Source organism: Arthrobacter glycogeni (assembly GCF_054510815.1).
On sequence record NZ_JBTNDV010000018.1, the window covers coordinates 1 to 56,323 of the forward strand.

Here is a 56,323-nt window from a genome sequence, read left to right on the forward strand (position 1 = left end):
ATTTGAGATCCTCCAAGCCACGGAGCTGATCAATCAACCCCGCGGAGGTCATAGCCGGCCTCAGTGCCTTCAAAGCGTCGAGCAACACCCGGGTCCCACCATCAGCGACAGCCCCAACCCCCGGAACACGGTAGGACCCCGGAACGGTGCCGGACCCGGCGCTAAATGCTCCACGTTGAGCCGTCACCGGGAGGGGAAATCCCTTCCAAATCAACGCTGGAGCTGCGCTTCCGTCCATGCAAACATTGTTTCAGGCCCCTCTGACATTCTAAGAAGCTCATGGATGGCGGTCGTGGGACACACCATGGCGGGGTGGGACCTCGGCCACGAGCATCGGGGCTTCCCGCCGTTCTGGCGCAGTTTTAGGCCATTGATTGGTCCATTTTCCGAAGGGTTTGCGCACCAGGGAACAGACTCAGCGCAACCTTTCCACAGGATAGAGAAATCGTTCGTTTTGGGGAGTTTGCTAATGCTACTTTCTACCCAGCGGCGGTAAGGATCCGGCGCATCCGTCTCTCGCATCTCCCCAGGAGCAACACATGGTCTCTCTCTTTGCCACCCTCCACGTCCTCGGCATCAAAGCCACCGAACGCCTCCGCCGCGAAGAAACCGGAGCAACTGCAGTCGAGTACGGCCTGCTCGTAGGTCTTCTTGCCGTCGTCATCGTCACACTGATGGCTGTTTTCGGCCCCCAGCTCCAGGCAGCATTCACTAGCATCCTGCCTGCGGTACCAGCAGCGCCTGCAGCACCATAACTAGCAAAAGTGCGCAAGCCCAAAGAGGTTTGCCATGAAGTGGATGAAGCAGCGGCGTTCGCGTCGCTGCTTCGTCCTTATCGCCTAAGGACATGCCATGCAACGCTTCCGATCCGAGTCAGGCGCGGCCGCGGTCGAATTTGCGCTGGTGGTCCCCGCGTTGTTGCTGGTGCTGTTCGGGATCGTAGAGTTCGGGCGCGTCTACAATACTCAACTGCAGGTCACCTCGGCCGCCCGTGAAGCCGTCCGGGTCATGGCTATTGAGAAGGACGCCGATGTAGCCGTAGCCGCTGCAATTCTTTCAGCACCTGGCCTGCTGCCTGCTCTATCGGCCAGCCAAGTGAGCGTGTCTTCCTGTGACAGCGCCACTGAAACCACTGTCATAGTGACCTATTCGGTGGACTTGATATCCGGACTCTTCGCTGATGCCGTGTCTCTAACCGGGAAAGGCGTGATGCGGTGCGGCGGCTAGGCAAAAACGAGGACGGCGCGATTGCCGTTATGAGCGCGCTCATAATGGTGCTGGTACTGGGGATGGCCGCCCTGGTGATTGACATAGGCCTGGTCTACGCGGAACGTGCGCAACTACAGAGTGGAGCAGATGCCGCCGCCCTCGCCATTGCGCAAGAATGCGCATACCAGAACCAGTGTGACGCGACCCTGGCCGGAGCAACTGCCACGAGTTTGGCAGGCAGTAACGCCAATGACGGCTTTGCGGGTGCGGCGGTCGATCTGACGGTAGCCAATTCCGTCACCGTCCGAACCACTACGCTAACGCCCGACGGCGACTCAGCCGTTCAGTTCTGGTTTGCACCAATTCTGGGCATCGATTCCTCTAAAGTAGGCGCAACCGCTCGCGCATCGTGGGGTAGCCCCTCAAAAGCGACGGTGTTCCCCTTCACCGCGCCTAAATGCCTCTTCGACCAAACGCCGTCTGACCAGGAAATCTGGATTACGGTGAATTCCACTTGCACGGATTCGAGAGGAAAGACGCTTCCGGGAGCCTTCGGATGGCTGGAGGAGGCAGATAGGAAAAGCTGTAGTGCGTCTGTCGACGTTGACCAAATCATCGCAGGACAGCCAGGCAAGAGCGCACCGCAAAACTGCGACATTGATGGGAAAACCATCCTGCTGCCCGTCTACGTTCAGAAGTCGGGCACCGGAAACAACGTCGAATACGTGATCAATGGCTTCGCCGCTTTCTACGTCACCGCCCACAGCTGGCCGAACGACAAGCATCCAGAGCAAGCGGCCGCCGGAATTAGAGGAAAGTTCATCACCTTGGTATCTCTTGAGGATCTGGAGTCTTTCGGCGTCGAAGAACTTGGTGGAGACGAATTGAACGCCTTCTTCGTCACGCTGAGCCAGTAGGAGATACACCGTGAAGAGCCGAGTCATAGGGGCCATTGCCGCTGTCCTGCTAGCCATAATTGGCACTGTCCTGCTAGTGCAATACGTCGGCACTGCCGAGAGCCGAGCTTTGGAAGGAACTGAAACCCAGACTGTTTTGGTTGTACGGGACGGTTTGTCAGTGCCCGAAGGTACTGCTGCCGAAAGCCTCCTCGACTTTGTCAGCGTCGAGTCGGTACCGGCCAAAGTGGTTCCGGCTGACGCGATAGCCACAGTGGAGGAGGTCGCCGGTCTGGTCACGAGTGTGGAATTGGTATCCGGCGAACAGGTTCTGAGCACAAGGTTCATGGATCCGGCCGAGCTTGACGAAGAACAGCGAGTTGAAGTGCCAGAAGGTATGCAAGAGGTCACAATCCTGCTCGAACCGCAAAGGGCAGTCGGCGGACAGATTAAAGCTGGCGACACAGTGGGTATCTTCATATCCCTGGATGGAGGCGGCGAAGTCAACCCTTTGGCGGTGACGTACCTAACGTTACATAAAGTGCTGGTGACGAACATTCAAGGCTTACCAGCGCCGGTTGAAGAAACAGGCACACCCTCGTCCACGCCAATTCCAGCCGGGAGCGTTCTGGTCACGGTGGCTCGCGCTGCCCCCGACGCGGAGAAAATCATCTATGGTCAAGAATTCGGCAGAGTTTGGCTCTCAAAGGAACCGGCGACTGCAACCGAAGATGGCACTCGCCCAGTAACAAGCGACGAGATCTACGAATGAGCCGCTATGCGATCGTCACCACCGCGCCTGACTTTCAACAGCGACTTCAGGACGCTGCATCGGGGGCCCTCGAAGGTGAGATTCATGCCTGGCTCGGATCCAGTTTCCCTTCTGGCGCCCAGGAACTAGTCGACCAGCTTCCAGACCCTCGCCTTCTCGACGTCCTCATTCTCGGACCTGGGGTACCTCTCGACGATGCTCTGCTTCTCGCTGACGAATTCGAGGTGCAGCATCCTGAAGTGAGTGTACTTTTGGCTACAACGCCTTCTCCTACGATTGTCCTTAGCGCCATGCGTGCGGGAATTCGGGACGTAGTTGAGCCCGAAGCTGATGTCGCGGACCTGAGCGTCCTGCTTCATCGAGCAACCCGCAGTGCCGCGATTCGTCGCCGGGCAGCGAGCTTGTCCTCCGGTGAAACCGGTGGTTCGTCGAACGGTCGGGTTATTGCCGTGGTATCGCCCAAGGGCGGGGCCGGTAAGACGACCGTGGCGAGCAATCTCGCAGTGGGGCTCGCTGCCAGTGCTCCCCACGCCACGGTGCTTGTTGATCTCGACCTACAATTCGGCGACGTCGCGAGTTCACTCTCAATCACCCCCGACCATTCAGTAACGGACGCAGTCCACGGGCCAGCCCGTCGAGACACCATGGTGTTGAAGTCATTCCTGAGCGCTCACCCAACCGGCCTGTTTGCCCTCTGCGCTCCGAACCTACCCGACTCCGCCGATCAGGTAACGGGCGAGGACGTGTCCCATCTGCTGGACCAGTTAGCCAGCCAGTATCGTTACGTGATAATCGATACGTCCCCAGGCCTCACAGACCACACGCTTGCTGCACTGGATAAAGCAACCGACTACGTTTTCGTCAGCGGCATGGACGTTCCCAGCGTCCGAGGACTGAAGAAAGAACTTGACGTGCTGCGGGAGTTGGGACTCACACCGATCACTCGTCATATTGTGCTGAACAGCGCAGACCAACGAGATGGGTTGACGCTGGCAGATGTCGAGACCACGCTTGGAGCCAGAGTAGACGTCGTGATTCCTCCCTCTCGGCCGATCCGCGTTTCAACCAATCAAGGATCACCCCTTCTGCAGGGGAAGAAGCGGGATCCCGCATCAAAGGCCCTAAGGAAGCTTCTCCTCCGTTTCGCACCGCCCGTCATCACGAGCACGAAGGCTAAGGGACGTCATCGAGGAGGAAAATCATGAACCTAGCTGAGCGTCTGGAAGCAGCACGTCGACCGGTAGGAGCATCGTCAGCCCCGTTGACACGGGCGGAGCGCACTGCACCGGATCCACAGCGGATCTCAGACGATAAGGAGGCTGCCACGCATGATGCGACGCCGCGCAACAACAAGACGGTAGCGGCCCCCGCCGCGCCAGCGCGGGATGCATTGGCCAAGCTTAAAGACCGAGCCGGAACCATTCTGTTTGAGCGCCTGGGGAACAGGCTGCTCGACTCCGCACTGACGGAGGAGCAACTGCACGCCTTGGTGCAGGAGGAGCTCACCCAGGTGGTCGAAGAGGAGGAAGTCCCCCTGTCGAAGGAGGAGCGCCAGCGCCTCATCCGCGGAGTAAGCGACGACGTGCTGGGCTATGGTCCGCTTCAGCACTTGCTCGACGACGAAGACGTCACCGAGATCATGGTCAACGGCCCGAACATGATTTACGTCGAGCACAATGGGAAACTGACCCGTAGCGGAGTGAGGTTTGCGTCGGAGGAACACCTCCGCAAGGTCATCGAACGGATTGTTTCACGCGTAGGACGACGAATTGATGAATCTTCACCGCTCGTTGACGCCCGCCTAGCTGATGGGTCACGAGTGAATGCCGTTATCCCTCCCTTGGCCGTCAATGGATCATCCCTGACCATTCGTAAGTTCGCTACGGACCCGTTCCAGGTTCACGACCTGATAGGTTTTGGAACGTTGTCGCCTAATATGGCCGAACTCCTTGATGCGTGCGTCAAGGCACGATTGAATATCATCGTCTCAGGAGGCACCGGCACTGGTAAGACCACTCTGCTGAATGTGCTGTCTTCTTTCATCCCCGAAGGGGAGCGAATTGTCACGATCGAAGACGCCGTGGAATTGCAATTGCAGCAGGACCACGTGGTGAGGCTTGAGAGCAGACCAACCAACATTGAGGGCAAGGGTGAGATAACCATCCGGGATCTGGTGCGCAACTCACTGCGAATGCGTCCAGACCGAATCGTCGTCGGCGAGGTCCGCGGCGGCGAGACCCTCGATATGTTGCAAGCGATGAACACTGGCCATGATGGCTCGCTATCCACAGTGCACTCTAATTCCCCCCGCGACGCAATCGCCCGTCTGGAGACCCTCGTACTCATGGCGGGAATGGATCTTCCCCTCCGCGCGGTCCGCGAACAAATTGCCGCAGCGGTCGATGTGATTGTTCAACTGACCCGACTACGCGATGGCACGAGGCGGGTTACGCATGTTACTGAAGTGCAGGGCATGGAAGGCGAGATTGTCACCCTCCAAGACGCTTTTGTGTTTGACTACAGCGCCGGAGTTGACTCAAACGGACGGTTCTTAGGGGCGCCAGTGGCGACAGGGGTTCGACCAAAGTTCACGGACCGGTTCAGAGATCTTGGGATTGAGCTCTCGCCCAGTGTGTTCGGCTCCCCCAATAGCGGGAGGAATGACCGGTGACGCCTGAGCCTCCGATCACACAACTCCTCTTTGGGATAGTGGCGTGCTTCGCGGCTATTGCCTCCGCAATCTTCCTTGTTCTCATCCCCCGCAAACCGCGCAACGCATTGAACCGGACCAAGACAACTGCGACCCCGTCATCTATCCAGCTAACGCAGTTGGCGTCCCTGACGACCGGTGTGGTGGATAGCCTCCTCAAAAACCGCAACCTCATGGCAGGGATCGCCGGAAAGCTTGAGGACGCCGGATTGAAAATTCGCCCCGCCGACTTCGTAGTGCTTACAGGTGTGGGCGCGGTACTTGCCGCATGCATCGGCTTGATTCTTTTTGATCCCTTCGTTGCCATCCTGCTCGCCATAGCCGTGCCTATTCTGGTGAAGGTTGGCCTCGGTCTACTCACGACGCGTCGGCGGAAGCAGTTCGCCGATCAGTTGGACGACACTTTGCAGTTGTTGGCTGGCGGGCTAAGGGCTGGGCACAGCCTGCTGCGTGCCATCGATGCTGTCTCAGCTGACTCGGAGGCACCTACGACCGAGGAGTTCACCCGGATCATCAATGAGACCAGACTAGGTCGAGACTTGGGCGACGCGCTCGACGATGCAGCGGGTCGAATGAAGTCTGAAGACTTCTCCTGGGTTGCTCAGGCAATCGCTATCCACCGCGAGGTGGGTGGGAACCTCGCGACTGTACTCGATCAGGTGGGGCAAACCATCCGGGAGCGAAACCAGATCCGTCGTCAGGTGGAATCGCTTAGCGCAGAGGGCAAGCTGTCAGCTTATATTTTAATGGGGCTTCCATTTGCGATGGCCGGGATCCTTATGGTTGTCAGCCCGGGCTATATGAACCCCCTTTTCCAGCACCCTGTTGGATATCTAATAATGGGGATTTCGGCAGTCCTGCTTCTTGTGGGAGGCCTGTGGATGAAAAAGGTTGTCTCCTTCAAATTCTGAAGTGTCATCGAATGTAAGTCGGGAACTCGGGAAGAAAAAATAACATGCCACTCACCACGCTCCTCGGAACTTTGGCGATCGCCTTGGCATTGCCGTTGCTCGGGTGGTCTCTCGTTGGCCAGCGGTCGCCTCACAAAAAAGAGATTCAGGAAAACTTGCGTCGGGGAATCGCGAGGGAGACGAAGGCGAAAAAACGTACGAATGGCAAATTGGAAGCAGTTGCGGGAAGGTTCACGCCGGATCGGCTAGTAGCCAAGCTCGACCGTCAGTTGGCCCTTGCTGGGCGTCCGCCAAAATGGCCTCTCAGGCGCCTCATAACCGCGAAGATCATGCTGGTTTCAGCAGCGATCATTTTGAGCTTTCTTTACGTCGGCAGTGCACCTTCCCCTAAGAGCCTGCTTCTGGCAGTCGCTGTTACGGCCGTCGTCTACTTTGTCCCAGACCTGCTGGTCTACAGCAAGGGGACCGAGCGGCAAGCCGCCATCGCATTGGAACTTCCCGACACTCTGGACCAAATGACGATTGCGGTGGAAGCTGGGCTTGGATTCGACTCGGCCATGGCGCGCGCAGGTCAAAACGGGAAGGGTCCGCTCGCAGCGGAGCTCGTTCGTACCCTCCAGGACATGCAACTAGGGATGGGGCGACGCGACGCCTATGTTGCTTTGCTCGCCCGGACGAAGGCTCCAGACCTTCGACGCTTTGTGAATGCAATTGTGCAAGCCGACCGATACGGCATCTCAATTTCCAGTGTGCTTCGGGTTCAGGCAAGCGAGATGAGATTGAAACGGCGCCAGCGGGCCGAAGAGAAGGCGATGCAGATTCCGGTCAAGGTGCTGTTCCCGCTGATGGTCTGCATTCTGCCCGTGCTGTTTATGGTTTTGCTCGGGCCCGCGGCAATCAACGTGTTCGAAACCCTCGGCTGACCTACCGCGTAGCCACCCGTGCGCGGTGCCCCGCAAACCAGTCCGGAACTTGACCCGCTGGCATCGCCGGGGACCAGAGGTACCCCTGGGCGAACTGCACCTGCAGGCGGGCGATTTCGTTCAGCTGCTCACGCGTCATTACCCCTTCGGCGACCACCCGGAGACCCAGTGCCCGCCCCATCGCAGCGATCGCCTCCACAATGGGACCGGCATCCGCATCGTCCCCGCCGAGACACTCGGTGAAGGATCTGTCGATCTTCAGGGCAGTGACAGGGAAGCGTTTAAGATAGCTCAGCGACGAGTATCCTGTGCCGAAATCGTCGACGGCTATACCTACTCCAAGGCTCCGCAACTTCGTCAGGGTCTTCAGGGATTGATCTGCGTCATCCATGAGCACTGACTCGGTAATTTCCAGCACCAGGGCGTGTGGTTCAATTCCTGCGGACCGCATCGCCTCAGCGACGGCGTCATGAAGCCCCGGGTCCTGAAGCTGCCGCGCCGAAAGATTCACCGCAATCCGCCAATTAGCGGCATCAGGAACATCGGTCCTCCAACGCTGAATCTGCCGGATCGCCTGATTCAGCACCCACAGTCCGATGGGCACAATCTGACCAGTTTCTTCGGCAACGGGAATGAACGAGTCGGGACCAACCAACCCATGCTCGGGATGCTGCCATCTCAGCAGCGCCTCAAATCCGATCGGCTCACCGCTCGCCACGTCCATCACCGGCTGATAATGGACCTCCAGCTGGTTTCGTTCAATAGCACGCGGGAGTTCGGATTCCACCGCCAGGCGCAGCTTCGCCTGCCGGTGCATTGCCTCGTCGAAGACGATTGCCTCCTTCAGCCCGCCTCCCTTAGCCCGATACATGGCGGCGTCGGAGTTGCGGAGCAGAGTCTCCGGGGTATCGCCAGAACGGGAAATCGCGATGCCGATACTCACATCAACAAATACCTCCCGCTCCAATAGCTCGAAAGGGGCTTGTACGGCGGCGCGAATCCGGCGGGCCAGCTTCTGGGCGCTGTCTCCAGACATGTCCGCGCACACAATGACGAACTCGTCACCGGCAAAGCGCGCCAAGGTGTCTTCCGGTCGCACGGCCGCCAACAATCGCGCCGCCAACTGGACCAACAGGCTGTCCCCGGCAGCGTGACCCAGTCCGTCATTGATCACCTTGAAGCGGTCGACGTCGAGGAACAGCACTCCCACCTGGGTACCTCTCCCCTCGCAGTCGACAATTGCCTGCTCGATACTCTCCGCCAGGAAGGCACGATTGGCCAGACCTGTCAGCGGGTCCTGGAACGCTAGCCGTTCCAAGGCTTGCTCCCCGAGCTTCCGTTCGGTGATATCCAGCGCAGTCCCCCGCATCTTGAGGGGCTCGCCGTCGTCGTCACGTTCAAGCGTGGCCCTCGCAAAGATCCAGCGAAGACTCCCATCTGGTAATTCCACGCGGTAAGTGAAATCGGTCGAGGTGCCGTGAGCCAACAGACCCTGCCAGATCTGGCTCACGCGGTCCCGATCATCAGGATGGACCGCGTGCAGCAGCGGCCCCCTCATGCTTTCCGAGGTCACCGGCAGCCCGTGGATCCTGCAGTACTCGTCAGACCTCCAGACCCGGTCGGCCAGCACATCCCACTCCACCGAACCGACATGGGCCATCTCCTGCGCAGCGGCAAGGCGATCCCTCTCCAGCTCGGAGGCGGCGCGGAGCCTGTTGATCTCGGAGACATCCCGGGCGACCGCCGACGAACCGACCAACAAACCCGACTCGTCATACATTGGTGACAAAGTCAGGGAAATATCCAGCACGGTTCCGTCTTTGCGCATTCCCTGGACTAAGTGGCCATTGACCGGTTCCCCACGCCGGAGCCGGTCGCGCAACTCCTCGTCCGGAGCGGATCGCTCCGCCGGCGAGAGCATGAGAACGCTTCTGCCAATCGCTTCCTTGGCCGAATAGCCATATATCGTCTCAGCACCGGCATTCCAGCTCGTAATAATTCCGTCGAGTGTCGCCCCGTTGATGGCGTCGTTGGAAAACTGAACCAGGGACGACAGTCGACCCATTTCCGCTTGAGCCTGCTGGGACTCGGTGATATCGGTAGACACATCGATGACCGCAACCACCTCCCCGGCCTCGCCATACAGGGGCGTCACGGTGGAATGGACCGCCAGCCGGTTGCCGTCGCGGTGCGTGGCCCAATGATCCCCCGCCCACGGCTCGCCGGCTGAAACCTGGTCGATAATGGCGGATGCTCTGGAGCCGCTCTCAAACAGAGCAAGATCGGAGAAATGGCGACCAACCGCGTCCTCTGCACGCCACCCCAGCATGTGAACTGAGGCATTGTTCCAGTAGCTGATTCGGCCATTCAGGTCGATAGCAATAACCGATTGCCCGACGGCGTCCAGCAGGGACGCCTGAAAGTAGACTTCCTGCCGCCCAAGCACTTGCGTCGTGATGTCCACGTGAGTGATGACCAGCGCCCCGCTGGCATTCCTACAAATCCGGGAACGGAGCCAACGCTCGCCACCTCGCAACGGGTACTCGAAGGCTACGTTCTGTTCCTCCCCCTCCAGAACCGCAGCGAGGCCCCGACCGATCCGCATCGCAGCCGCGTCCCCGTTGCTGACCGCCTCCTCACACGCCGAGGTATAAGACATGCCGGCCCTAAGGACAGGTGAGACTTCACCGAAAGGTTGAACAAATCGCTCCCACTCCCGGTTAACCGCGGAAATCATGCCGTCGACGGTAAGGACTGCCACCGCGACTGGCAGCGCATCGAGGGTCTCGCTCAATCCTGCCTGTGCCCGGCGCGCAAAATTGCCGTCGGTCGGGACCGAAGAGCGATGGGGGGTCATCATCACAGTTTAGGCCACCACCACCGCCCAACCCTGATCAAGCGGACCGCAAAGCCGCAGCTTTTACGCAGGGTACGGAGAGCTATCGCCCGCAAGTGGACCGATGGACGTATCCTCGGGGAATGAACCCCGGAAACTACGCCGTGCGTAAGGCGGTGACAACGATAATCACGGTGGCGGACCCGTCCGCACTACAAGTACAGTGCTGCCCGTGATTGATCCGCCGAGGAGGCGGGTCCCCCTCGTCGACCAGAACACCCTCCGGGCACTGGGTGATCAGCTCGAGAACCCGTCGGCCGTAACCTCGTTTGTCGCGGACTTCATCCACGTGTGGGACGAACGATATGTGAAACTCGCTGATACGGTGAGGCGCCGCGACCGTGACGCGGCACTGGAAGCTGTACTGAGCGTCCGAACCACCTCCACGATGGTCGGCGCCGCTCGACTGGCCAGCCTGGCAGCGAGCCTTGAGGAACTGATTCGCCTTGATGACCTGGATGAGGCTGTCGACGCGCTGCCGTTTGTCCAGGCCTGCGGTCTCCAGACGATCCGCGAACTCGTGCTTTGCTCCAAGTCCTCCCGCGAATAGGCTCGACCTGGACTAGTCCCGTTTGGGCGCCAGCCGGTACCCCACCCCGCGGACAGTCAATAGCCACTTTGGCTCCCGGGAGTCCTCCCCCAATTTCCGGCGAAGGTTTCCCATATGGACCTCCACTGCGCGCTCGTCGGCGTCGCTGATGTAGGCATCATCCCGGTAGTGGTGGCCCCTCACTACCCGCACCAGATTCGCCTTGGTGCGCACCGATCCGGCGCTGCGCAGCAGATCATGCAGCAGATCAAACTCGCTGCGGGTCAGGCTGAGCTTGTCGCCCGTCAGCGTCGCAGTCCGGGTTTCGTGATTCAGCGCCAGACCGTTGTGCTGCAGCACTCCCGGCTCGCTGTCGTCGGGACTGGTCGGGGCCGGTGGGGTAGCTGAGCCCTCGTCCTCGCCCCTGGGCCGGCGAAGCATCGCAGCGACCCGCGCTCTCAGTTCCCGGGGACGAAACGGCTTGGTGATGAAATCATCGGCACCAGACTGCAACGCTGTGAGGGTATCCAGTTCGTCCGTGCGGGCGGTCAGCATCAGCACGTAGCAGTTGCTTCTCTGTCGGATCCTGCGGAGCACCTCGTACCCGTCGATATCCGGGAGCCCTACATCAAGGGTGACTATTGCCGCGTTGTACTTGCCCACCAGTTCAACACCTTCGCGGCCTGAACCCGCCGAATGAACCTCAAATCCCGACTGGGTGAGGACTGCATCAACCAGGTTGCGCACGTCAGCATCGTCTTCGATAACTACTGCTACTCCGGGATCGCTCATATCTCATTCCCTATTTATCGCTCGTCAGGCTGCGAGGCCGTTGCGCTGATTAAGGATCCATCCTCCGTATTTCACCATACGTTTGTTCAGTTCCCTAGCATACTCGTTGATCCAGTCAGGTCCTTTTCGCCTGCCAGTTCCCATGTCGGCTTCGCATCAATTCGCGAAACTTTTCGCTGGGTGGTAGGCATTATTCCTGAGCGGGAGATAATGGGGCCATGCACCTCTCGCGGCATGGGGAAGCCGATAATCGAATACTCTCGCATTGGTTCCGGAAGGTTGACTGTGCCTGAGCAGTTCTGGCTGCTCGCAACCGACCGGTTCGGGCGCCGTCTAGGGCTGCGCGGACGAGCGGCAATGTATCAATTGCCGCTCGCGGTTGCTGTTGCCGTTATCGCCGGAACTGCACCGCTACTGAATCCGGAGCTGCTCCACAGCAGGCTTTTTCTTTCAGGATTGCTGTTGCATGTTGTCCTGTTCGCGGGATGTCTGATCATTCCGTGGCAGCGCTTACCGGAGGCTGCGATCCTTGCCATTCCGATCCTGGACTTCGTCGCCATTGGCCTATTCCGGAACGGTGCTGTTGATATCCTTCCGGGACTGGGCGCTCTTGCCGCTTTTCCGGTGATCTGGCTCGCCGCCTCGGGGCTAATGCCGGTGATTAGCGGAATCCTGACCTTTGTTGGACCATTTGTCATTGTGGCTTTTCCGCAGCTGATGGCCTTCAGCACTACCTACTCGCTTCTGGTGGAGACGCTTTTGCTGCCCACCATGGCACTTGCCCTTTTCCTGATCGTGCGGGTCTTCGGGTTACAGGTGCGCATGCAGCGGTTGGAGCTGGACCGCAAGGCAGTGGAAGTGCTTCAACTTGAGGCCGAGGTCAGCGTCCGCGAACGGCTGCTGACCGCCATTCTGGACACTGTCGACGTCGGCGTCCTCGCCATCGATACAGAGGGCAAGGTGCTGCTGACCAACCGGCAGCAGCAACTGTTCCAACGGACTACTGCGTCGCCCGAGGACTGCTCCGAGCTCAGGTTCTCCGGCAGCAAAGGCTCCGCGCCGCTGCCCGCAGCACGGCACCCAATCCGCCGGGCAACTGATGGCGAGTCCTTCTCGAATAATCTGCTCTGGCTCAGTGATGGCGAGTCCCAACGCGCGGTATCGACTGCGGCCCGGCCCATGACTGATCTCGGCGGCGAGTTCACCGGCTCGGTGATCGTCTTCAACGACGTGACAGACCTGGTGAAAGCGCTGACGGCCAAGGAAGACTTCGTCGCCAATGTGACGCACGAATTCAGCACCCCGCTCACCTCTATCCTTGGCCATCTTGATCTCGTCCTTGAGGCGCCCGACACCCTCACCCCTGCGGCTCGGGAATCGCTGAGTGTGGCCCGGCGGAACGCTGAGCGGCTCTCCATTCTGGTGTCCGACCTGCTCTCGGCCGCATCGGCATCGATGAACCTGCAGGCCAAGCCGACAGAGCTGTCGGAGTTACTGACCTCCCGGTTGCGCTCTGCCCGAACCCACGCCGAGAACGCCGGAATCAACCTGGTGTCGGAGGTGCCGGAGCGACTGTGGGCCATCGCCGACCCCCTGCGCATGGGCCAGGTGGTGGACAACCTGCTCTCCAACGCGATTAAGTACTCGCCCGACGGCGGGGACGTCACCATTAGGGCGCGTGCTGGCAAGGACATGGTCCTGTTGGAGGTGGAGGACTCGGGGATCGGCATGACCCAGGATGAGACGAAGCTGATCTACGGGAGGTTCTTCCGTGCCCACAACGTCCGCGAATCAGCTATTCCCGGGGTGGGGCTGGGCCTGGCCATCACCAAAGCCATTGTCGAAGGCCATGGCGGCACGATTCAGTGCGCTAGCTCGCCAGGAACCGGCACGAAGTTCACCGTCACCCTCCCCACCTCCGTATCCCGCGCTCCCGCCTCCGCCGGTCGATAAGCCGCTCATGAAGAAACCCACCGTCAGGGCCCTACCAGCCCCCGTGAAGGTGCTGGCCGCTGGGCTGGCTATCCTGCTCAGCGTGGTGGTCCTGTGGCGGTTCGGGTGGGCTCCGGAGACACCCGCGTATCTGCTGCTGACGGTCTTTGGCGTGGTGCTGGCGACGATTGACCTGCGAACCCGCCTGTTGCCGAATGCGCTGCTGCTGCCATTCGCGGTCGCTGCGGTGGTCCTGCTGGCATTGGCCTGCGTTCTGTCCAGGGACTGGGGCCGGCTGGGCGAAGCAGCCATCGGTGGTGCGGCCATGTTTGGCCTGTACCTTGTCCTAGCTCTAGTCTCACCGGGAAGCCTCGGCATGGGGGACGTGAAGCTTGCAGCAGTGCTCGGCCTGTATAGCGGCTATGCCGGAATGACCGCCTGGTTGGCGACGACGCTGGGCGGCTTTGTCCTCGGCGGCATCGTCAGTGCGATGCTGCTCGTCCTGACAAAGGCGTCGGCGCGTTCGGTCTTCCCTTTCGGCCCCCCGATGATCCTGGCCTGCTTCGCCGCCCTCATGGCCTTCGGCTAGGACCGTCATTCCCGGACTCGGCCGTCCCGTCGGGCACGGGTTTCCTCCGCCCGGGAACCGATGGCATGGTCGTCGGGGTACCGGACTTCCTCGAGCACCAACGGGTGTGGGGCGGCCAGCACCGAACGCGCTTCCTTGTTGCGGGCATGCAACCGTTCGAGCAGCCAGGCCGGCTCCTTCTCCCCCACACCCACCCGCAAAGTAGAACCAATCAACCCGCGCACCATGTTGTGGCAAAAAGCATCGGCTTGTACGGTCGCGGTGATCACTCCCCCATCAGCCCGCTCGAAGTCGAAGCGTTGTAGCTCGCGAACTGTCGTCGCTCCGGGCCGGGGTTTGGCGAAGGAGCGGAAGTCCTGCAGCCCGAGGAGCCGCAGGGCGCCGTCGTTCATCCGGTCAACCTGCAGCTCCTCGGGGTGCCACAACGTGACGCCTCGGGTCAACGGGTCCCGGAGCTTCAGACGGTCGGCGATCTGGTAGCTGTACCGGCGCCACAGTGCGGAGAATCGTGCGTCAAACCCCGGAGGCGCCAGGGCCACCTTGAGGACGACGACGGCGGGAACCTGGTGCCGGCGACGATCGGCCTTTTCGAGTTCCCGGCTGATCGTGGCGCCCAGCCGCCGCTGCATTGCCATTTCGGACGATAACTCCTGACCGCGTCTGAGCGCGTCCCACTCCCCCGGGGTGACGTCCACATGAGCTACCTGGCCGCGGGCGTGCACCCCAGTATCGGTTCGACCGGCGACGGTTAGCCGGGCCGGACGCCTGAACAACGTCTCCAGTCCGGCCTCGATAACCCCCTGAACCGTGGGTAGCCCGGGTTGTAGTGCCCACCCGGAGAAGGGCCCGCCGTCGTACGCCAGATCAAGGCGCACACGCAAAAGCCCCCTGTCCTCATGGAGGACAGCGGGCTTTTGGTCGGTCATGGTGCTAAAGAGGGCGGAAGAATTACTTCTTGCCGTCGTCCTCGGTGGTTCCTTCTTCGACGACAACAACCTCATCGGCGCCGGCCTCGGCGCTGATGTTGGTATCCTCAGCAGCGACGTCGTCGGCCGAAGGAGCCGACTCTACGGAATCCGCCGACTCAGGCGAGTCCGGTGAATCCGCCGACTCAGGCGAGTCCGCCACGACCGGCGCTGCGTTGACCTTTGACTGCTCAGCCTCGGCGACAACCGACTGCTTCGCCGACATTGGTTCGAGGACCAATTCGATGACTGCCATCGGAGCGTTGTCGCCCTTGCGGTTACCGATCTTGGTGATGCGGGTGTAGCCACCTTCGCGGTTTGCAACGGCAGGAGCAATGTCGGTGAACAGCTCGTGGACGATGCTCTTGCTGCTGATGACGCCAAGGACACGACGGCGTGAGGCCAGGTCGCCCTTCTTTGCGAATGTGATCAGGCGCTCTGCGTAGGGACGGAGCCGCTTCGCTTTGGTCACCGTGGTGGTGATGCGCTTGTGCTCGAACAGTGAGGCGGCCAGGTTGGCGAGCATCAGGCGCTCGTGCGCCGGACCGCCTCCAAGACGTGGGCCCTTTGTTGGTGTGGGCATGATTGTTTCTCCTCTAAGTGGTCCCGTCCGCCGCTTTCCAGCGGCAGACGGGTCTTTCTAACGTTGTTAGAGCTCGTCGTCGCCGTATGCGGCGTCGTCCTCTTCGATGGCTGCTGCGCGGGCCGCAAGATCGAACCCTGGAGGGGAATCCTTCAGGGACAGACCCAGCTCGACGAGCTTCGCCTTGACCTCATCGATGGACTTGGCACCGAAGTTACGAATGTCCATCAGATCAGCCTCGGACCGGGCGACGAGTTCACCCACGGTGTGGATGCCCTCGCGCTTGAGGCAGTTGTACGACCGGACAGTCAACTCCAGATCTTCGATCGGAAGCGCCATGTCGGCTGCCAGGGCAGCGTCGGTAGGCGACGGACCAATCTCGATACCCTCGGCTGCGGTGTTCAACTCGCGGGCGAGACCGAACAACTCCACCAGGGTGGTACCGGCCGAAGCCACTGCATCGCGGGGGGCGATAGCGTCCTTGGTTTCGACGTCCACAATCAGACGGTCGAAGTCGGTGCGCTGCTCAACACGAGTCGCTTCGACCCGGAAGGTGACCTTCAGGACCGGCGAGTAGATCGAGTCGACCGGGATGCGCCCGATCTCAGAGTCACCGGACTTGTTCTGGGACGCCGACACATAGCCGCGGCCTCGCTCGATGGTCAGCTCAAGCTCGAACTTACCCTTCGAGTTCAGGGTAGCAATGTGAAGATCAGGGTTGTGGAACTCGACCCCGGCTGGCGGTGCGATGTCCGCAGCGGTAACGACGCCGGGACCTTGCTTGCGCAGGTAGGCAACGACTGGCTCGTCGTGCTCGGAGGACACCGCGAGGTTCTTGATGTTCAGGATGATCTCAGTGACATCTTCCTTGACACCCGGCACCGTGGTGAATTCGTGCAGCACGCCGTCGATGCGGATGCTGGTAACAGCCGCACCTGGAATCGATGAGAGCAGGGTGCGGCGGAGCGAATTTCCGAGGGTGTAGCCGAAACCGGGCTCCAGCGGCTCGATGACGAACCGTGAACGGTTATCGGCGACGACTTCTTCAGTCAGGGTGGGGCGCTGTGCAATAAGCACTTACATTTCCTTTCAGGGAGCATCCGCTATATGACGCAACACAAATGGTGGAAAGGGACAGCTAGCAAGCAACGCTTATTAGCTTTGAGGTCGGTGTCGAACGCCGCCCTGCGTGAGCCCAGGTACTGGGACCTGACACAGGGCGGCATCCGCACCGGGAAAGCTAATTAGACGCGGCGACGCTTCGGCGGCCGGCAACCGTTGTGAGCACTGGGGGTGACATCCTGGATGGAGCCAACCTCAAGGCCGGTGGCCTGCAGCGAGCGGATTGCCGTTTCTCGTCCTGAGCCTGGGCCCTTAACGAAAACGTCGACCTTCTTCACGCCGTGTTCCTGTGCACGCTTTGCGGCGGCTTCAGCAGCCATCTGCGCGGCGAACGGAGTTGACTTGCGGGAGCCCTTGAATCCAACTTCACCAGCGGAGGCCCAGGAGATAACTGCGCCTGAGGGATCCGTGATGGACACGATGGTGTTGTTGAACGTGCTCTTGATGTGCGCCTGTCCGAGCGCGATGTTCTTCTTGTCCTTGCGACGCGGCTTACGTGCCGCTCCACGAGTCTTGGGGGGCATTACTTCTCCTACGAAAGGTGATGGGTGAGGTGCCGGGCCTGTATGAGAGGCCTTGGCGAAGTTGCTTGATGCGACGAGCGCTAGCCGGTCACTTCAAGGGGCAGCCAGAGTTAGCGCGCGGCCTTCTTCTTGCCTGCGACGGTCCGCTTTGGACCCTTACGGGTACGCGCGTTGGTTTTCGTGCGCTGTCCGCGCACTGGAAGACCACGGCGGTGCCGAATGCCTTCATAGCTTCCGATTTCCACCTTCCGGCGAATATCGGCGGCTACCTCACGGCGGAGGTCACCTTCGACCTTGTAGTTGACTTCGATGTAGTCACGCAGCTGCAGCAACTCCGCGTCACTGAGGTCCTTGACGCGGGTGTCCGGGCTGATCCCGGTTTCTGCCAACGTCTTGTCTGCACGGGTCTTGCCCACGCCATAGATATAGGTAAGCGCTATCACTACCCGCTTTTCGCGGGGAATGTCTACGCCAGCGAGACGTGCCATAGTGGCGGTTCTCCTTTGGTGTTACTGGAGGTCTGAAACAGAGCGGCCTGCTGAGAAACTCAGCTCCCCGGCCTCCGTGCCCGGGGGTGTGCTCCCTCAAAACGGGGGAACTGCTCTGCTTGTATGGGTTTACTGCTGCTGCGTGTGGGCTGTACTCCTCGGTAAGAGAAAGACGTTAGCCCTGACGCTGCTTGTGGCGCGGGTTTTCGCAGATCACGAGTACGTTGCCCTTGCGGCGAACCACCTGGCACTTATCGCAGATCCGCTTGACGCTCGGCTGGACCTTCATGGTTTTCCTTTGCGTTGTTTGCAGATTGTGCTGTAACTACACTCCCTACCCTGAGTCAGGATGGGAGAATTCCTTATTTGTAGCGGTAGACGATACGGCCTCGGGTGAGGTCGTAAGGGCTAAGCTCCACTACTACCCGGTCCTCCGGGAGGATCCGGATATAGTGCTGACGCATTTTTCCCGAGATGTGGGCGAGGACAATGTGTCCGTTGGCCAGCTCAACGCGGAACATCGCGTTGGGCAGAGCCTCGTTCACAGTGCCTTCAATCTCAATGACACCGTCTTTCTTGGCCATATCCTCCGCTAACGTCGATGCCCACCACTTTCGCGGCGGACGGTTGGGATGGTGATCGTTGGTCTACTTCCACCGCAGCAACAGATCCGGGTCACCAGATCGTGCACACGTCGGCACCCTAAATGGGCACAGGAGTAGAGACAACCAACAGCCAACTCTACGCTACGAGTAGGGAAAAGTTAAATCTTTCAGGTCCGGAGGACCTAGGCCAGCGGAACGGGCGTGACACCGAGGGGCTGAAGCTTCGCAGCTCCCCCGTCTTCGGCGCTCAGCACCCAGATGCCGCCGTCGTGCACCGCAACCGTGTGCTCCCATTGGCATGCTCGCTTGCCGTCGGTTGTGACCACTGTCCAGTCGTCATCCAGCAACGTTGTCTCAAGGCTGCCGAGAACTAGCATGGGTTCGATCGCCAGACACAGGCCTGGACGGATCTTCGGTCCGCGGTGCCCGCTCCTGTAGTTGAGAACGTCCGGCGGCTGGTGCATCGCTGTGCCGATGCCGTGCCCAACATAGTCCTGCAGGATGCCGAGGGGGTCGCCGTCGAGCCCCGAAACGTAATCGTCAATGGCGTTGCCGATGTCCCCAACATGCCGGCCCCCAGCAAGGGCGGCGATGCCGTGCCACATGGCTGACTCAGTCGCATTGGAGAGACGCTGATCTTCGGACCGGACACGCCCCACAATGACGGAGCGAGCGGAATCGGAATGCCACCCATCCACGATGGCCCCGCCATCGATGGAGAGGATGTCTCCGTCCTGCAGCACATAGTCACCAGGAATGCCGTGAACCACCTCATGGTTCACTGAAGCGCAGATGGATGCGGGGAACCCGTGATAGCCCAGGAAGTTGGACGTCGCACCGGACGCTTTCAGGAGGCCGGCGAACACCCCGTCCAGCTCCCGAGTGCTCACGCCCACGGCTGCCGCCGCGACCGCCTCGTCGAGGGCCGCAGACAGAACCAGCCCAGCCTGCCGCATGGTACGCATTTGCTGATTGGTCTTGTACTCGACTTTCGACTGACGGAACATCTAAATTACCGTGAACCGTTCAGGGCAGTGACCACGCGCTCAGTCACCGTGTCGATCGCACCGATGCCATCGACACGCTTCACGATGCCGCGTCCCTCGTACTGGGAGACAACGCCCTCGGTCTGCTCGTGGTACAGGTCCAGACGGTGCCGGATGACCTTCTCATTGTCATCACTGCGACCGTCGAGCTCCGCACGGCCGGTCAGCCGGCGCACCAGCTCCTCGTCCGGCGCCGTCAATTGCAGGACAGCGTCAAGGGCGAGCTCGTTCTGGGCCAATATCTCGTCCAGTTCGGTAACCTGCGCGGCGGTGCGCGGATACCCGTCAAGAAGGAACCCCTCCCGGACGTCGTCGTCCTTGAGTCGATCCCTCACCATTGAGTTGGTGACACTATCGGGAACGAAGTCTCCCGCGTCCATGTATTTCTTCGCTTCCAGGCCCAGCGGGGTTTCGTGCTTCACATTGTCGCGGAAGATGTCACCGGTGGAGATGGCGACGACGCCCAGCCGCTCGGAGATTCGTGCTGCCTGGGTGCCTTTACCGGATCCGGGAGGTCCGATGATGAGCATGCGTGTCATCGCAGTAACCCTTCGTAGTGACGCTGCTGAAGCTGAGCGTCGATCTGCTTCACCGTTTCGAGTCCAACACCCACCATGATGAGGATTGAGACACCGCCAAAGGGGAAGTTCTGGTTTGCGTTGATCAGCACGAGGGCGATCAACGGGATCAGTGCGACCAGGCCCAGATAGATCGCGCCAGGAAGGGTGATGCGGGACAGCACATACTGCAGGTACTCAGCCGTTGGCCTGCCTGCACGGATGCCTGGAATGAATCCGCCGTATTTCTTCATGTTGTCGGACACCTCATCCGGATTGAACGTGATTGCTACGTAGAAGTAGGTGAAGAAAACGATCATGGCGAAGTAGAGCGCCATGTACAGCGGGTGGTCACCGTTCGCGAGGTAAGTGGTGATGAAGTTGACCCATTCCGGCGGCGGCGTCTGCCCATCGGTCGGGGTGTTGAACTGAGCAATCAGGGTGGGCAGGTACAGCATCGACGATGCGAAGATCACCGGGATGACACCAGCCATGTTGACCTTGATCGGGATGTAAGTGCTGCTTCCGCCGAGGGTGCGGCGCCCCACCATGCGTTTCGCGTACTGCACCGGGATTCGCCGTTGAGACTGTTCAACGAAGATCACCAACGCGACAACCACCAGACCGATGGCAATGACAGCCAGGAACACCGTCCAGCCTTGGGTCCGGAGGATCTCACCTAATGAGGTGGGGAACCCTGCGGCGATAGCCGTGAAGATGAGCAACGACATGCCGTTGCCGACGCCGCGCTCGGTGATCAGCTCACCCATCCACATGATGAGGCCCGTGCCTGCAGTCAGGGTGATGATAAGCAGGAGCACGGTGATGATGCTGTCGTCGGGGATGATCGGCACCGGGCAATCCCCTAGCAAAGCGCCGGATCGCGCCAGCGAGACAAGGGTGGTGGCGTTCAACAAGCCCAGGGCGATGGTGAGGTAACGCGTGTACTGGGTCAGAGTGGACTGCCCCTGCGCGCCTTCCTGGTGCAATTCCTGGAACCGCGGGATGACCACGCGGAGAAGTTGGGTGATGATGCTCGCAGTGATATAGGGCATGATACCCAACGCGAAGATAGACACCTGGAGGAGCGCGCCACCGCTGAAGAGGTTCACGAACTCGTAGAGGCCGCCCTCCGTATTACCGAGCTGCAAGCATTGCTGAACATTGCCGTAATCGACACCCGGTGCGGGAATGAAGGCACCCATCCGGAAGATGGTGATGATTCCAAGCGTGAACAACAGCTTGCGCCGCAAGTCTGGCGTCCGGAAAGCCCGGCCAATAGCGCTAAGCAAGCGTCCTCCTGAGGGTCTTGGTGTCCATGGCGGACAGATACACAACAACCGAGTCTAACGGTTGAAACCCGGTGCGTCGGACCCGGGGGCGGCTAGGTAAGCCTATGTGGCCGTAAAAAACTCTTGGCGGGCCGGAAAGTTCCAGCCCACCAAGAGTCTAGTTGCTGGATCGGGTAGATCACAGCGGCATTTTTTAGAGTCCGGTGACCGAACCGCCAGCTGCAGCGATCTTCTCTGCAGCACTGGCCGAATAGGCGTGGACCGTAACATCGACTTTAACGGTGATGTCACCGGTACCCAGCACCTTCACGGGCTGGTTCTTGCGAACCGCGCCGTAGGCTACCAGGCTGTCGACTGATACCTCGCCACCGTTCGGGTACAACTCCGAGATCTTGTCCAGGTTGACTACCTGGAACTCGACCCGGAACGGGTTCTTGAAGCCGCGCAGCTTAGGAAGGCGCATGTGCAGGGGAAGCTGTCCGCCTGCGAAGCCTGCCTTGACCTGGTAGCGGGCCTTGGTTCCCTTCATACCGCGTCCTGCGGTCTTACCCTTGGAGCCTTCGCCACGTCCCACGCGGGTCTTGGCGGTCTTCGCTCCGGGGGCGGGACGCAGGTGGTGGACCTTGAGTGCGTGAACGCGCTCGGTGCCAGTTGCTGTGGCTGTCGCCATTTCTTTCTCTGCCATTAGTTGGCCTCCTCAACCTTCACGAGGTGCGGAACCGTGTTGACCATGCCAACGGTGACGGCGTCGGCGGTACGGACAACAGTGTGTCCGATGCGCTTGAGACCGAGTGACCGCAGCGTGTCGCGCTGGTTCTGCTTGCCGCCAATGACGGACTTGATTTGGGTAATTTCAAGCTTCGCTGAGCTTGCTAACACGCGCTTGGGAGTTGCCATTACGCACCTGCCTTTTGTTCCTGCATTGCGCGCAGCATCGACGAGGAAGCAACCTGATCCAGTGGCAACCCGCGACGTGCCGCTACTGCCTGGGGCTCTTCCAGCCGCTTCAGCGCGTCAACGGTTGCGTGAACAATGTTGATGGCGTTCGAGGAGCCGAGTGATTTGGACAGGACGTCGTGGATGCCGACGCATTCCAGCACAGCACGCACCGGGCCGCCGGCGATAACGCCGGTACCTGGCGAGGCTGGTCGGAGCAGGACTACGCCTGCTGCCGCTTCGCCCTGAACCAGGTGAGGAACCGTGCCACCGATGCGTGGGACCTTGAAGAAGGACTTCTTGGCCTCTTCAACACCCTTGGCGATTGCTGACGGAACTTCCTTGGCCTTGCCGTAACCGACGCCGACCATGCCGTTACCGTCGCCAACGACAACCAGGGCGGTGAAGCTGAAGCGCCGACCACCCTTGACTACCTTTGACACGCGGTTGATAGCAACCACGCGCTCGACAAACTTGTCCTTGTCGTCGCGGCCGCCGTCGCGACCACCACGGCCACCGTCGCGACCGCCACGGCCACCGTCGCGACCGCCAGCACCGCCGGCGCCGCTGTTGCGGCCGCCACGTTCTCCGCGGGCACCGCCCTTGCGGTCGTCGGCTGCTGCCGTTGCGGTTGCGTCTGCGGCCGGAGCCGCAGCAGCGGGCTGTTCAGTACCTGTACTCAATTCAGGTTCCTTTGCATTGTTTTCCTCGGTCACAGTGCCAACCCACCTTCGCGGGCGCCATCTGCGATGGCGGCAATGCGGCCGTGGTACTTGTTACCGCCGCGGTCGAAGACAACAGCTTCGATGCCAGCAGCCTTGGCACGCTCCGCGACGAGGTTACCCACGCGCTTGGCCTTGGCGGTCTTGTCACCGTCGAAGGCACGGAGATCGGCTTCCAGGGTGGATGCCGAGGCAACCGTGACACCCAGCCCGTCGTCGACGACCTGAACGAACATGTGCCGTGCGGACCGGTTGACTACCAGACGCGGGCGAACCGCGGTTCCGGTGATGCGCTTGCGCACACGGAGGTGACGGCGTCCGCGCTGGGCGGACTTGCTCTTGGAGCTTCGCTTCTTGTTAATGCTGATAGCCATGATTATTTACCAGACTTTCCGACTTTACGGCGAACAACTTCGCCTGCGTAGCGCACGCCCTTGCCCTTATAGGGGTCCGGCTTCCGCAGCTTGCGGATGTTAGCGGCGACTTCGCCGACCTGCTGCTTGCTGATGCCGGAGACGGAAACCTTGGTTGGTCCCTCAACGGTCAGTGTGATGCCCTCCGGCGCCTTGACGGCTACCGGGTGGCTGAAGCCCAACGCGAACTCCAGATCGGAACCCTTGGCCTGCACACGGTAACCGGTGCCGACAATCTCAAGGTTCTTCTTGTATCCGTCGGTCACACCGATGATCATGTTGGAGATCAGGGTGCGGGTCAGGCCGTGAAGCGAACGCGACTCGCGCTCATCGTTGGGCCGTGAGACGGTCAGGGTGCTCTCGTCGAGGTCCACCAGGATCGGGCTAGGCACAGTGTGGCTCAGCTCGCCCTTGGCTCCCTTGACGGACACCAGGTTACCGGTGACTTTTACCTCAACACCCGCGGGAACGGAGATGGGGAGACGTCCAATACGTGACATGTGTTTACTCCTTCTCTGTTCCGGCTACCAGACGTAGGCGAGGACTTCCCCACCCACGCCCTTCTTGGATGCCTGGCGGTCTGTCAGCAGTCCTGAGGACGTGGACAGGATGGCGATACCGAGTCCGCCCAGCACGTGGGGCAGGTTGGTGGACTTCGCGTAAACGCGCAGCCCAGGCTTGGAGATGCGGCGGATGCCGGCGATTGAACGCTGGCGCTCGGGACCGAACTTGAGGTCGATGGTCAGCTTCTTGCCGACCTCCGCTTCCTCTTCCTTCCAGCCCGCAATGTAGCCTTCAGCCTTCAGGATGTCGGCGACGCGAGCTTTGAGTTTGCTATAAGGCATGCTCACGGTGTCGTGGTATGCGGAGTTTGCGTTGCGCAGACGTGTCAGCATGTCTGCCACAGGATCTGTCATTGTCATGTGGGCTCTTGCCCTTCCTCGTAACGGTTTCCGGGGCCCGGTTTAGGGTGTCGGACTTCCGTCCTGCCCTGCCCGGTACGGACCTGGAACGTAGTTAGATTAATCTTCGGATTTGAACGGGAAGCCGAGCGCTTTGAGCAGTGCGCGGCCTTCGTCGTCGGTCTTTGCTGTGGTGACAACGGTGATGTCCATGCCACGTACGCGGTCGATCTTGTCCTGGTCGATCTCATGGAACATTGACTGTTCGGTGAGGCCGAAGGTGTAGTTGCCGTTTCCGTCGAACTGGCGGCCGCTGAGGCCGCGGAAGTCACGGATACGGGGCAGAGCGAGCGAGACCAGACGGTCGACGAATTCCCACATGCGGTCGCCACGAAGTGTCGCGTGGCAGCCGATAGGCATTCCCTCGCGCAGTTTGAACTGTGCGATCGATTTGCGGGCCTTGGTGACCTGGGGCTTCTGGCCGGTGATTTGGGTCATGTCACGGACAGCGCCGTCGATAAGCTTCGAATCCTTGGCTGCATCTCCAACACCCATGTTCACCACAACCTTGACGAGGCGTGGAACCTGGTTGACGTTGGTGTAGCTGAATTCTTCCTGCAGACCAGACTTGATTTCGGCGGCGTAGCGTGTCTTCAGACGCGGGGAGATCTTCGTCTCTACGGCTTCGGTAGTCATTAGAGATCCTTCCCTGATGCCTTGGCGACGCGGATCCGGACCGTACGCTCTTTGCCGTCTTTCTCGACGGTATCGATGCGGTAGCCGACGCGGGTCGGCTTGTTGGTCTCGGGGTCAACCATTGCAACGTTGCTGATATGGATGGGTGCTTCGATGACCTCGATGCCACCGGTCTTGGAGCCGCGCTGCGACTGTCCCACCTTGGTGTGACGGGTCACGCGGTTGATTCCCTCGACAAGTACCCGGTTGTTTTCCCGGAATACCCGCAGAACCTTGCCCTGCTTGCCGCGGTCTCCGCCGCGTTCCTGCTTGGCGCCACTGATGACCTGGACCAGGTCACCCTTCTTGATCTTGAATTTCACTGTTTTATTCGCTCCCATGGATTAGAGCACCTCCGGCGCTAGCGAGATGATCTTCATGAAGCGCTTGTCGCGGAGTTCGCGACCTACGGGACCGAAGATACGCGTACCGCGTGGGTCGCCGTCTGTCTTCAAGATCACCGCAGCGTTCTCGTCGAACTTGATGTAGGAACCATCCGCGCGGCGGCGTTCCTTCTTGGTGCGGACGATTACCGCCTTGACGACGTCGCCCTTCTTGACATTGCCGCCGGGGATTGCATCCTTGACGGTGGCGACGATGACGTCACCGATGCCTGCGTAGCGGCGTCCAGATCCTCCGAGAACGCGGATGGTCAAGATTTCCTTGGCACCCGTGTTGTCGGCGACCTTAAGCCGCGACTCCTGCTGAATCACTTATTGCTCCTGTCGTCGCGCTGGTTCTCTCTACGAGCCTTGCGGAACGGATATGGGTTGGCCCCGTAATACTGGTCCTCAGCCTGCGCGGGCGCGAACACGCCACCGCAAAGAAGCTGAACAAGATTATCGGGCTTTTGTCTCAATCGCCGGTGTGGAAGTTCATACCGCTAACCCACCGAACAGACAAGATTTTTATCTTATCGCGAAAGCGCCCCGGACACGAAATCGCTTACGCGATGTCTCGTCCGGGGCGCAATCATCAACTGCAGGATCCCTGAAGGGGCCTACTTGGCGCGCTCGATGATCTCAACCAGGCGCCACCGCTTGGTAGCGGACAGTGGACGGGTCTCACTGATCAGCACGTGATCGCCGATGCCGGCGGTGTTCTGTTCGTCGTGGACCTTAACCTTGGTGCTGCGCCGAAGAACCTTGCCGTACAGCGCGTGCTTCACACGGTCTTCAACCTGCACCGTGATGGTCTTTTCCATCTTGTCCGAGACTACGTAGCCACGACGGGTCTTACGGTACCCGCGGGCGAGATCGTCCGACGTCGTTGCTTCACTCTTCTGTTCACTCACTTGGCGTCCTCCTTAGATGCCTCGGTGCCCGCATCCGGGGCGTCTTTGGTGGAGGCCTTCTTGGACTTCTTGGCCTTTTCAGGCTTTGCTTCCTCAACGGGAGCAACATAGTCAGGCCGAATGCCGAGCTCGCGCTCACGCATCACCGTGTACAGGCGTGCGATATCGCGCTTTACCGAGCGGAGACGCCCGTGGTTTTCCAACTGTCCGGTTGCGGACTGGAAGCGCAGGTTGAACAGCTCTTCCTTGCCCTTCCGGAGCTCCTCGACCAAGCGATCACGATCGAAGCCGTCCAGCTGCTCGGATGTCAGTTCCTTTGAACCAATAGCCATATCTACTCACCACCTTCACGACGCACAATGCGTGCCTTCAACGGCAGCTTGTGGATTGCTAGGCGCAGGGCTTCGCGGGCTACCTCTTCTGATACACCGGAGAGTTCAAAGAGAACCCGGCCCGGCTTGACGTTCGATACCCACCATTCAGGGGAACCCTTACCGGAACCCATACGGGTTTCTGCAGGCTTCTTGGTCAGTGGTCGGTCAGGATAAATGTTGATCCAGACCTTGCCGCCACGCTTGATGTGGCGGGTCATGGCAATACGTGCAGCTTCAATCTGACGGTTGGTGACGTATGCAGGAGTCAAAGCCTGGATACCCCATTCACCGAAGCTGACCTGCGTGCCACCGGTAGCAGCGCCGGAACGACCCGGGTGGTGCTGCTTACGGAACTTGACTCGACGTGGGATAAGCATTTAAGCCTGTCCTCCTTCCGCTGCTGCCGGAGCTGCAGCTTCAGCCGGTGCGGCAGTCGCCTGCGCCTCGGCGGGAGAGGAACCGGCCGGGTTACGACGACGACGGTCTGCACCGCGGTCACCGCCACGGTCAGCTCCTGCTGGTCCACGGCTCGGACGGTCGCTTCCGCCGCCACGTCCACGCGAAGGTGCTGCTGCGGCCTGGGCTGCGAGCTCCTTGGCGGTGATGTCGCCCTTGTAGATCCAGACCTTCACACCGATACGGCCGAAGGTGGTCTTGGCTTCGAAGAAACCGTAGTCGATGTTCGCGCGAAGGGTGTGCAGGGGCACACGGCCTTCACGGTAGAACTCGGAACGGCTCATTTCAGCGCCGCCCAGACGACCGGAGCACTGGACACGGATGCCCTTGGCGCCGGCGCGCTGTGCCGACTGCATGGCCTTCTTCATCGCGCGGCGGAACGCCACGCGTGAGGAGAGCTGCTCTGCAACGCCCTGGGCTACCAGCTGAGCTTCCATCTCGGGGTTCTTGACCTCAAGGATGTTCAGCTGAACCTGCTTGCCAGTTAGCTTCTCCAGTTCGCCGCGGATACGGTCTGCTTCGGCGCCGCGGCGACCGATGACGATACCGGGACGGGCCGTGTGGATATCCACGCGGACCCGGTCGCGGGTGCGCTCGATCTCAACCTTGGCGATACCGGCACGGTCCATGCCGGTGGCCATCAGCTGACGGATCTTGATGTCCTCGCGGACGTAGTCCTTGTACCGCTGACCGGGCTTGCTGCTGTCGGCGAACCAGTGCGAACGGTGGTCCGTGGTGATACCGAGCCTGAACCCATGCGGGTTTACTTTCTGTCCCACTAGCGGACCTGCGCTTTCTCAGGGGTGGCTACTACAACTGTGATGTGGCTAGTCCGCTTCAAAATGCGGAATGCACGGCCCTGGGCGCGCGGCCGGAACCGCTTCATCGTGGGGCCTTCATCAACAAATGCCTCGCTGATGAACAGGTTATCTTCGTCGAATGCGACGCCATCCCGGTCCGCGAGGACACGGGCGTTGGCGACCGCCGACTGTACTACCTTGAATACCGGCTCTGAAGCTGCCTGTGGGGCAAACTTCAGTATTGCCAGAGCCTCATTCGTCTGCTTGCCACGAACCAGGTTGACGACGCGCCGGGCCTTCATAGGCGTGACACGCGAAAAACGCGCAACTGCCTTGGCTTCCATTGCTTTCCTTCTCTCGTCTTCTGCCGCTTCGAGCAGCGCCTAGCGGCGCTTGCCCTTGCGGTCGTCCTTTACGTGGCCGCGGAAGGTCCGCGTCGCAGCGAATTCGCCGAGCTTATGCCCGACCATTGACTCTGTGACAAACACCGGGATGTGCTTGCGCCCGTCGTGCACGGCGATCGTGTGCCCCAGCATGTCGGGGATGATCATTGAGCGGCGGGACCACGTCTTAATGACGTTCTTGGTGCCCTTGTCGTTTTCACGAGCGACCTTCACAAAAAGGTGCTGATCGACGAAGGGGCCTTTCTTCAGGCTGCGTGGCATGTCTCCAGGCTCCTATCGCTTGTTCTTGCCGGAACGACGGCGACGCACAATCAGTGAGTCGCTCTCTTTGTTTTTGCGGCGGGTACGGCCTTCGGCCTTACCGTTCGGGTTCACCGGGTGACGGCCACCAGAGGTCTTACCTTCACCACCACCGTGTGGGTGATCAACCGGGTTCATGGCGACGCCACGAACGGTTGGGCGGACGCCCTTCCAGCGCATACGGCCGGCCTTGCCCCAGTTGATGTTGGACTGTTCTGCGTTTCCAACTTCACCGATGGTGGCCCGGCAGCGAACATCCACATTGCGGATTTCACCGGAAGGAAGGCGGAGCTGCGCGAAGCGGCCCTCTTTGGCAACCAGCTGGACTGACGCACCGGCCGAGCGAGCCATTTTGGCCCCGCCGCCTGGACGCAGTTCCACGGCGTGGATGACGGTACCAACCGGGATGTTGCGCAGTGGCAGGTTGTTGCCTGGCTTGATGTCAGCGCCAGCGCCGGCTTCCACCGTGTCGCCCTGCTTCAGGCGGTTGGGTGCAACGATATAGCGCTTGGTGCCGTCAACGTAGTGGAGGAGCGCAATGCGAGCCGTGCGGTTGGGATCGTATTCGATCTCAGCCACACGTGCGTTGACGCCGTCCTTGTCGTGGCGACGGAAGTCAATCAGGCGGTACTGGCGCTTGTGGCCACCACCCTTGTGACGGGTCGTGATCCGACCGGTGTTGTTACGACCACCCTTTTTAGGGAGGGGACGCACCAGTGATTTTTCCGGAGTGGACCGAGTGATTTCTGCGAAGTCAGCAACGCTCGAGCCGCGACGGCCGGGTGTTGTTGGCTTGTACTTGAGAATAGCCATGTGTCATTTCCTCGTTAAAGTGGTCTCCGCCCTAAGAGAGCGGACCGCCGAAGATGTCGATCGTTCCTTCTTTGAGGGTCACGATGGCACGCTTGGTAGCCTTCCGCTGACCCCAGCCGAAGCGGGTGCGCTTGCGCTTGCCCGAACGATTGAGAGTGTTGATCGAGTCGACCTTGACGGAGAAAATCTTCTCCACGGCCAGCTTGATCTCTGTCTTGTTTGAGCGCGGGTCGACCAGGAAGGTGTACTTACCTTCGTCAATCAGGCCATAGCTCTTTTCCGAAACGACCGGCGCAAGGACGACGTCGCGGGGATCTTTGGAGATGGTCGCGCTCACTTGGCGTCCTCCGTAGCTGTTGTGCTCTCGTCAGCATCTACGGTCGTGTCGGTTGAACCGACGAACGTATCGTAAGCGGCCTTCGTGAAGATCACGTCGTCGGAAACCAGCACGTCATAGGTGTTGAGCTGGTCAACGTAGAGGACGTGTACTTCCGGGACGTTCCGCACGGACAGAGCCGTGAGATCGTTGGCGCGCTCAATAACGATGAGCAGGTGTGGACGCTCCGAGATGCTGCGAAGCGCGTCGATTGCGCCCTTGGTGGACGGCTTGTCGCCGGATACCAGGGACTCGAGGACGTGGATACGGCCGTTACGCGCGCGGTCGGAGAGGGCACCGCGCAAAGCGGCAGCCTTCATCTTCTTGGGGGTGCGCTGGCTGTAGTCGCGTGGGGTGGGTCCATGGACGACGCCGCCACCGGTCATGTGAGGAGCACGGATCGAACCCTGACGGGCGCGACCTGTTCCCTTCTGCTTGAACGGCTTGCGGCCTGCTCCGGATACCTCTGCACGGGTCTTCGTCTTGTGCGTACCCTGGCGGGCCGCTGCAAGCTGTGCGACGACGACCTGGTGCAGCAAGGGCACGTTGGTCTGCGTGTCGAAGATCTCTGCGGGGAGATCGACCTTTACTGTGTTGACAGCTGAGTTGGTGACCATTCTGGTCATGCTCCCTTCACGGCGGTACGTACGAGGACGACCTGGCCGCGGGCGCCGGGGACGGCACCCTTGATCAGCAGCAGCGACTTCTCGGCATCCACACCGTGAACCGTGAGATTCAGAGTGGTCTGACGAACGGCACCCATACGGCCTGCCATTTTCATACCCTTGAAGACGCGGCTAGGGGTGGACGCGCCACCGATCGAGCCGGGCTTGCGGTGGTTCTTGTGGGCACCGTGAGATGCGCCAACGCCATGGAAGCCGTGACGCTTCATGACACCGGCAAAGCCCTTACCCTTGGTGGTCCCGATGACGTCGACCTTTTGGCCGGCTTCGAAGATCTCGACAGAGAGCTCCTGGCCCAGCGAGTAGGTGTCAGCATCGGAGGTACGCAGCTCCACTACGTGGCGGCGCGGCGTGACGCCGGCCTTTCCGAAGTGACCGGCCAGAGGCTTGGTCACCTTGCGGGGGTCGATCTGGCCGAAGCCGATCTGGACGGCAGTGTAGCCATCCTGGCCCGCTGAGCGGAGCTGGGTAATGACATTGGAGTCGGCCTGGACGACGGTAACCGGCACCAGCAGGTTGTTTTCGTCCCAGACCTGGGTCATGCCGAGCTTGGTGCCCAGGAGACCTTTGACCTGACGCGTAAGTGAAGTAGACATTATGATCCGCTCTCCCTTACAGCTTGATTTCGATGTTCACGTCCGCAGGCAGGTCGAGACGCATCAGCGAATCAACGGCCTTGGGCGTGGGGTCAATGATGTCGATCAGACGCTTGTGAGTACGCATTTCGAAGTGCTCGCGGCTGTCCTTGTACTTGTGCGGTGAGCGGATAACGCAATACACGTTCTTCTCCGTCGGCAGTGGCACTGGGCCAACGACCGTAGCGCCTGCGCGCGTCACCGTCTCAACGATCTTCCGTGCTGATACGTCAATGACCTCGTGGTCATACGACTTCAGCCGGATGCGGATTTTTTGTCCCGCCATGGCGTCTCGACTCTCTCTCTCAAGAATTCTTGAATATCTGTCAGTTCCTGCACGTGCTGCGCCTGTTGCATTGGCGCTCCTCCCACAAACTGAATCCGGAGGTTTCCGGGTTCCTCACCCTGTGGAGGTTCCGACCCCCGCGCTCGGGCGTGTCGCGGATTCTTCGCAAACTAATCCTCAGAATGCTTCCACGTTTCCAGCCGAGCTGAATAAGGGGGGTAGCTATATTTGGGCTAACCGCCCGGTGAACACCGACCCTGCATCAGGCATTATCCTGACCGGGACAGTATCTCAAACCGCGCGCACAAGCGCTTGAACAACTTGTCCAGTTTGCCAGATATCAGGGCAGAAGGCGAATCAGGGTTCCGACACGCCCCGAGCGGGTGAACCTTGCTCGCGGCCTGTCTCGGGACCGCCTTCCCAGAAGAGTGGCACACCCGCAGGATCGTGGTCGCGCAACCACTCCCCTGCACCTCCACCACTCTCCTGAACCTACTGTGTCTTCCCCAATTTCGGTGCCTCCCCCCACATTCCAGCGAGCGGGCCAGCGCCGGGGCCCTGCGACTGGGCCCTCGCCGGCTGGCTACTTCCGCACCTCTTTCCAGCGGGCGGGCTCCGAAACGGCAAACGCGGCACATATAGTAGAGGCGTTTGCCGATTTCTGCTGCGTTAGCCGGATTCAGCAGCGCTGGCCGCGGGGCCTACGGCCTCCCCTTGACCGGAGGACCGGCTTTCAACCCCTTGGCGACAAGCAAAGAGAGCAGCCGCTCCGGCTTGTAGACGTCCTCCCAGATCCAACGCACCACCGTGAATCCCAGCGCCCGCAAACGATCCTCGCGGATCTTCTCGTCGACCACCACCTGGCTGGCACTACGGCCACCCATGTACTCGGGCTTCTGGTACTTCACCAGGCCGTCAAACTCGCCGATCAGTCTCTGCTCCCGCCAATAGAAGTCGGTCTGGGCGACGAAGCCACGTGCATCGGTGAACCTTGTCTGAAGCTCCGGCGGCTCTATACCCCATAGCCCCATCTGGGCCCGGCTGGCGGATTCACCCGGCGAGCCCGATACCGGATCGCTAAAGGCCAGCACCTTGTCCATTCGTTTTCGCGATGCCGCCGACCCGAAACGTTCTGTGGCTGTTCGAAGCCGGGCTGCATCAGTTCTGTTTCGCCGGAGTGAATCATCCAGCGCGACGACGGCGCTGGCAAAAGTCGACTCGGTGGCCAGAGCTAGAAGCGTGTAGTCCAAGGAGGTCACACGCAGACCATCCAGCCGTACCTTGGCCGGCGTATAACCTTCAGTGAAATGACGCCGAATGTCCTTCCGTGACCTGTCGGACCGCCGACCCTCCTGTTGTGTGTGCACACGCAGAGGAACACCCAGGATCGGAATTGAGTGCAGCACGGCTGCGCTCTCATGGGAGAAAAGAGGGGACCGCTGGGCGCTGAGGTTGACTGCCAAAACCAGGACCCGGTATCGATCCCAGCGATTCAGGACCTGCCACTGTCCCGCGTTGATGTAGACACCCTGCCTCACCCTCACCAGGGTTCCGGCACGGCACTGCCGTTGCAGTGCAGTGGGGTCTACGCCTTGAAGCGCCAATTCAGCCGAAGTCCTCAAGTGGTGCCGCAGTTCCAATAGTCGACCCATACCCCCGAGTCTCGCGGTTCGGCACCAGGCCGGGAGCCGACGTCGTCGTTATGTTGACAACATTCCCCCGCCAGGGGCCCCAGCCCTCGGCTCCCGCTGCCGAAAACCTCCCGCGCAGTACTATTCAGCAAACGCAGCAGTTATGGGTGGGGCGCCTTCAGGTTTCGGGGGCGTTTGCCCAAATGTGCTGCGCCAACGCATAGGTACCCCTGGAAACCCGGGCAAAGGAAAGGCCCCACTGCGACTGCAGCGGGGCCTTTCCTCAGTGACTCGTGAAGAGTTACTTGATGATCTTGGTAACGCGTCCTGAGCCTACGGTCCGGCCGCCTTCACGGATAGCGAAGCCGAGGCCCTCTTCCATAGCGATCGGCTGGATGAGCGCAACGGTCATCTCAGTGTTATCGCCAGGCATAACCATCTCAGTACCCTCGGGAAGGGTGATGACACCGGTTACGTCAGTTGTACGGAAGTAGAACTGAGGACGGTAGTTGGAGTAGAACGGGTTGTGACGCCCGCCCTCATCCTTTGCCAGGATGTAGACGTTGGCATCGAAATCGGTGTGCGGGGTGATTGAACCCGGCTTGACGATAACCTGTCCACGCTCTACATCTTCGCGCTTGATTCCGCGGAGCAGGAGACCACAGTTCTCGCCCGCCCATGCTTCGTCGAGCTGCTTGTGGAACATCTCGATACCGGTGACGGTGGTCTTCTGGATCGGACGGATACCGACAATCTCGATTTCCGAGTTGATCTTCAGGGTTCCACGCTCGGCGCGGCCCGTGACAACCGTGCCACGGCCGGTGATGGTGAAGACGTCTTCAACAGGCATCAGGAACGGCTTGTCCTTATCGCGGATTGGATCCGGGACGCTGTTGTCGACTGCATCCATCAGTTCCTCAACGGACTTGACCCATTCGGGGTCGCCTTCGAGCGCCTTCAGGCCGGAGACGCGCACCACTGGTGCCTCGTCGCCGTCGAAGCCCTGCGCGCTGAGCAGCTCGCGGACCTCCATCTCGACGAGGTCAAGCAGTTCCTCGTCGTCGACCATGTCGGACTTGTTCAGCGCCACCAGCAGGTAGGGGACGCCAACCTGGCGGGCAAGCAGAACGTGCTCGCGGGTCTGTGCCATCGGGCCATCGGTCGCAGCAACCACGAGGATTGCTCCGTCCATCTGCGCAGCACCGGTGATCATGTTCTTGATGTAGTCAGCGTGGCCGGGAGCGTCTACGTGTGCGTAGTGACGCTTCTCGGTCTGGTACTCAACATGCGAGATATTGATGGTGATGCCGCGCTGCTTCTCCTCGGGAGCCGAGTCGATGGACGCGAAGTCGCGTGCCTCGTTGAGAGTGGGGTACTTGTCGTAAAGTACCTTCGAAATGGCAGCCGTCAACGTCGTCTTTCCATGGTCAACGTGACCGATGGTGCCGATGTTAACGTGCGGCTTAGTCCGCTCGAACTTTGCCTTCGCCACGGGTTCCTCCTAGAACGTTTGAGAAGATTTGCTTCCCAGCCGCGCTCTTCGCGGCTGAAACTGTTGCAAGTCTACTGGGGGCTTCTACTTTGATGAAATTACTGCATGCCGCCGGAGCCGGGTGGCTCCGTTGGCGGATCTACGTTTGGGCTATTCGCCGCGAGTCTTCTGGATGATTTCGTCGGCTACAGCCTTCGGAACCTCCGAGTAGCTGTCAAACTTCATCGAGTACACGGCACGTCCCTGGGTCTTCGACCGCAGGTCACCGATGTATCCGAACATGCCCGACAGTGGAACCATGGCCTTGATGACCTTGACACCACTTGCGTCCTCCATGGACTGCATCTGGCCACGACGGGAGTTGAGGTCACCGATTACTTCACCCATGTATTCCTCAGGGGTGCGGACTTCAACTTCCATCAATGGTTCGAGGAGGACAGGATTAGCCATCCGCGCGGCTTCCTTGAATGCCATCCGGCCGGCAATCTTGAACGCCATTTCGGATGAGTCAACATCGTGGTAGGCGCCGTCGAGCAGCATAGCCTTGATGCCGACTACCGGGTAACCGGCAAGCACGCCATCGTTGAGGGCATCCTGGATGCCCGCATCGACACTCGGAATGTATTCGCGCGGGATACGTCCACCGGTGACTTTGTTGTCGAACGTGTACAGTACCCCGTCTTCAACTTCCATCGGCTCAATGGCGATCTGGATCTTCGCGAACTGACCCGATCCACCCGTCTGCTTCTTGTGGGTGTAATCGTGCTTGGGAACTGCGCGCTTGATCGTTTCACGGTAGGCAACCTGGGGCTTGCCCACGTTTGCCTCCACACGAAACTCACGGCGCATCCGGTCCACCAGAATGTCCAGGTGGAGCTCGCCCATGCCAGCGATGATGGTCTGACCGGTGTCCACGTTGAGGGAGACCTGGAAAGTCGGGTCCTCAGCGGAGAGCTTCTGGATAGCCGTTGAAAGCTTCTCCTGGTCACCCTTGGTCTTGGGTTCAATCGCGACCGAAATCACTGGGTCAGGAAAACTCATCGACTCGAGAACAATCTGTTTGGCACTATCCGACAATGTATCGCCGGTAGTAGTGTCCTTCAGACCGATCGCTGCGTAGATGTGACCCGCAAGGGCTTCCTCCACCGGGATTTCCTTGTTGGCGTGCATCTGGAACAGCTTGCCGATGCGCTCCTTCTTGTTCTTCGTGGAGTTGGTCACCTGCGTTCCAGCGGAAATCTGGCCGGAGTACACCCGAATGAATGTCAGTTGCCCGAAGAATGGGTGAGTCGCCACCTTGAACGCCAGAGCGGAAAACGGCTCTTCGGTGCTCGGCTTGCGAGTCAACTCGATTTCCTCGTCCCGGGGATCGTGACCGATCATCGGGGGAACATCCAGTGGGTTCGGGAGGTAGTCGACGACGGCGTCAAGCATCGGCTGGACGCCGCGGTTCTTGAACGCCGAGCCACAGAGCACAGGATAGATTTCCGAAGCAATGGTCAGCTTACGGATTCCAGCCTTGATCTCCGCAGTGGAGGGCTCTTCGCCGGCAAGGTACTTCTCCATGAGCTCGTCGTCGGCTTCAGCAACGGCTTCGAGCAGGCGTGCCCGGTAGTCGTTTGCCTTCTCCACGAGGTCGGCAGGGATCTCTTCGATCTCATACTTGGCACCCATGGTGACGTCACCCTTGGAGTCGCCGCGCCAGGTCAGCGCACGCATCTCGACCAGGTCGACGACGCCCTCAAAGTCGTTCTCCGCACCGATAGGCAACTGGATAACCAGCGGCTTGGCGCCGAGACGGCTGATGATGGTATCGACGGTGAAGTAGAAGTCGGCGCCCAGCTTGTCCATCTTGTTGACGAAGCAGATGCGGGGAACTTCATACTTGTCGGCCTGGCGCCAGACGGTCTCGGACTGCGGTTCTACGCCTTCCTTGCCATCGAACACCGCTACTGCACCGTCGAGGACGCGCAGTGAGCGCTCAACCTCCACGGTGAAGTCGACGTGGCCGGGGGTGTCGATGATGTTGATCTGGTTGTTGTTCCAGAAGCAAGTCACAGCGGCACTCGTGATGGTGATGCCGCGTTCCTTTTCCTGCTCCATCCAGTCGGTCGTGGAGGCGCCGTCGTGCGTCTCACCGATCTTGTGGTTGACACCCGTGTAGAACAGGATGCGCTCGGTAGTAGTGGTCTTGCCAGCATCGATGTGGGCCATGATGCCGATATTGCGGACCTTGTTGAGGTCGGTAAGCACGTCCTGTGCCACGGTGTCTCCCTAAATCTTGGGTTCGTAGAAGTCGGAGTCTGGTTACCAGCGGTAGTGTGCGAAGGCCTTGTTGGACTCAGCCATCTTGTGCGTGTCTTCGCGGCGCTTCACAGCCGCACCAAGACCGTTGGACGCATCCAGGATCTCGTTCATGAGACGCTCGGTCATGGTCTTCTCGCGGCGAGCCTTCGAGTAACCAACGAGCCACCGCAGGGCCAGGGCCATGGAGCGGCCCGGCTTGACCTCGACGGGCACCTGGTAGGTTGCGCCGCCGACTCGGCGGGAGCGAACCTCGAGGGAAGGCTTGACGTTGTCCATAGCCTTCTTGAGCGCTGCGACAGGATCGCCGCCACTCTTGGCACGGGCACCCTCAAGTGCTCCGTAGACGATGCGTTCTGCTGTGGACTTCTTACCGTCAACGAGTACCTTGTTGATCAGCTGAGTGACCAGAGGGGAACCGTAGACGGGATCTACAACTAGCGGCCGCTTAGGGGCCGGGCCCTTACGTGGCATTACTTCTTCTCCATCTTCGCGCCGTAGCGGCTACGAGCCTGCTTGCGGTTCTTGACACCCTGGGTATCAAGCGCACCACGGACGATCTTGTAACGGACACCGGGCAGATCCTTCACACGACCGCCGCGCACCAGCACGATGGAGTGTTCCTGAAGGTTGTGACCGACACCTGGGATGTAAGCGGTAACTTCGATGCCGCCGTTGAGGCGCACGCGGGCAACCTTACGGAGCGCCGAGTTCGGCTTCTTGGGGGTAGTCGTGTAGACGCGGGTGCAAACGCCGCGCTTCATGGGGCTGCCCTTCAATGCGGGCGCCTTGGTCTTGACGACCTTAGGTGTCCGGCCCTTGCGGACCAGCTGGTTGATAGTAGGCACTTCTGCGTTCTCCGTAATGTCTAGAGATATTGACTGTCGTTTGCGCCGAACCTACATTTGTAAGCCGTCGCGACTTGACCGTAGGCGTGCGAAAATGTGGCATTCGTTGTACAAGTTCCCTACAACGCGGAGATACGCCCGCTAGGGCGCCGATCCTCTGCCACACAAACAATTACCCACCACCTTACCAGACATCGGTTGGCGACCCCGACGCGCTCTATAAACCCCTTGCACTACCGGCCCCTCCCCCGATTAAAGCAGCGGGCCCCGCCCACCCGAGGGTGTGCGGGGCCCGCTTTGTCAGTGCTGCTTAGCGAGTGTTTCGCTTAGCGGAACTCGGAACCCATGTCGTAGTCGTCCAGTGGGATGGCGTGGAACTCTGGTGCCATCGAACCTTCAACTCCGGCGTAATCGAAGTCACTGAAGGCGCTAGGACCAGAGAACAGGTTGGCCTTCGCTTCCTCAGTCGGCTCAACGGTGATCTTCGTGTAACGATCCAGGCCGGTGCCGGCCGGGATCAGCTTACCGATGATCACGTTCTCCTTCAGACCCAGCAGAGGATCGCTCTTGCCTTCCATGGCGGCCTGCGTGAGAACACGCGTGGTCTCCTGGAACGATGCGGCTGACAGCCACGACTCGGTGGCAAGCGAGGCCTTGGTGATACCCATGAGCTCGGGACGGCCTGACGCCGGCTTCTTGCCCTCGGATACCACGCGACGGTTCTCGTCCTCGAAGCGACGGCGTTCGGCCAGCTCTCCAGGAAGAAGGGTCGACTCGCCTGATTCGATCACCGTGACGCGGCGAAGCATCTGGCGAACGATAACCTCGACGTGCTTGTCGTGGATACCCACACCCTGGCTGCGATACACGGTCTGTACCTCATCGACCAGGAATTCCTGGGCCTTACGGGGGCCCAGGATCCGGAGGATCTGCTTCGGATCGACAGCACCGAATACCAGCTGCTGTCCCACCTCAACATGCTCGCCGTCGGTGACCAGCAGGCGTGCACGCCGCAGGACCGGGTAGGCAATTTCTTCGGAGCCGTCGTCGGGCGTGACAACCAGCCGGAGCTGCTTCTCGCCGTCCTCGATGTTGACCCGTCCCGCGACCTCGGAGATCGGAGCGACACCCTTGGGGGTACGCGCTTCGAAGAGCTCTTGGATACGGGGCAGACCCTGGGTGATGTCTTCCGCCGACGCGATACCACCGGTGTGGAACGTACGCATGGTCAGCTGCGTGCCCGGCTCACCGATCGACTGTGCGGCAATGATGCCAACTGCCTCACCAATGTCGACGGTCTTGCCGGTAGCCAACGAGCGGCCGTAGCAGAGGGCACAGGTGCCGACGCTCGACTCGCAGGTCAGCACGGAGCGCACCTTGATGTCGGTAACACCAGCAGCGAACAGTTCGCCGATGAGAACGTCGCCGACGTCGGACCCGGCCGGAGCCAAAACCTTGCCCTTGGAGTCGAGTACCTCGGCGGCCAGGGTCCGTGCATAGGCGGAGTTCTCGACCTCCTCGTGCAGGACCAGCTCGCCATCACTGTTCGGCACTGCGATGGTGACGTTCAGCCCACGCTCGGTACCGCAATCGTCCTCACGGACAATGACGTCCTGCGAGACGTCCACCAGGCGTCGGGTCAGGTAACCCGAGTTGGCGGTCCGCAGCGCAGTATCAGCGAGACCCTTACGGGCACCGTGCGTTGCGATGAAGTACTCCAACACCGACAGGCCTTCACGGTACGAGGACTTGATCGGACGAGGGATGATCTCACCCTTGGGGTTCGCCACCAGACCACGGATACCCGCAATCTGACGAACCTGCAGCCAGTTACCACGAGCACCGGAGGACACCATGCGATTGATGGTGTTGTCCTTCGGCATGGCACCGCGCATGGACTCGGCTACCTCGTTGGTGGCCTTATTCCAGATGTCAATCAGTTCCTGGCGGCGTTCCTCATCAGCGATCAGGCCCTTGTCGAACTGGGACTGAACCTTCGCGGCCTGCTTTTCGTAGACCTCCATGATGCCGGCCTTGTTGATCGGCGCGGAGATGTCGGAGATTGCGACTGTGACACCGGAGCGGGTTGCCCAGTAGAAACCGGCGTCCTTCAGGTTATCCAGCGTTGCCGCTGTAACGACCTTCGGGTACCGCTCGGCGAGATCGTTGACGATGGTGGACAGCTGTCCCTTGTCGGCAACCTTCTCTACCCAGGGGTAGTCAGCGGGCAGGGTGTCGTTGAACAGCACCTGTCCGAGCGAGGTTTCGATCAGCGCAGGGGTCCCTTCGACCCAGCCTTCCGGTGCAGCCACGTCCGCGCTGGGCACGAAGTGTGGAATACGGATCCGGACAACCGAGTTCAGGTGCAGCACACCCATGTCGAAGGCCATGATGGCTTCGGCGGGGGTGGTGAACACGCGGCCTTCACCGGCTGAACCTTCACGCTTGGTGGTGAGGTGGTGCAGGCCGATGATCATATCCTGCGAGGGCAGGGTGACCGGACGGCCGTCCGAAGGCTTCAGGATGTTGTTCGAGGAGAGCATCAGGATGCGCGCCTCGGCCTGGGCCTCAGGGCTCAGCGGCAGGTGAACTGCCATCTGGTCGCCGTCGAAGTCGGCGTTGAAAGCGCCACAAACGAGCGGGTGAAGCTGAAGGGCCTTACCTTCGACCAGCTGCGGTTCGAACGCTTGGATACCCAACCGGTGCAGGGTAGGTGCGCGGTTCAGCAGCACTGGGTGCTCCGTGATGATCTCTTCGAGAACATCCCAGACCTGCGGGCGGTACCGCTCAACCATCCGCTTGGCGCTCTTGATGTTCTGCGCGTGGTTGAGATCAACCAGACGCTTCATCACGAACGGCTTGAAGAGTTCCAGCGCCATCTGCTTGGGCAGACCACACTGGTGCAGTTTCAGCTGAGGTCCGACGACGATGACCGAACGCCCCGAGTAGTCGACACGCTTCCCCAGAAGGTTCTGGCGGAAACGACCCTGCTTGCCCTTGAGCATGTCAGAGAGCGACTTCAACGGACGGTTGCCCGGTCCGGTGACCGGACGGCCACGACGACCATTGTCGAAGAGAGAGTCAACAGCTTCCTGGAGCATCCGCTTTTCGTTGTTGACGATGATCTCGGGCGCACCGAGATCGAGCAGGCGCTTCAGGCGGTTGTTGCGGTTGATCACACGACGGTACAGGTCGTTGAGGTCGGAGGTCGCGAAGCGGCCACCGTCCAGCTGGACCATGGGGCGCAGTTCCGGTGGGATCACGGGGACGGCGTCGAGCACCATGCCCAGGGGGCTGTTGGTGGTCGTCAGGAACGCGTTGACAACCTTCAAGCGCTTCAGGGCACGCGTCTTGCGCTGCCCCTTTCCGTTCTGGATGATGTCGCGGAGCAGCTCGGCCTCGGCGGGCATGTCGAAGTTCTCAAGACGCTTCTTGATCGCCTCGGCACCCATGGAGCCCTCAAAGTACAGTCCGTAGCGGTCGCGCAGCTCGCGGTACAGGCCTTCGTCGCCTTCAAGGTCAGCGACCTTCAGGCTCTTGAACCGGTCCCAGACCTGCTCGAAGCGCTCGATCTCGAGGTCAGCGCGCTTACGGACGTTGGCCATCTGGCGGTCGGCAGAGTCGCGAGCCTTCTTCTTCTCCGCGGCCTTCGCGCCTTCGCCCTCAAGCCGGGCAACCTCGTCTTCAAGGTCCTTGGCGATGGTGGCGATGTCCGAGTCGCGCTGGTCGATCATCTGCTTCTTCTCCAGGTCGTGCTCGGCCTGGAGATTCGGCAGTTCGGCGTGACGATTTTCTTCGTCGACGGCGGTGATCATGTAGGCAGCGAAGTAAATGACCTTTTCGAGGTCTTTCGGTGCCAGGTCAAGCAGGTAACCCAAGCGCGACGGAACACCCTTGAAGTACCAGATGTGGGTGACCGGGGCTGCAAGCTCAATGTGGCCCATGCGCTCACGGCGTACCTTGGCGCGGGTAACTTCAACGCCGCACCGCTCGCAAATGATGCCCTTGAAGCGCACGCGCTTGTACTTACCGCAGTAGCATTCCCAGTCGCGGGAAGGTCCGAAGATCTTCTCGCAGAAGAGGCCGTCCTTCTCAGGCTTGAGGGTACGGTAATTGATGGTTTCCGGCTTCTTGACCTCGCCAAAAGACCAACCACGGATTTCGTCCGCAGTGGCAAGGCCGATTCGCATGAGGCCGAAGGAGGATTCGCTGGACATATGGTCCCTGTTCTCTCTTTGTTCTCTAAATTCTTGAAGTCTTCATAAGGGGCGGGGAGGAGGTCCGACGGCCGCTGGCTGGGTGCGTTGGCAACCCAGCGAGCCCGCTGGTTCAGGGAGGTGCCCGGAGAAAGGCGGCTTTAATATTTCTGGGCCGCCCGCGGCCGACGAAATTTCGTTGCCGCCGTTCCGGGCACCGGACTGAACCGGACGTTCGAGCTAAACCTCTTCGACAGAACTCGGCTCGGCCCGTGACAGGTCGATGCCCAGTTCCTCCGCGGCCCGGAAGACTTCTTCATCCGAGTCACGCATCTCTATCGTGGTTCCGTCGGTGGAAAGTACTTCCACGTTCAGGCACAACGACTGCATTTCCTTGATCAGCACCTTGAAGGATTCGGGAACACCCGGTTCAGGGATGTTCTCGCCCTTCACGATCGCTTCGTAGACCTTGACGCGGCCGTGGATGTCATCCGACTTGATCGTCAGAAGTTCCTGCAGCGTGTAGGCGGCACCGTAGGCCTCGAGGGCCCAGACTTCCATTTCGCCGAAGCGCTGTCCGCCGAATTGTGCCTTACCACCCAATGGCTGCTGGGTGATCATGGAGTACGGTCCGGTGGAGCGTGCGTGGATCTTGTCGTCCACCAGGTGGTGAAGCTTCAGGATGTACATGTAGCCGACCGAAATGGGGTCCGGGAACGGTTCGCCGGAGCGACCGTCAAAGAGCAACGCCTTGCCGGATTCGCCGATGAGGCGCTTACCGTCGCGGGTCTCCTTGGTGGACTTCATCAGACCAACAATTTCGTCCTCGGTCGCGCCGTCGAACACGGGGGTCGCCACAGTGGTCGAACCGCTTTCGCGGGGCAGGTTCGGGAGGTTCTTCAACCATTCCGGCTCGCCGTCGATCTTCCAGCCCTGCTTGGCCACCCAACCGAGGTGGACTTCCAGGACCTGGCCGACGTTCATTCGACCTGGCACGCCCAGCGGGTTGAGCACGATGTCAACAGGAGTTCCATCCTCCATGAACGGCATGTCCTCGATCGGAAGGATCTTGGAGATGACACCCTTGTTGCCGTGACGCCCTGCCAGCTTGTCGCCGTCGGTGATCTTGCGCTTCTGTGCAACGTAGACGCGGACCAGCTGGTTCACACCGGGGGGCAGCTCGTCGTCGTTGTCGCGATCGAAGATCCGTACGCCAATGACCGTTCCGGACTCGCCGTGGGGAACCTTCAGTGAGGTGTCACGGACCTCGCGGCTCTTTTCACCGAAGATGGCACGCAGCAGACGTTCCTCGGGGGTCAGTTCCGTTTCACCCTTGGGGGTGACACGGCCCACGAGGATGTCCCCGGCTTCTACCTCTGCACCGATGTGGATGATGCCACGCTCGTCCAGGGCTCCGAGGACTTCCTCGGAAACGTTGGGGATGTCCCGGGTGATTTCCTCGGCACCCAGCTTGGTGTCGCGGGCGTCAACCTCGTGTTCCTCGATGTGGATAGAGGTCAGGACGTCGTCCGAGACGATGCGCTGGGAGAGGATGATCGCGTCCTCGAAGTTATGGCCTTCCCAGGACATGAACGCAACAAGCATGTTCTTGCCCAGTGCGAGCTCACCCTGATCCGTGGACGGACCGTCAGCGATCATCGTGTTGTACTCGACCCGGTCGCCCTCAGACACCAGCACGCGCTGGTTGTAGGCGTTGCCCTGGTTGGACCGGGCGAACTTCATGATCGGGTAGTTGGTCTCGGTGCCGTCGTCGTTGAGGATACTGACCAGATCGGCCGAGACCTCCTTGACAACGCCAGCCTTGACAGCGGTGACTGCGTCACCGGCGTCCACCGCGGCGTTCTTCTCCATGCCGGTGCCCACGAGGGGGCGCTCGGAACGGAGCAAAGGAACAGCCTGACGCTGCATGTTCGCGCCCATCAGGGCACGGTTAGCATCATCATGTTCGAGGAACGGGATCATGGCTGTGGCCACCGACACCATCTGGCGCGGGGAAACGTCCATGTACTCGACCTCAATGGCCTCGACCAGGACGGGCTCGCCCGAACCGCCTCGGGTACGCACCAGAACCGTTGGTTCGATGAAGTTGCCCTTGCCGTCGAGCGGTGCGTTCGCCTGTGCGATCAGGCGCTCCACCTCGTCGTCGGCGGTGAGGTAGTCGATTTGCTCCGTGACAATTCCGCCAACAACCTTGCGGTACGGGGTTTCGATGAAGCCGAACGTGTTGATGCGTCCGTAGGATGCCAGCGAACCGATCAGACCAATGTTCGGGCCTTCAGGGGTTTCGATTGGGCACATACGACCGTAATGAGACGGGTGAACGTCACGAACTTCCATGCCTGCACGGTCACGGGACAGACCGCCCGGGCCCAGCGCTGACAGGCGACGCTTGTGCGTCAGACCGGCCAGCGGGTTGTTCTGATCCATGAACTGCGACAGCTGGGACGTTCCGAAGAACTCCTTGATTGCTGCAACAACCGGACGGATGTTGATCAGGGTCTGAGGCGTGATGGCCTCAACGTCCTGGGTGGTCATCCGCTCGCGGACAACGCGCTCCATCCGGGACAGGCCCGTGCGGACCTGGTTCTCGATGAGCTCGCCGACCGCGCGGATGCGGCGGTTACCGAAGTGGTCAATGTCGTCGACCTCGACGCGCAGTTCGACGTCGCCGCCGTCGCGCTTGCCGGTGAGAGTCTTCTCATTGGCGTGCAGGGCCACCAGGAACTTGATCATCGCGACTATATCGTCGATGTTCAGGACCGAGGCGTCCTTATCGTCGAGGCTCTTGTCGATGCCCAACTTGCGGTTGATCTTGTAACGGCCGACCTTGGCCAGATCGTAGCGCTTGGGGTTGAAATACAGGTTGTCGAGGAGGGTCTTGGCGGCCTCAACTGTGGGTGGCTCTCCCGGGCGAAGCTTCCGGTAGATATCCAGCAACGCATCTTCCTGCGTTTCGGTGGTGTCCTTCTCCATGGTGGCGCGGATGGAGTCGTAGTCGCCGAAGGTCTCAAGGATCTGGCCCTCGGTCCAGCCCAGCGCCTTCAGGAGCACGGTGACTGACTGCTTGCGCTTCCGGTCGAGGCGGACGCCGACCTGATCGCGCTTGTCGATTTCGAGTTCGAACCAGGCGCCGCGTGAGGGGATGATCTTCGCGCTGAAGATGTCCTTGTCACTGGTCTTGTCGGCGGTGCGCTCAAAGTAGGCACCCGGCGAACGGACCAGCTGGGACACAACGACACGCTCGGTGCCGTTGATCACAAACGTACCCTTCTCCGTCATCAACGGGAAGTCACCCATGAACACCGTCTGCTGCTTGATTTCGCCAGTGTTGTTGTTCATGAACTCGGCCTTGACATACAGGGGTGCCGCGTACGTCGCGTCGCGGTCCTTGCACTCAGCCATCGTGTACTTCGGATCAGCGAACTCCGGCTCCGAGAAGCTCAGGGACATGGTGCCCTGGAAATCCTCGATCGGGGAGATCTCTTCAAAGATGTCAGCGAGACCGGAGGTGGAGGCCACACCCTGCAGCTTCAACTCCAGTGCTTCCTGCACGCGCGCCTTCCAGCGCTCGTTTCCTACCAGCCAGTCGAAACTGTCGGTCTGGAGCGCCAGGAGGTTAGGAACATCCAGCGGTTCGTGAATCTTTGCGAATGAAAGCCGGGGTGCGACGCTGTCGGCGTCGACCCGGCTGGTAGCGGTTGCATTATTAGAGGTGCTCGAGGCGACCAAGAGGGATCCTTCCACAGACCTTCAGGCTTGTTCAGCTATATCCGCCCTCTTTGCACTGCCACCGCGTACTAACGCGGGGATTGTGTGTGCGAACCAGGAGTCTGCGGTCAAGACCAGAGATCGAAATCTCCAGTTAAATGACGAATGCAAGACAAAGCCCACCGCTATATGAAGGCCGAGGTTAAGAGGAAAGACGCAAACATCTACTGTACGCGAGAGCGCCCGCCGTGTCCAGCCGGGGTGTGGTATACGTTATCCGGCTGTCAGGCCCGCTGGGTCATCCAGATCAGAAGGATAGTCACCAGGAAGCCGGTGAGGAAGTTCAACCTGATAAAGCGCTTCCACCCCCGGTTGGCATGTTCGCACTTCTCGTCGCTGAGGTTCAGGAAGCGCGCAATGTTGAGCACATACGGCAGCGCAAGCAGTCCCCCGAGGGTTGCCGGCCACGGCGCGAGCAGCATCAGCACCCCGCTCACCAGGTAGACGACGACGGCGAACCTCACTACCGTGCGGGCTCCCAAAACCGTGGCAATGGAGGCGATACCGCCGTCGCGGTCGGCCTGGATGTCCTGGACGGCACCGAAGGCCTGGCTGGCGATCCCCCAGAGGAAGAAGGCGCCCAGCACGGCCCAGAGGGCGACGTCAAAGGTTGCGTCGGCGAGTACCAGCCCGAAAACTGCCGGGCTGACGAAGTGGGTGCTCGACGTGACCGAGTCGAGGAATGGCCGTTCCTTGAACCTCAGGCCCGGCGCGCTGTAGGCAACGACCGCGAACACACTGACCCCAAGCACCAGCGCCGAGAGGGGGTGCCCCAGCAGGAGCAACGCCACGAGGAACGGAACGTTGGTGAGCACAGCCGCCCACAGGGTGATGCGGTGGAATCTGCGGTCGAGGACTGCTCCCTCGATGCCGCCCTTGCGCGGGTTGCGGAGGTCCGACTCGTAATCGAAAACGTCGTTGATGCCGTACATGGCGAGGTTATAGGGAATCAGAAAGTAGAGAGTCCCGATCACCAGGGCCGCGTCAATCGTCCCGGTGGTGAGAAAGTAGGCAACTGCGAAGGGAAAGGCGGTGTTCACCCAGGACACGGGCCTGGAGGACACCAGCAGCATTCTCGCGACTCCGGCGTGGCCGGTTCCAGCAGGCGCGCTCACCGGCTGCTCCGTTCGGCCGGTGAAGGGCCGGCCGATGAGGATACGGCGGGTGGCGTGAACAGGGACCAGAGCGCTGGCAGGAGCACCGCCGCCGCCACCGTGTAGGCGAAGTCCTCGACCGGGGCGAGGCCCACAAACACACCAGAGATGCGGTACGGGTTGTAGCCAAAGAAACCCAGTTGGATCATCAGGTTGTCAAAGACAGCTGTGAGGGTGAGCAAAATGACCGCGCATAGCCCCACGGCGCGCCAGGAGACCGCGCCGCCCGGAGCCCCTGTCCCGGTGCCCGCCCAAATCCCCGTCCCGGCCCCCGTCCGACCCGTCCGACCCGTCCGACGGCGGGACCGCACGACGGCGAGGACAGCAGCGATCAGTACGGGCACCAGGAAGATGGCGTTCAAAGTCCCGTAGGTCACTGCGCGACCCGCGTTCGAGAGGCGATGACCCGTTTCAGGAGCAGGTACACGTTCATCGCCATCCAGCAGAGGAAGGCTAGGAAAAACAACTCCTCCAGGGGGAGCTCGGGTGCGAGCATCACGCCGATCATGAACTCAGAGTCCCCCTTGTAGAAGATGTCGAGACCGATGCCGCCGAGGTCCCAGGCCAGGAAGAACGCCACCCCCACCACCAGGACCAGCCCCGCCCGGCGGGGCGCTGACCAGAAGAACAACCCGTACCGGTAATCCATCAGGGCTGCGCAGGCCAGTCCGCCGAGCAGCGAGACCAGATACAGGGCACTGATCATTGCCGGACAACCTGACTCACCGGGACCAGGGGCTCTGCCAGAGGCCCGGTGCTGGTGTCGGAACGCAGCCGTTTGATCAGCAACTCGGCGCTGATCAGGCACATGGGGATCCCGATACCTGGGATGGTCGAACTCCCCGCATAGTAGAGCCCCTCGACCTTGCGGCTCATGTTGCGTCCTCTGAAGAAGGCGCTCTGCTTAAGGACATGGGCTGGGCCCAGGGACGTGCCTTTCCAGGCGTTGAAATCGCCCACGAAGTCCTGGGGTCCGTAGGTCCGGCGCACCACAATCCGTTCGGCCAGGTCAGGGATCCGTGCCCACGCGCCGATCTGCTCAATCACCGTATCGGCGAGGCGTTCGATGCGCGGGTCCCCCGCGCCGTCGATACCGCCACCGCCCAGCTCCGGATCGGCGGGCAGCGGAACCAGGACAAAGACATTCTCGTGGCCCTCCGGCGCCGCACCGGGGTCGGTGGCGCTGGACCGGCACACGTACAGCGACGCCGGCGTCGGCACCGAAGTGGTGGTGCCGAAGATCCGGGAGAAGTTGTCTTTCCAGTCCTCAGTGAATAGGAGCGTGTGGTGCTCCAGTTCAGGCAACTCGCCGCGGACGCCCAGGTACAACAGCAGCGCGCTCGGCCCTGCGGTGCGCTGCTGCCAGTAGCTCTCCGGGTACGTCTGCTCTGAACGCTGCAATAGCTGCGTTTCTGCGTGGTGCAGGTCGTTGGCGGCCACGATCGTGTCGGCGGCGGCGGTGTGGACTGTTCCATCGGCCGCAACCCAGCGCACACCGGTTACCCGCGCCTGACGACGGCGGCCGGTGGCCGGCACCGTGAGAATCTCTTCCACCCGGGCCCCGGTGACGATGTCAACGTTCCTGGCCCGTGCCAGGCCGGCGACGGCGTCGGTCAGTCGGGAGAAGCCGCCCATCGGGTAGAGGACCCCGTCGTCGAGGTCCAGATGGCTCATCAGGTGGTACATGCTGGGTGCCTCGAACGGCGAGGTGCCCAGGAAGACCGCGGGGTACCCGAGAATCTGGCGGAGCCGGTTGTCCTTGACCGTTTTCGCGGCAAGCGTCGACAGCGGCTGCAGCAGTAACCGGACCAGCTTCGGGGAGCGCAACAGGACATCCGGGCGGAGCAAGGGCCCGAAGGACTGGAATGTTGAGTAAAGGAACCGGCGGGTGGCCATGGTGTAGGTGTCACCAGCCGAGTCAAGGTATTTCTCCAGGGCGGCTCCGGCACCGGGTTCGACGACGTCGAACAGTGTGACGACGTCGGCGCGTTCGGCCGGAACATTGAGGGGTTCAGAGTGGCCTTCGTAGTAGACCCGGTAGCCCGGATTGAGCTTGACCAGGTCCAGCTGTTCGGCGGCAGTGGTGCCGAACAGCCGGAAGAAATGGTCGATTACCTCGGGCATCAGGTACCAGGAGGGGCCGGTATCGAACCGGAACCCGTCGCGTTCCCAGAGCCCGGCGCGCCCACCAGTGGCGTCTTGCTGTTCCAGCACGGTGACACCGTGGCCTTCCGCTGCGAGCAGGGCGGCTGACGCGAGACCAGCGATCCCGCCGCCGATGACGACGACGTTCCGACGGTTCCGGCGCTGGCCATTCAGGGGTGCGTGGGAGTTCATGGCAGCCTTCCGGTGGTCATTGGGGTACTTCGTGTGACTGCGGGAGTCGGCCGGCAAACGCCTGGGCCGCGATCCGAAATTTGACCGGGTTCGGTACCCGAACCCGGGTGGTCAGTAGGTCAGCTGCCGGGGTGCTGCGGAGCCTGTCGGCGAGTTCGGCGAACAGGCCCTGGGCCAGGGCGACAGCCCGGCGGCTGGAGGTGGGCAGATCGCGGAGAGCAGCAGCCGAGACAGCAAGGTCCTCTGCAATGTCATCGAGCAGCCGGTGCTTGTCAGCCTCGTCGAAGTTCCCAGGACTCACTCCCGGGAAATAGCTGCGCCCCAAAGATTCGAAGTCTTCGGCGAGATCCCGGAGGAAGTTGATCTTCTGGAAAGCGGCCCCGAGCCGGCGCGCGCCGTCAACCAGTTTGCGCTCTTCAGCGGGGGCGAGCGGTGCCTCCTGGTAGAGGAAACACTTGAGGCACATCAGGCCCACCACTTCGGCTGACCCGTAAACATACTCGTCGAAGGACTCCTGGGTGTGCTCGGTCCGTTCGAGGTCCGCGCGCATTGAGGCGAAGAACGGTCGCGTCAGCTCCGCAGTGATGTCCGTTTCCCGGGCCGTGGCGGCGAAGGAGTGCACCACCGGGTTGGCGCTGTAGCCGGCGGCGAGCGCCCGGTCGGTCTCGGCTTCGAGCCCGTCGAGCAGTGCGCGGATCTGACCGGTGGTCAGCCCGGCGGCTGCGGCGGCGCCGTCCACCACTTCGTCGGCGACCCTGACCAGCGCATAGACCGATTCGACCTGCTGCCGGACGCTGGCGCCCAGCACCCGTGACGCCAACCCGAACGAGGTGGAGTAGGACCTGATCACGATGGCCGAGGCACGGTCGGTCACATCGGTATAGAAGGCAAGGGCGTCCCGTGGCTGCATGGGAGGCTACCGGACCCGGTCGAGGACGGCCGCGGCGACCGGCGTCAGCCCGGCTTTCAGCTGGGCAGGAATGTGGGTACTGTCCAGATGACGTAGCGCCCGCTGGGCGTGATCGGTGGCCAGGGACACCGCATAGTCGAGTGCGCCACTAACCTTCAGGACCTGGCGGATTTCCTCGACCCCGTCGGCTGTCAGCTCAGCCGACCCGATCAGCCCAGAAATCTGCTCCCATTCTGCGCGTTGGGCGACAAAGGAGATCAGCGCGGTCCGCTTGCCTTCGCGGAGGTCGCCCCAGGTGGTCTTCCCGGTCGTCTTCTCGTTCCCAAACACGCCGAGAATGTCATCGGCAATCTGGTAGGCAATCCCGACGTCGCGCCCAAAGTCACCAAGCGTCCCGACAATGGCGTTGTCGGCTCCGGCGAGGATCGCGCCCGCTTTCAACGGGCTTTCAAACGAGTAGACGGCGGTTTTCAGCCGTGCCATCTGCAGGGGATCCTCGGACGTCGCTGTGCCGGAACTTGACGCGTCGACGTCGAGAAGCTCCCCGGCAGCCGAGGCGAACACGGCGTCGTCAAGCAACTCCCCCAGCCGCTCACGCGTGGCGGGGTCGGTGCGGACGCCGTCCAGCAGGCGGTGGGCACTGGAGAGGGCAAGATCGCCGGCGATCAAACCCATGGAAAGTCCGCGGTGGGTGGCATCGTCGGCGCCGAGTCCGGCAGCCCTGGCCTGGTTCCGGTAGGTGCCCGCCACATTGGGGATCCCCCGCCTGACGAAGTCCCTGTCGATGACGTCGTCGTGCACAATCAGGGCCGTATGCAGCATTTCGAAGGACGCGGCGACCAGCGCCGCAGTGGACCGATCGACTCCGGACAGGCAGTCGTAGGCCGTCATGACCATGCGTGGGCGGAACCGCTTGCCGCCGGCAGCGCAGGTTTCAAGCGTTTCCCAGAGCTGGAGATAGGTGGGCCCCAGGGTCGCGGCGCGTGCCTTGGACCGGGCGAAGCACGTAGCGAGGGCACTCTCCACCTGTTCCAAGCCACGGGAATCGACCAGCAGGGTTTCCATGTCCATAGGTAAAGTAAACACTGACCCCACATTCTTAAGCTAAACGACCGGGTCGGAGAGTGGTCCAACGGTGTTTGTAGCAGAAAACAGTTCCGCGTCCGGTGCGGAATTGGTGGTCCTGGTTGATGAGAGTGGCACCCCCACTGGAACTGAGGCGAAGTCGCGGGTGCATCACACCTCGACGCCGCTGCACCTCGCCTTTTCCACCCATGTCTACAACGACGACGGCCTGATCCTGGTCACCCGGCGCGCCCTCTCCAAACTCACCTGGCCGGGGGTGTGGACCAACTCGTTCTGTGGTCATCCTGGCCCCGGGGAAAGCACTGAAGACGCGATCAGTCGCCGTGCCGACTACGAGCTGGGCATTACGCTCACTGATCTGGCCCCGGCTCTTCCTGACTTCCGCTATCGGGCGGTGGATTTCTCGGGGCTGGTGGAGAACGAGATCTGTCCCGTCTACACGGCCCGGTGCGCGGGCGACCTGTCGCCCCGGGAGTCGGAGGTGAGCCAATGGGAGTGGGTCGACCCGCTGCAGCTGGTCCGGGCGGTGCAGCTGACCCCGTGGGCGTTCAGTCCGTGGCTGACCCTGCAACTCCCTCTGCTGTACCCAGCTAGCTGAGGGCGCTGGCTACCGCCTCCCGACGGGCAGGGGGCGCTACGGCTCGCCATCCGACGCGCAGAAAAGTGGCCCACCCGCGGCTTAGCGGTTGGGCGACCACTTTCTTGCGGCGTAGCCACTTTTCTTGCACGTTTCGCGGCGTAGCCTCTTTTCTTGCACGTCAGCTCACTGTTCCCTGCGGTCTGGCACGGAAGTGCACCTGCCAGCGGATCCACGGCGGCTGGACCCTCCAGTGCAGGACGATGGTGTGAACGGCGCGGGTGACCCGTCGCCGGAGGTCGGCTCCCCCGGCCAGCGCGCGCGGTGAAATGCCGACCCGCAATGAGAAGTCGCAAACGGTTCGTTGGCCGGGGCCGAGCGCGAAGGCCAGATCGGCGTCGTCGTGCACCTCTGGATCCTCTGTGTGCACCAGCGACCGGACACTCTCCCAGACGGCGGCGCGCACAGCGAAATTGGAGCCGAACAGGGGCCAGTGCCCGACGGCTGCACCCATGCAGACGAAGTAGGCCCGCATGTACAGGAGGTCCGCCGCGGCCGCGCGCAGCCGGGAGACACCATAGAACCTGCCCGGCCCGGTGAGCGCGGCAAGTGTGGGGTCGGCCTCGAACCGCTCGGCGATGCGCTCGAGCCAATCCGCTGGCGGCACCGAGTCGGCGTCGCAGCGAACAATGATGTTCCCCAGGGCAGCGTTGTAGCCGGCCGCCGCGGCGGGCCCGATTCCGACCAGCGACTCGGTCACCACCCGGGCGCCATGGGCCTCAGCGGCGGCAACGGTTGAATCAGTCGAACCATTGTCGACAACCACGATCTCCAGCGGCCGACGGGTCTGCTGACCGAGGGCCTGCAAGCACCGGGCCAGCAGGATGCCGTCGTTCCGGCAAGGGATGACCACTGAGAGCGTTGGCAGCATGCCTTTAATTTTAGGGTGTTTGGAGGGTCGATGATCCTCTTCGACCGCTGGCCACGCCCTGGGCCGTGGCGGCCGACGTCGTCCGCGGGACCGGCGAGCGGCCATGGGCGTCACCATCATCACCCTTGCCTTGGCCCTGGGGCTTAGCCTCGGAGTGGTGTGGGAGTTCGCCGAATGGGCAGGCTACGCGTCACCGGTGAGATCAACGTCGGCTATCCGGACACCCGGGGGATCCTGCCGGGAGGGTTCGGGTCGCTGCTCTCCGGAGTGCTCCTGGCTTTCGCTACGACGCGTCACCGACGACGGATTTCAGTTAATGCTTCCTAGCTGAGTTGTGCGGGAGGGAGTAGCCTTATCGCAACTGCTTCAAAGATGAAAGTGAGCGATCCACCAGATGAACACTCAAGTTATGTCACCGACCGACGTTGTGATTGTCGGCGGCGCCCGGACCCCGCAGGGCCGCCTGAACGGTCAGTTATCCTCCTTCACGGCAGTCGATCTGGGAGCCGTCGCCATTGCCGGCGCATTGGAGAAGGCCGGAGTCGACGCCGGTTCGGTTGACGCCGTCATCATGGGCCACGTCATTCAGGCTGGGTGCGGCCAGAATCCCGCACGGCAGACCGCGCTGAAGGCTGGGATCGGCTGGGATGTCCCGACGGTCACCATCAACAAGGTGTGTCTGTCCGGCCTGACCGCCGTCATCGACGCTGCCCGGCTGATCCGCAGCGGCGAGGCCACCGTGGTCGTAGCCGGCGGCCAGGAATCAATGACACGCGGACCGCATCTGCTCCCCGGATCCCGTCAGGGCTGGACCTACGGCAACATCCAGGCCATCGACTCGGTGGCAAACGATGGCCTCACCGACGCGCTCGACAACGAATCCATGGGCGCTTCCACCGAGCGGGGCAACTCAGGACTCGGCATCACACGCGAAGACCAGGACGCCGTCGCGGCTGCGTCCCACCAACGCGCTGCCGCCGCGATCGAGTCCGGTGTCTTCGACATCGAAATCGTTCCCGTTTCAGTGCCTCAGCGGAAGGGCGACCCGGTAATCCTGAGCACCGATGAGGGCGTTCGCCCGACGACGACAGTTGAGTCCCTCGCCGGGCTGAGACCCGCGTTTGATAAGACCGGGTCCATCACCGCGGGCAACTCGTCGCCGCTTTCCGACGGTGCGGCTGCCCTCGTTCTGACCACCCGTGCACACGCTGAGGCGAACTCGCTGACCGTTCTGGCGGTGGTGGGGCAGCCAGGTCAGGTGGCTGGCCCAGACAACTCGCTCCACTCCCAGCCGTCCCGGGCGATCGAGCAGGCGTTGGGCCGTGCTGGCTGGCAGACCTCGGATCTGGATTTCATAGAGATCAACGAGGCCTTCGGTTCGGTGGCGTGCCAGTCCCTGAAGGATCTGGACTACCCATTGGACAAGTGCAATATCCATGGCGGTGCGATTGCGCTGGGTCACCCCATTGGCGCTTCGGGTGCTCGTCTAGCCTTGCACGCGGCCCATGAGCTGAACCGTCGCGGAACGGGCAAGGCTGCCGTCTCCTTGTGCGGTGGAGGCGGACAAGGAGAAGCCCTCCTGCTCTACCGCGACTGACCGATGACACGAAAAACCCCTGACTCGGTGAGTCAGGGGTTTTTCGTGAAGCGAGGAAATGACTACTTCAGGGTTACCGTCGCGCCAGCGGCCTCGAGGGATTCCTTGGCCTTCTCGGCAGCTTCCTTGGTTGCGCCTTCCAGCACAGCCTTTGGGGCGCTGTCGACAACGTCCTTGGCTTCCTTCAGACCCAGTGAAGTCAAGGCACGAACTTCCTTGATCACTGCGATCTTCTTGTCGCCTGCTGCTTCGAGGATAACGTCGAAGGAATCCTTCTCTTCTTCAGCAGCTTCGCCCGCGCCGCCACCGGCGGGTGCAACTGCAACAGCAGCAGCGGTGACGTCGAAGGTCTCTTCGAACAGCTTGACGAACTTGGAGAGTTCGATGATGGTCAGTTCCTTGAAAGCTTCAATGAGCTCTTCGTTGGTGAGCTTCGCCATGGCGAGAGCCTTCCTTCCTATAATGGTGCCTGGCATCGAATGTGACGCCGGGCACCGGAGTTTGGTGGATGAAGAGGGTTAATTCTCTTCAGGCGCTGCGGCAGCTTCGGGAGCGGCCTCTGACTCGGCTGCTGCAGGTGCAGCTGCTTCCTCTGCAGCAGGAGCGTCGGCGGCTGGCGTCTCTGCTGCTGCAGGCGCTCCACTTTCCTCCTCTTGCTTGATGCGCAAGGCATCGAGGGTGCGGGCAAGTGCTGCCATGGGTGCTTGCAGCACTCCGGCAACGCGGGACAGCTGAAGTTCGCGCGACTCGAGAGCAGCGAGAGCCTTTACACCGGCAGCGTCAAGGGACTTGCCCTCGAAGAAACCGGTTTTGATGATGAGCTGTGGGTTGGACTTCGCGAAATCCGTGAGGCTCTTTGCCGCCGCGATGGCGTCACCCTTGATGAAGGCGATCGCAGTAGGTCCGGCGAGCTGGTTCTCGAACGCGTCGATGCCGGCTTCCTTGGCTGCAATGCCCGTCAGGGTGTTCTTGACGACAGCGTATTTGGTGTCCTGGCCGAGTGAACGGCGCAGTTCCTTTAGCTGTGCAACGGTGAGCCCACGGTATTCGGTTAGGACTGCAGCATTTGAGTCTTTGAAATCGGTGACGATTTCCTCAACTGCGGTTACCTTGATTGCGGTTGCCATAACCCTCCTTCCGGGGAATTGATGCCGGCTTTTACTGCCCCAATAAAAAACGCCCCGCGCAGATGCACGGGGCTTGATCCAGAACTCCAGTTTTCACCTGACATTCTGGGAAGCTTCGTTCACCTACGCTGGCCGCCCTTTACGGGAACCTTCAGATACAGGTCCCGGTCCGCACTCCACAGAGAATCCTGCAAAGTAAGGGTGGGATATGCATCGACCGACGGTCTTTGGTCCTTCAAGACTACGTCACGCCACCGGGGGTAGCCAAATCCGGGGGTCCTCCCGGACTTCGGCCTTTCTTGGGGTACTGCAACCCTGCCCGCTCCCGGAGGAAAGTGGCCCACCCGCAGAATAGCGGCTGGGCAAGCACTATCCTGCGGTCCAGCCGCTTTCCTCGAGCAGGACCTGTAGTCCAACCCCTTTCTTGGTGTCGGATCGGCTTCGACCCCTCTTGAGGCGCTCTAACCCTGCCTGCTCCCGGAGAAAAGTGGCCCGGCCGCAGGATAGCGGTTGGGCAACCACTTTCCTGCGGGCAAGCCACTTTTTTGCGCAGTACCGGCAGCCCCGCCACTTTTCTGCGCAACGGACTGCGGGCAAGCCACTTTTCTGCGTGACGTCAGCTCTTCTTCTGCCACGCAGCGGTGTAGCCTGCGGGAACGAACCCCATCTCGACGTTGACTGCCAGCATATGAACGTTTTCTTCGGCATTCCAGGTGTAGACCCGACGCGCTTCGGGCCAAGCCAAGGGAACCTTCAGCAGGTTGGCCGCCTTCAGCCACATTCCCAGGCGCTTCCCCCGATGTGAACGCAGCACCAGGGTGTCGTCCTGGGACACCACTTCTGGCTTCTCCTGCTGGTGTTCGAGGATGGTGTG

The 56,323-nt window shown here is 61.1% G+C and carries 63 protein-coding genes and 2 pseudogenes (1 of these 65 cut by a window edge); 14 read left to right on the plus strand and 51 right to left on the minus strand.

All coding sequences use genetic code 11. The features are described 5' to 3' along the window. A pseudogene (locus ACX80G_RS15795) lies at positions 1–238 on the minus strand (HNH endonuclease); the annotation flags it as partial. Between the two features lie 301 nt (positions 239–539). Here ACX80G_RS15795 and ACX80G_RS15800 point away from each other — a divergent pair. The 8 genes from ACX80G_RS15800 to ACX80G_RS15835 all read left to right on the plus strand — a co-directional run bounded on the left by ACX80G_RS15800 (position 540) and on the right by ACX80G_RS15835 (position 7,421). Continuing rightward, entirely contained in the window at positions 540–755 is a 216-nt protein-coding gene (locus tag ACX80G_RS15800) for a Flp family type IVb pilin (protein WP_459308859.1), read from the plus strand. A 97-nt stretch (positions 756–852) separates the two neighbouring features. Then, a complete protein-coding gene (locus tag ACX80G_RS15805; RefSeq protein ID WP_459308860.1) occupies positions 853–1,227 on the plus strand; it encodes a TadE/TadG family type IV pilus assembly protein in 375 nt (124 codons plus the stop codon). Next, entirely contained in the window at positions 1,215–2,126 is a 912-nt protein-coding gene (locus tag ACX80G_RS15810) for a pilus assembly protein TadG-related protein (RefSeq protein WP_459308862.1), read from the plus strand. The genes ACX80G_RS15805 and ACX80G_RS15810 overlap by 13 nt, the downstream gene beginning before the upstream one ends. 10 nt (positions 2,127–2,136) lie before the next feature. After that, positions 2,137–2,877 (plus strand): Flp pilus assembly protein CpaB, encoded by a 741-nt coding sequence (locus tag ACX80G_RS15815; RefSeq protein WP_459308864.1) that lies wholly within the window; start codon positions 2,137–2,139, stop codon positions 2,875–2,877. Positions 2,878–3,101: 224 nt separating this feature from the next. Continuing rightward, on the plus strand, positions 3,102–4,082 hold the full coding sequence (locus ACX80G_RS15820) for a CpaE/TadZ family protein (protein ID WP_459308866.1): 981 nt from the start codon (positions 3,102–3,104) through the stop codon (positions 4,080–4,082). Beyond that, on the plus strand, positions 4,079–5,548 hold the full coding sequence (locus ACX80G_RS15825; protein WP_459308868.1) for a TadA family conjugal transfer-associated ATPase: 1,470 nt from the start codon (positions 4,079–4,081) through the stop codon (positions 5,546–5,548). The genes ACX80G_RS15820 and ACX80G_RS15825 overlap by 4 nt, the downstream gene beginning before the upstream one ends. Then, positions 5,545–6,498: a type II secretion system F family protein gene (locus tag ACX80G_RS15830; RefSeq protein ID WP_459308869.1), complete on the plus strand. Its 954-nt coding sequence runs from the start codon at positions 5,545–5,547 to the stop codon at positions 6,496–6,498. Before ACX80G_RS15825 ends, ACX80G_RS15830 begins: the two co-directional genes overlap by 4 nt. A 44-nt stretch (positions 6,499–6,542) precedes the next feature. After that, the gene (locus ACX80G_RS15835; RefSeq protein ID WP_459308870.1) at positions 6,543–7,421 is read left to right on the plus strand and encodes a type II secretion system F family protein; all 879 of its coding nucleotides are present in this window, start codon (positions 6,543–6,545) and stop codon (positions 7,419–7,421) included. Position 7,422: 1 nt separating this feature from the next. On the opposite strand, the gene ACX80G_RS15840 is transcribed toward ACX80G_RS15835, so the two are convergent. Beyond that, the gene (locus ACX80G_RS15840; RefSeq protein WP_459308871.1) at positions 7,423–10,278 is read right to left on the minus strand and encodes an EAL domain-containing protein; all 2,856 of its coding nucleotides are present in this window, start codon (positions 10,276–10,278) and stop codon (positions 7,423–7,425) included. 211 nt (positions 10,279–10,489) lie between these two features. On the opposite strand from ACX80G_RS15840, the gene ACX80G_RS15845 reads away from it, so the two are divergent. Beyond that, positions 10,490–10,867, plus strand: coding sequence for an Hpt domain-containing protein (locus ACX80G_RS15845; RefSeq protein ID WP_459308873.1), 378 nt, complete (start codon positions 10,490–10,492; stop codon positions 10,865–10,867). Positions 10,868–10,879: 12 nt separating this feature from the next. Here ACX80G_RS15845 and ACX80G_RS15850 read toward each other — a convergent pair whose 3' ends face one another. After that, positions 10,880–11,638 carry a response regulator transcription factor gene (locus ACX80G_RS15850; protein ID WP_459308875.1) on the minus strand — a complete coding sequence of 253 codons (759 nt, stop codon included), beginning with the start codon at positions 11,636–11,638 and terminating at the stop codon, positions 10,880–10,882. A 285-nt stretch (positions 11,639–11,923) separates the two neighbouring features. Here ACX80G_RS15850 and ACX80G_RS15855 point away from each other — a divergent pair, with 285 nt between their 5' ends. Continuing rightward, positions 11,924–13,591 (plus strand): sensor histidine kinase, encoded by a 1,668-nt coding sequence (locus ACX80G_RS15855; protein ID WP_459308877.1) that lies wholly within the window; start codon positions 11,924–11,926, stop codon positions 13,589–13,591. Between the two features lie 7 nt (positions 13,592–13,598). Further along, positions 13,599–14,159, plus strand: coding sequence for a prepilin peptidase (locus tag ACX80G_RS15860; protein ID WP_459308879.1), 561 nt, complete (start codon positions 13,599–13,601; stop codon positions 14,157–14,159). A gap of 5 nt (positions 14,160–14,164) precedes the next feature. On the opposite strand, the gene ACX80G_RS15865 is transcribed toward ACX80G_RS15860, so the two are convergent. The 44 genes and pseudogenes from ACX80G_RS15865 to ACX80G_RS16080 form a co-directional block, all read right to left on the minus strand. Next, entirely contained in the window at positions 14,165–15,085 is a 921-nt protein-coding gene (locus tag ACX80G_RS15865; protein WP_459308881.1) for a tRNA pseudouridine synthase A, read from the minus strand. Positions 15,086–15,107: 22 nt separating this feature from the next. Beyond that, positions 15,108–15,707 carry a 50S ribosomal protein L17 gene (rplQ, locus tag ACX80G_RS15870; RefSeq protein ID WP_459308883.1) on the minus strand — a complete coding sequence of 200 codons (600 nt, stop codon included), beginning with the start codon at positions 15,705–15,707 and terminating at the stop codon, positions 15,108–15,110. A 66-nt stretch (positions 15,708–15,773) separates the two neighbouring features. Further along, entirely contained in the window at positions 15,774–16,784 is a 1,011-nt protein-coding gene (locus ACX80G_RS15875; RefSeq protein ID WP_299167092.1) for a DNA-directed RNA polymerase subunit alpha, read from the minus strand. A 167-nt stretch (positions 16,785–16,951) separates the two neighbouring features. Continuing rightward, the gene (gene rpsK, locus ACX80G_RS15880; protein WP_459308884.1) at positions 16,952–17,353 is read right to left on the minus strand and encodes a 30S ribosomal protein S11; all 402 of its coding nucleotides are present in this window, start codon (positions 17,351–17,353) and stop codon (positions 16,952–16,954) included. A gap of 110 nt (positions 17,354–17,463) precedes the next feature. Continuing rightward, positions 17,464–17,841: a 30S ribosomal protein S13 gene (gene rpsM / locus ACX80G_RS15885; RefSeq protein WP_459308885.1), complete on the minus strand. Its 378-nt coding sequence runs from the start codon at positions 17,839–17,841 to the stop codon at positions 17,464–17,466. A gap of 175 nt (positions 17,842–18,016) precedes the next feature. Next, positions 18,017–18,130, minus strand: coding sequence for a 50S ribosomal protein L36 (gene rpmJ / locus ACX80G_RS15890; RefSeq protein WP_024475611.1), 114 nt, complete (start codon positions 18,128–18,130; stop codon positions 18,017–18,019). 73 nt (positions 18,131–18,203) lie between these two features. Beyond that, entirely contained in the window at positions 18,204–18,425 is a 222-nt protein-coding gene (gene infA / locus ACX80G_RS15895; RefSeq protein ID WP_019481515.1) for a translation initiation factor IF-1, read from the minus strand. A 203-nt stretch (positions 18,426–18,628) separates the two neighbouring features. Continuing rightward, on the minus strand, positions 18,629–19,453 hold the full coding sequence (gene map / locus ACX80G_RS15900) for a type I methionyl aminopeptidase (protein WP_459308887.1): 825 nt from the start codon (positions 19,451–19,453) through the stop codon (positions 18,629–18,631). A 5-nt stretch (positions 19,454–19,458) separates the two neighbouring features. Then, positions 19,459–20,031, minus strand: a complete 573-nt coding sequence (locus tag ACX80G_RS15905; RefSeq protein WP_459308888.1) for an adenylate kinase — start codon at positions 20,029–20,031, stop codon at positions 19,459–19,461. Beyond that, a complete protein-coding gene (secY, locus tag ACX80G_RS15910) occupies positions 20,028–21,341 on the minus strand; it encodes a preprotein translocase subunit SecY (RefSeq protein ID WP_459308890.1) in 1,314 nt (437 codons plus the stop codon). Before secY ends, ACX80G_RS15905 begins: the two co-directional genes overlap by 4 nt. Positions 21,342–21,534: 193 nt before the next feature. Further along, positions 21,535–22,026: a 50S ribosomal protein L15 gene (gene rplO, locus ACX80G_RS15915; RefSeq protein WP_459308892.1), complete on the minus strand. Its 492-nt coding sequence runs from the start codon at positions 22,024–22,026 to the stop codon at positions 21,535–21,537. Next, positions 22,026–22,238 (minus strand): 50S ribosomal protein L30, encoded by a 213-nt coding sequence (rpmD, locus tag ACX80G_RS15920; RefSeq protein ID WP_459308894.1) that lies wholly within the window; start codon positions 22,236–22,238, stop codon positions 22,026–22,028. Before rpmD ends, rplO begins: the two co-directional genes overlap by 1 nt. Beyond that, positions 22,238–22,960, minus strand: a complete 723-nt coding sequence (gene rpsE, locus ACX80G_RS15925) for a 30S ribosomal protein S5 (RefSeq protein WP_459308895.1) — start codon at positions 22,958–22,960, stop codon at positions 22,238–22,240. The genes rpmD and rpsE overlap by 1 nt, the downstream gene beginning before the upstream one ends. A gap of 29 nt (positions 22,961–22,989) precedes the next feature. After that, complete coding sequence (rplR, locus tag ACX80G_RS15930; protein WP_019481508.1) at positions 22,990–23,373, minus strand: 50S ribosomal protein L18; 384 nt, start codon at positions 23,371–23,373, stop codon at positions 22,990–22,992. 2 nt (positions 23,374–23,375) lie between these two features. Beyond that, positions 23,376–23,912 (minus strand): 50S ribosomal protein L6, encoded by a 537-nt coding sequence (rplF, locus tag ACX80G_RS15935; RefSeq protein WP_459308896.1) that lies wholly within the window; start codon positions 23,910–23,912, stop codon positions 23,376–23,378. A gap of 24 nt (positions 23,913–23,936) precedes the next feature. Next, positions 23,937–24,335 (minus strand): 30S ribosomal protein S8, encoded by a 399-nt coding sequence (rpsH, locus tag ACX80G_RS15940; protein ID WP_019481506.1) that lies wholly within the window; start codon positions 24,333–24,335, stop codon positions 23,937–23,939. A 99-nt stretch (positions 24,336–24,434) separates the two neighbouring features. After that, positions 24,435–25,010: a 50S ribosomal protein L5 gene (rplE, locus tag ACX80G_RS15945; RefSeq protein ID WP_459308898.1), complete on the minus strand. Its 576-nt coding sequence runs from the start codon at positions 25,008–25,010 to the stop codon at positions 24,435–24,437. Beyond that, positions 25,010–25,390 (minus strand): 50S ribosomal protein L24, encoded by a 381-nt coding sequence (gene rplX, locus ACX80G_RS15950; protein ID WP_459308900.1) that lies wholly within the window; start codon positions 25,388–25,390, stop codon positions 25,010–25,012. Before rplX ends, rplE begins: the two co-directional genes overlap by 1 nt. Positions 25,391–25,393: 3 nt before the next feature. Then, on the minus strand, positions 25,394–25,762 hold the full coding sequence (rplN, locus tag ACX80G_RS15955) for a 50S ribosomal protein L14 (protein WP_019481503.1): 369 nt from the start codon (positions 25,760–25,762) through the stop codon (positions 25,394–25,396). Positions 25,763–26,049: 287 nt separating this feature from the next. Next, the gene (gene rpsQ / locus ACX80G_RS15960) at positions 26,050–26,343 is read right to left on the minus strand and encodes a 30S ribosomal protein S17 (protein WP_459308902.1); all 294 of its coding nucleotides are present in this window, start codon (positions 26,341–26,343) and stop codon (positions 26,050–26,052) included. Continuing rightward, a complete protein-coding gene (rpmC, locus tag ACX80G_RS15965) occupies positions 26,340–26,675 on the minus strand; it encodes a 50S ribosomal protein L29 (protein WP_171618254.1) in 336 nt (111 codons plus the stop codon). The genes rpsQ and rpmC overlap by 4 nt, the downstream gene beginning before the upstream one ends. A 2-nt stretch (positions 26,676–26,677) precedes the next feature. Then, a complete protein-coding gene (gene rplP / locus ACX80G_RS15970; RefSeq protein ID WP_459308904.1) occupies positions 26,678–27,094 on the minus strand; it encodes a 50S ribosomal protein L16 in 417 nt (138 codons plus the stop codon). After that, positions 27,095–27,952 carry a 30S ribosomal protein S3 gene (rpsC, locus tag ACX80G_RS15975; protein WP_459308905.1) on the minus strand — a complete coding sequence of 286 codons (858 nt, stop codon included), beginning with the start codon at positions 27,950–27,952 and terminating at the stop codon, positions 27,095–27,097. Then, a complete protein-coding gene (gene rplV, locus ACX80G_RS15980) occupies positions 27,952–28,317 on the minus strand; it encodes a 50S ribosomal protein L22 (protein ID WP_026553530.1) in 366 nt (121 codons plus the stop codon). Before rplV ends, rpsC begins: the two co-directional genes overlap by 1 nt. A gap of 39 nt (positions 28,318–28,356) precedes the next feature. After that, positions 28,357–28,638: a 30S ribosomal protein S19 gene (rpsS, locus tag ACX80G_RS15985; protein ID WP_019481497.1), complete on the minus strand. Its 282-nt coding sequence runs from the start codon at positions 28,636–28,638 to the stop codon at positions 28,357–28,359. Positions 28,639–28,650: 12 nt separating this feature from the next. Then, positions 28,651–29,490 (minus strand): 50S ribosomal protein L2, encoded by an 840-nt coding sequence (rplB, locus tag ACX80G_RS15990; RefSeq protein WP_196840169.1) that lies wholly within the window; start codon positions 29,488–29,490, stop codon positions 28,651–28,653. 31 nt (positions 29,491–29,521) lie between these two features. Further along, positions 29,522–29,827 (minus strand): 50S ribosomal protein L23, encoded by a 306-nt coding sequence (rplW, locus tag ACX80G_RS15995; protein ID WP_196840168.1) that lies wholly within the window; start codon positions 29,825–29,827, stop codon positions 29,522–29,524. After that, positions 29,824–30,492: a 50S ribosomal protein L4 gene (rplD, locus tag ACX80G_RS16000; RefSeq protein ID WP_459308907.1), complete on the minus strand. Its 669-nt coding sequence runs from the start codon at positions 30,490–30,492 to the stop codon at positions 29,824–29,826. Before rplD ends, rplW begins: the two co-directional genes overlap by 4 nt. Then, complete coding sequence (rplC, locus tag ACX80G_RS16005; protein ID WP_459308908.1) at positions 30,489–31,145, minus strand: 50S ribosomal protein L3; 657 nt, start codon at positions 31,143–31,145, stop codon at positions 30,489–30,491. Before rplC ends, rplD begins: the two co-directional genes overlap by 4 nt. 16 nt (positions 31,146–31,161) lie before the next feature. Beyond that, a complete protein-coding gene (gene rpsJ, locus ACX80G_RS16010) occupies positions 31,162–31,470 on the minus strand; it encodes a 30S ribosomal protein S10 (RefSeq protein WP_003803825.1) in 309 nt (102 codons plus the stop codon). 701 nt (positions 31,471–32,171) lie between these two features. After that, on the minus strand, positions 32,172–32,570 hold the full coding sequence (locus ACX80G_RS16015; protein ID WP_459308952.1) for a PDDEXK family nuclease: 399 nt from the start codon (positions 32,568–32,570) through the stop codon (positions 32,172–32,174). Positions 32,571–32,996: 426 nt separating this feature from the next. Further along, positions 32,997–33,122 (minus strand): annotated as a pseudogene (locus ACX80G_RS16020) (hypothetical protein); the annotation flags it as partial. A 280-nt stretch (positions 33,123–33,402) separates the two neighbouring features. Then, positions 33,403–34,593: an elongation factor Tu gene (gene tuf, locus ACX80G_RS16025; RefSeq protein WP_459308910.1), complete on the minus strand. Its 1,191-nt coding sequence runs from the start codon at positions 34,591–34,593 to the stop codon at positions 33,403–33,405. 150 nt (positions 34,594–34,743) lie between these two features. Continuing rightward, a complete protein-coding gene (fusA, locus tag ACX80G_RS16030) occupies positions 34,744–36,858 on the minus strand; it encodes an elongation factor G (RefSeq protein WP_459308912.1) in 2,115 nt (704 codons plus the stop codon). A 42-nt stretch (positions 36,859–36,900) separates the two neighbouring features. Beyond that, positions 36,901–37,371, minus strand: a complete 471-nt coding sequence (rpsG, locus tag ACX80G_RS16035; RefSeq protein WP_019481489.1) for a 30S ribosomal protein S7 — start codon at positions 37,369–37,371, stop codon at positions 36,901–36,903. Continuing rightward, a complete protein-coding gene (gene rpsL, locus ACX80G_RS16040; RefSeq protein ID WP_019481488.1) occupies positions 37,371–37,745 on the minus strand; it encodes a 30S ribosomal protein S12 in 375 nt (124 codons plus the stop codon). Before rpsL ends, rpsG begins: the two co-directional genes overlap by 1 nt. A gap of 326 nt (positions 37,746–38,071) precedes the next feature. Beyond that, a complete protein-coding gene (locus ACX80G_RS16045; protein ID WP_459308914.1) occupies positions 38,072–41,962 on the minus strand; it encodes a DNA-directed RNA polymerase subunit beta' in 3,891 nt (1,296 codons plus the stop codon). A gap of 219 nt (positions 41,963–42,181) precedes the next feature. Then, positions 42,182–45,691: a DNA-directed RNA polymerase subunit beta gene (gene rpoB, locus ACX80G_RS16050; protein ID WP_459308916.1), complete on the minus strand. Its 3,510-nt coding sequence runs from the start codon at positions 45,689–45,691 to the stop codon at positions 42,182–42,184. 263 nt (positions 45,692–45,954) lie between these two features. Beyond that, entirely contained in the window at positions 45,955–46,803 is an 849-nt protein-coding gene (locus tag ACX80G_RS16055) for a prenyltransferase (RefSeq protein WP_459308951.1), read from the minus strand. Positions 46,804–46,841: 38 nt separating this feature from the next. Next, complete coding sequence (locus tag ACX80G_RS16060; protein WP_459308917.1) at positions 46,842–47,261, minus strand: lycopene cyclase domain-containing protein; 420 nt, start codon at positions 47,259–47,261, stop codon at positions 46,842–46,844. Further along, positions 47,258–47,590 carry a lycopene cyclase domain-containing protein gene (locus ACX80G_RS16065; protein WP_459308918.1) on the minus strand — a complete coding sequence of 111 codons (333 nt, stop codon included), beginning with the start codon at positions 47,588–47,590 and terminating at the stop codon, positions 47,258–47,260. Before ACX80G_RS16065 ends, ACX80G_RS16060 begins: the two co-directional genes overlap by 4 nt. Then, positions 47,587–49,221: a phytoene desaturase family protein gene (gene crtI, locus ACX80G_RS16070; RefSeq protein WP_459308919.1), complete on the minus strand. Its 1,635-nt coding sequence runs from the start codon at positions 49,219–49,221 to the stop codon at positions 47,587–47,589. Before crtI ends, ACX80G_RS16065 begins: the two co-directional genes overlap by 4 nt. A gap of 16 nt (positions 49,222–49,237) precedes the next feature. After that, on the minus strand, positions 49,238–50,131 hold the full coding sequence (locus ACX80G_RS16075) for a phytoene/squalene synthase family protein (protein WP_459308920.1): 894 nt from the start codon (positions 50,129–50,131) through the stop codon (positions 49,238–49,240). Positions 50,132–50,137: 6 nt separating this feature from the next. After that, positions 50,138–51,202: a polyprenyl synthetase family protein gene (locus tag ACX80G_RS16080; RefSeq protein ID WP_459308922.1), complete on the minus strand. Its 1,065-nt coding sequence runs from the start codon at positions 51,200–51,202 to the stop codon at positions 50,138–50,140. A 64-nt stretch (positions 51,203–51,266) separates the two neighbouring features. On the opposite strand from ACX80G_RS16080, the gene idi reads away from it, so the two are divergent. Then, positions 51,267–51,815 carry an isopentenyl-diphosphate Delta-isomerase gene (gene idi / locus ACX80G_RS16085; protein ID WP_459308924.1) on the plus strand — a complete coding sequence of 183 codons (549 nt, stop codon included), beginning with the start codon at positions 51,267–51,269 and terminating at the stop codon, positions 51,813–51,815. Between the two features lie 160 nt (positions 51,816–51,975). Here the strand turns inward: idi and ACX80G_RS16090 are convergent, their stop codons facing one another. After that, complete coding sequence (locus ACX80G_RS16090; protein ID WP_459308926.1) at positions 51,976–52,725, minus strand: glycosyltransferase family 2 protein; 750 nt, start codon at positions 52,723–52,725, stop codon at positions 51,976–51,978. A gap of 159 nt (positions 52,726–52,884) precedes the next feature. On the opposite strand from ACX80G_RS16090, the gene ACX80G_RS16095 reads away from it, so the two are divergent. Together ACX80G_RS16095 and ACX80G_RS16100 are read left to right on the plus strand one after the other, a co-directional pair. Further along, positions 52,885–53,052 (plus strand): hypothetical protein, encoded by a 168-nt coding sequence (locus ACX80G_RS16095; RefSeq protein WP_459308928.1) that lies wholly within the window; start codon positions 52,885–52,887, stop codon positions 53,050–53,052. An 82-nt stretch (positions 53,053–53,134) separates the two neighbouring features. Continuing rightward, a complete protein-coding gene (locus ACX80G_RS16100) occupies positions 53,135–54,322 on the plus strand; it encodes an acetyl-CoA C-acetyltransferase (protein WP_459308930.1) in 1,188 nt (395 codons plus the stop codon). A 62-nt stretch (positions 54,323–54,384) separates the two neighbouring features. Here ACX80G_RS16100 and rplL read toward each other — a convergent pair whose 3' ends face one another. The 3 genes from rplL to ACX80G_RS16115 all read right to left on the minus strand — a co-directional run. After that, a complete protein-coding gene (rplL, locus tag ACX80G_RS16105; RefSeq protein ID WP_459308932.1) occupies positions 54,385–54,762 on the minus strand; it encodes a 50S ribosomal protein L7/L12 in 378 nt (125 codons plus the stop codon). Between the two features lie 78 nt (positions 54,763–54,840). Beyond that, complete coding sequence (gene rplJ, locus ACX80G_RS16110) at positions 54,841–55,449, minus strand: 50S ribosomal protein L10 (protein ID WP_459308934.1); 609 nt, start codon at positions 55,447–55,449, stop codon at positions 54,841–54,843. Between the two features lie 616 nt (positions 55,450–56,065). Beyond that, positions 56,066–56,323, minus strand: the 3' portion of a protein-coding gene (locus tag ACX80G_RS16115) for a GNAT family N-acetyltransferase (protein WP_459308936.1). 834 nt of this gene lie beyond the right edge of the window; the window shows 258 of its 1,092 coding nt (coding positions 835–1,092); its start codon lies beyond the right edge, outside the window; its stop codon occupies positions 56,066–56,068.

Bases quoted from the DNA above. Each gene is read 5' to 3' on its own strand.
- ACX80G_RS15800 (WP_459308859.1), top strand. From the start codon at position 540: ATGGTCTCTCTCTTTGCCACCCTCCACGTCCTCGGCATCAAAGCCACC.
- ACX80G_RS15805 (WP_459308860.1), top strand. From the start codon at position 853: ATGCAACGCTTCCGATCCGAGTCAGGCGCGGCCGCGGTCGAATTTGCG.
- ACX80G_RS15825 (WP_459308868.1), top strand. From the start codon at position 4,079: ATGAACCTAGCTGAGCGTCTGGAAGCAGCACGTCGACCGGTAGGAGCA.
- ACX80G_RS15835 (WP_459308870.1), top strand. From the start codon at position 6,543: ATGCCACTCACCACGCTCCTCGGAACTTTGGCGATCGCCTTGGCATTG.
- ACX80G_RS15840 (WP_459308871.1), bottom strand. From the start codon at position 10,278: ATGACCCCCCATCGCTCTTCGGTCCCGACCGACGGCAATTTTGCGCGC.
- ACX80G_RS15850 (WP_459308875.1), bottom strand. From the start codon at position 11,638: ATGAGCGATCCCGGAGTAGCAGTAGTTATCGAAGACGATGCTGACGTG.
- ACX80G_RS15860 (WP_459308879.1), top strand. From the start codon at position 13,599: ATGAAGAAACCCACCGTCAGGGCCCTACCAGCCCCCGTGAAGGTGCTG.
- ACX80G_RS15865 (WP_459308881.1), bottom strand. From the start codon at position 15,085: ATGACCGACCAAAAGCCCGCTGTCCTCCATGAGGACAGGGGGCTTTTG.
- rplQ (WP_459308883.1), bottom strand. From the start codon at position 15,707: ATGCCCACACCAACAAAGGGCCCACGTCTTGGAGGCGGTCCGGCGCAC.
- rpsK (WP_459308884.1), bottom strand. From the start codon at position 17,353: ATGCCCCCCAAGACTCGTGGAGCGGCACGTAAGCCGCGTCGCAAGGAC.
- rpsM (WP_459308885.1), bottom strand. From the start codon at position 17,841: ATGGCACGTCTCGCTGGCGTAGACATTCCCCGCGAAAAGCGGGTAGTG.
- rpmJ (WP_024475611.1), bottom strand. From the start codon at position 18,130: ATGAAGGTCCAGCCGAGCGTCAAGCGGATCTGCGATAAGTGCCAGGTG.
- infA (WP_019481515.1), bottom strand. From the start codon at position 18,425: ATGGCCAAGAAAGACGGTGTCATTGAGATTGAAGGCACTGTGAACGAG.
- map (WP_459308887.1), bottom strand. From the start codon at position 19,453: ATGTTCCGTCAGTCGAAAGTCGAGTACAAGACCAATCAGCAAATGCGT.
- ACX80G_RS15905 (WP_459308888.1), bottom strand. From the start codon at position 20,031: ATGACACGCATGCTCATCATCGGACCTCCCGGATCCGGTAAAGGCACC.
- rplO (WP_459308892.1), bottom strand. From the start codon at position 22,026: ATGGCAGAGAAAGAAATGGCGACAGCCACAGCAACTGGCACCGAGCGC.
- rpmD (WP_459308894.1), bottom strand. From the start codon at position 22,238: ATGGCAACTCCCAAGCGCGTGTTAGCAAGCTCAGCGAAGCTTGAAATT.
- rplR (WP_019481508.1), bottom strand. From the start codon at position 23,373: ATGGCTATCAGCATTAACAAGAAGCGAAGCTCCAAGAGCAAGTCCGCC.
- rplF (WP_459308896.1), bottom strand. From the start codon at position 23,912: ATGTCACGTATTGGACGTCTCCCCATCTCCGTTCCCGCGGGTGTTGAG.
- rpsH (WP_019481506.1), bottom strand. From the start codon at position 24,335: ATGACAATGACAGATCCTGTGGCAGACATGCTGACACGTCTGCGCAAC.
- rplE (WP_459308898.1), bottom strand. From the start codon at position 25,010: ATGACTACCGAAGCCGTAGAGACGAAGATCTCCCCGCGTCTGAAGACA.
- rplX (WP_459308900.1), bottom strand. From the start codon at position 25,390: ATGGGAGCGAATAAAACAGTGAAATTCAAGATCAAGAAGGGTGACCTG.
- rpmC (WP_171618254.1), bottom strand. From the start codon at position 26,675: ATGGCTATTGGTTCAAAGGAACTGACATCCGAGCAGCTGGACGGCTTC.
- rplP (WP_459308904.1), bottom strand. From the start codon at position 27,094: ATGCTTATCCCACGTCGAGTCAAGTTCCGTAAGCAGCACCACCCGGGT.
- rplV (WP_026553530.1), bottom strand. From the start codon at position 28,317: ATGGAAGCCAAGGCAGTTGCGCGTTTTTCGCGTGTCACGCCTATGAAG.
- rpsS (WP_019481497.1), bottom strand. From the start codon at position 28,638: ATGCCACGCAGCCTGAAGAAAGGCCCCTTCGTCGATCAGCACCTTTTT.
- rplB (WP_196840169.1), bottom strand. From the start codon at position 29,490: ATGGCTATTCTCAAGTACAAGCCAACAACACCCGGCCGTCGCGGCTCG.
- rplD (WP_459308907.1), bottom strand. From the start codon at position 30,492: ATGACCAGAATGGTCACCAACTCAGCTGTCAACACAGTAAAGGTCGAT.
- rplC (WP_459308908.1), bottom strand. From the start codon at position 31,145: ATGTCTACTTCACTTACGCGTCAGGTCAAAGGTCTCCTGGGCACCAAG.
- rpsJ (WP_003803825.1), bottom strand. From the start codon at position 31,470: ATGGCGGGACAAAAAATCCGCATCCGGCTGAAGTCGTATGACCACGAG.
- ACX80G_RS16015 (WP_459308952.1), bottom strand. From the start codon at position 32,570: ATGGACAAGGTGCTGGCCTTTAGCGATCCGGTATCGGGCTCGCCGGGT.
- rpsG (WP_019481489.1), bottom strand. From the start codon at position 37,371: ATGCCACGTAAGGGCCCGGCCCCTAAGCGGCCGCTAGTTGTAGATCCC.
- ACX80G_RS16045 (WP_459308914.1), bottom strand. From the start codon at position 41,962: ATGTCCAGCGAATCCTCCTTCGGCCTCATGCGAATCGGCCTTGCCACT.
- ACX80G_RS16055 (WP_459308951.1), bottom strand. From the start codon at position 46,803: ATGCTGCTGGTGTCCTCCAGGCCCGTGTCCTGGGTGAACACCGCCTTT.
- ACX80G_RS16065 (WP_459308918.1), bottom strand. From the start codon at position 47,590: ATGATCAGTGCCCTGTATCTGGTCTCGCTGCTCGGCGGACTGGCCTGC.
- crtI (WP_459308919.1), bottom strand. From the start codon at position 49,221: ATGAACTCCCACGCACCCCTGAATGGCCAGCGCCGGAACCGTCGGAAC.
- ACX80G_RS16075 (WP_459308920.1), bottom strand. From the start codon at position 50,131: ATGCAGCCACGGGACGCCCTTGCCTTCTATACCGATGTGACCGACCGT.
- ACX80G_RS16080 (WP_459308922.1), bottom strand. From the start codon at position 51,202: ATGGACATGGAAACCCTGCTGGTCGATTCCCGTGGCTTGGAACAGGTG.
- ACX80G_RS16090 (WP_459308926.1), bottom strand. From the start codon at position 52,725: ATGCTGCCAACGCTCTCAGTGGTCATCCCTTGCCGGAACGACGGCATC.
- ACX80G_RS16100 (WP_459308930.1), top strand. From the start codon at position 53,135: ATGTCACCGACCGACGTTGTGATTGTCGGCGGCGCCCGGACCCCGCAG.
- rplL (WP_459308932.1), bottom strand. From the start codon at position 54,762: ATGGCGAAGCTCACCAACGAAGAGCTCATTGAAGCTTTCAAGGAACTG.
- rplJ (WP_459308934.1), bottom strand. From the start codon at position 55,449: ATGGCAACCGCAATCAAGGTAACCGCAGTTGAGGAAATCGTCACCGAT.